The organism is Bacillus salitolerans, from assembly GCF_042680805.1.
Lineage (GTDB): Bacteria > Bacillota > Bacilli > Bacillales > SA4 > Bacillus_CJ > Bacillus_CJ salitolerans.
This window is the reverse complement of sequence record NZ_JBHUEM010000024.1, coordinates 115,343-167,035: the sequence shown is the minus strand read 5'-3', so window position 1 is coordinate 167,035 and position 51,693 is coordinate 115,343. Positions and strand designations below refer to the sequence as shown.

The 51,693-nt window shown below is 38.3% G+C and carries 47 protein-coding genes and 2 riboswitches (1 of these 49 running past the window's edge); of the genes, 42 read left to right on the top strand and 5 right to left on the bottom strand.

Annotation, left to right across the window (positions count from 1 at the left end):
• Nucleotides 1-289: 289 nt before the first annotated feature.
• On the top strand, nt 290-430 hold the full coding sequence (locus ACFSCX_RS15450; protein WP_377929145.1) for a hypothetical protein: 141 nt from the start codon (nt 290-292) through the stop codon (nt 428-430).
• Between the two features lie 560 nt (nt 431-990).
• On the opposite strand, the gene ACFSCX_RS15445 is transcribed toward ACFSCX_RS15450, so the two are convergent.
• Nucleotides 991-1,623, bottom strand: coding sequence for a hypothetical protein (locus ACFSCX_RS15445; protein ID WP_377929144.1), 633 nt, complete (start codon nt 1,621-1,623; stop codon nt 991-993).
• Nucleotides 1,624-1,807: 184 nt separating this feature from the next.
• On the bottom strand, nt 1,808-2,248 hold the full coding sequence (locus ACFSCX_RS15440; protein WP_377929143.1) for an Hsp20/alpha crystallin family protein: 441 nt from the start codon (nt 2,246-2,248) through the stop codon (nt 1,808-1,810).
• A 217-nt stretch (nt 2,249-2,465) separates the two neighbouring features.
• On the opposite strand from ACFSCX_RS15440, the gene ACFSCX_RS15435 reads away from it, so the two are divergent.
• From ACFSCX_RS15435 to purD, 14 genes are all read left to right on the top strand, one after another.
• Nucleotides 2,466-2,993: a DUF2179 domain-containing protein gene (locus ACFSCX_RS15435; protein WP_377929152.1), complete on the top strand. Its 528-nt coding sequence runs from the start codon at nt 2,466-2,468 to the stop codon at nt 2,991-2,993.
• Nucleotides 2,986-3,195 (top strand): NETI motif-containing protein, encoded by a 210-nt coding sequence (locus ACFSCX_RS15430; protein WP_377929142.1) that lies wholly within the window; start codon nt 2,986-2,988, stop codon nt 3,193-3,195. The genes ACFSCX_RS15435 and ACFSCX_RS15430 overlap by 8 nt, the downstream gene beginning before the upstream one ends.
• A 79-nt stretch (nt 3,196-3,274) precedes the next feature.
• Nucleotides 3,275-3,376: riboswitch (purine riboswitch) on the top strand.
• A 107-nt stretch (nt 3,377-3,483) separates the two neighbouring features.
• Nucleotides 3,484-3,972, top strand: coding sequence for a 5-(carboxyamino)imidazole ribonucleotide mutase (gene purE / locus ACFSCX_RS15425; protein ID WP_377929141.1), 489 nt, complete (start codon nt 3,484-3,486; stop codon nt 3,970-3,972).
• The gene (gene purK, locus ACFSCX_RS15420) at nt 3,959-5,104 is read left to right on the top strand and encodes a 5-(carboxyamino)imidazole ribonucleotide synthase (RefSeq protein WP_377929151.1); all 1,146 of its coding nucleotides are present in this window, start codon (nt 3,959-3,961) and stop codon (nt 5,102-5,104) included. Before purE ends, purK begins: the two co-directional genes overlap by 14 nt.
• Nucleotides 5,101-6,393, top strand: a complete 1,293-nt coding sequence (purB, locus tag ACFSCX_RS15415) for an adenylosuccinate lyase (RefSeq protein WP_377929140.1) — start codon at nt 5,101-5,103, stop codon at nt 6,391-6,393. Before purK ends, purB begins: the two co-directional genes overlap by 4 nt.
• A gap of 171 nt (nt 6,394-6,564) precedes the next feature.
• The gene (gene purC, locus ACFSCX_RS15410; protein WP_377929139.1) at nt 6,565-7,284 is read left to right on the top strand and encodes a phosphoribosylaminoimidazolesuccinocarboxamide synthase; all 720 of its coding nucleotides are present in this window, start codon (nt 6,565-6,567) and stop codon (nt 7,282-7,284) included.
• Nucleotides 7,277-7,531 (top strand): phosphoribosylformylglycinamidine synthase subunit PurS, encoded by a 255-nt coding sequence (gene purS, locus ACFSCX_RS15405; RefSeq protein WP_377929138.1) that lies wholly within the window; start codon nt 7,277-7,279, stop codon nt 7,529-7,531. The genes purC and purS overlap by 8 nt, the downstream gene beginning before the upstream one ends.
• Nucleotides 7,528-8,211, top strand: coding sequence for a phosphoribosylformylglycinamidine synthase subunit PurQ (gene purQ / locus ACFSCX_RS15400; RefSeq protein WP_377929137.1), 684 nt, complete (start codon nt 7,528-7,530; stop codon nt 8,209-8,211). The genes purS and purQ overlap by 4 nt, the downstream gene beginning before the upstream one ends.
• Entirely contained in the window at nt 8,195-10,417 is a 2,223-nt protein-coding gene (gene purL, locus ACFSCX_RS15395; protein WP_377929136.1) for a phosphoribosylformylglycinamidine synthase subunit PurL, read from the top strand. The genes purQ and purL overlap by 17 nt, the downstream gene beginning before the upstream one ends.
• Nucleotides 10,393-11,805, top strand: a complete 1,413-nt coding sequence (purF, locus tag ACFSCX_RS15390; RefSeq protein ID WP_377929135.1) for an amidophosphoribosyltransferase — start codon at nt 10,393-10,395, stop codon at nt 11,803-11,805. The genes purL and purF overlap by 25 nt, the downstream gene beginning before the upstream one ends.
• Before the next feature lie 102 nt (nt 11,806-11,907).
• Nucleotides 11,908-12,948, top strand: a complete 1,041-nt coding sequence (purM, locus tag ACFSCX_RS15385) for a phosphoribosylformylglycinamidine cyclo-ligase (RefSeq protein WP_377929134.1) — start codon at nt 11,908-11,910, stop codon at nt 12,946-12,948.
• Nucleotides 12,945-13,520: a phosphoribosylglycinamide formyltransferase gene (purN, locus tag ACFSCX_RS15380; protein ID WP_377929133.1), complete on the top strand. Its 576-nt coding sequence runs from the start codon at nt 12,945-12,947 to the stop codon at nt 13,518-13,520. Before purM ends, purN begins: the two co-directional genes overlap by 4 nt.
• Entirely contained in the window at nt 13,520-15,058 is a 1,539-nt protein-coding gene (gene purH, locus ACFSCX_RS15375) for a bifunctional phosphoribosylaminoimidazolecarboxamide formyltransferase/IMP cyclohydrolase (protein WP_377929132.1), read from the top strand. The genes purN and purH overlap by 1 nt, the downstream gene beginning before the upstream one ends.
• 13 nt (nt 15,059-15,071) lie before the next feature.
• On the top strand, nt 15,072-16,337 hold the full coding sequence (gene purD / locus ACFSCX_RS15370; protein ID WP_377929131.1) for a phosphoribosylamine--glycine ligase: 1,266 nt from the start codon (nt 15,072-15,074) through the stop codon (nt 16,335-16,337).
• Here purD and ACFSCX_RS15365 read toward each other — a convergent pair.
• Together ACFSCX_RS15365 and ACFSCX_RS15360 are read right to left on the bottom strand one after the other, a co-directional pair.
• Nucleotides 16,315-16,395 carry an EYxxD motif small membrane protein gene (locus ACFSCX_RS15365; RefSeq protein WP_377929150.1) on the bottom strand — a complete coding sequence of 27 codons (81 nt, stop codon included), beginning with the start codon at nt 16,393-16,395 and terminating at the stop codon, nt 16,315-16,317. The two genes, purD and ACFSCX_RS15365, sit on opposite strands and share 23 nt — an antisense overlap.
• A 134-nt stretch (nt 16,396-16,529) precedes the next feature.
• Nucleotides 16,530-16,793 (bottom strand): YgaP family membrane protein, encoded by a 264-nt coding sequence (locus ACFSCX_RS15360; protein WP_377929130.1) that lies wholly within the window; start codon nt 16,791-16,793, stop codon nt 16,530-16,532.
• A 189-nt stretch (nt 16,794-16,982) separates the two neighbouring features.
• On the opposite strand from ACFSCX_RS15360, the gene ACFSCX_RS15355 reads away from it, so the two are divergent.
• The 12 genes from ACFSCX_RS15355 (at nt 16,983) to ACFSCX_RS15300 (ending at nt 32,890) form a co-directional block, all read left to right on the top strand.
• Nucleotides 16,983-18,725, top strand: a complete 1,743-nt coding sequence (locus tag ACFSCX_RS15355) for an adenine deaminase C-terminal domain-containing protein (protein ID WP_377929129.1) — start codon at nt 16,983-16,985, stop codon at nt 18,723-18,725.
• An 88-nt stretch (nt 18,726-18,813) separates the two neighbouring features.
• On the top strand, nt 18,814-19,881 hold the full coding sequence (locus ACFSCX_RS15350) for a DUF3048 domain-containing protein (RefSeq protein ID WP_377929128.1): 1,068 nt from the start codon (nt 18,814-18,816) through the stop codon (nt 19,879-19,881).
• Between the two features lie 33 nt (nt 19,882-19,914).
• Entirely contained in the window at nt 19,915-20,217 is a 303-nt protein-coding gene (locus ACFSCX_RS15345; RefSeq protein WP_377929127.1) for a YerC/YecD family TrpR-related protein, read from the top strand.
• Nucleotides 20,218-20,388: 171 nt separating this feature from the next.
• Nucleotides 20,389-20,883, top strand: a complete 495-nt coding sequence (locus tag ACFSCX_RS15340) for a hypothetical protein (protein WP_377929126.1) — start codon at nt 20,389-20,391, stop codon at nt 20,881-20,883.
• Between the two features lie 510 nt (nt 20,884-21,393).
• Nucleotides 21,394-22,086: a heptaprenylglyceryl phosphate synthase gene (gene pcrB / locus ACFSCX_RS15335; protein WP_377929125.1), complete on the top strand. Its 693-nt coding sequence runs from the start codon at nt 21,394-21,396 to the stop codon at nt 22,084-22,086.
• A gap of 73 nt (nt 22,087-22,159) precedes the next feature.
• Nucleotides 22,160-24,370 (top strand): DNA helicase PcrA, encoded by a 2,211-nt coding sequence (gene pcrA / locus ACFSCX_RS15330; RefSeq protein WP_377929124.1) that lies wholly within the window; start codon nt 22,160-22,162, stop codon nt 24,368-24,370.
• Nucleotides 24,371-24,450: 80 nt separating this feature from the next.
• Entirely contained in the window at nt 24,451-26,454 is a 2,004-nt protein-coding gene (ligA, locus tag ACFSCX_RS15325) for an NAD-dependent DNA ligase LigA (protein WP_377929123.1), read from the top strand.
• 12 nt (nt 26,455-26,466) lie between these two features.
• Entirely contained in the window at nt 26,467-27,633 is a 1,167-nt protein-coding gene (locus ACFSCX_RS15320; protein WP_377929122.1) for a CamS family sex pheromone protein, read from the top strand.
• A gap of 305 nt (nt 27,634-27,938) precedes the next feature.
• A complete protein-coding gene (gene pruA, locus ACFSCX_RS15315; RefSeq protein ID WP_377929121.1) occupies nt 27,939-29,486 on the top strand; it encodes an L-glutamate gamma-semialdehyde dehydrogenase in 1,548 nt (515 codons plus the stop codon).
• A gap of 86 nt (nt 29,487-29,572) precedes the next feature.
• A complete protein-coding gene (locus tag ACFSCX_RS15310; protein ID WP_377929120.1) occupies nt 29,573-30,346 on the top strand; it encodes an SDR family oxidoreductase in 774 nt (257 codons plus the stop codon).
• A 23-nt stretch (nt 30,347-30,369) separates the two neighbouring features.
• On the top strand, nt 30,370-30,906 hold the full coding sequence (locus ACFSCX_RS15305; RefSeq protein ID WP_377929119.1) for a 2'-5' RNA ligase family protein: 537 nt from the start codon (nt 30,370-30,372) through the stop codon (nt 30,904-30,906).
• A gap of 1,459 nt (nt 30,907-32,365) precedes the next feature.
• Nucleotides 32,366-32,890 carry an NUDIX hydrolase gene (locus ACFSCX_RS15300; RefSeq protein ID WP_377929118.1) on the top strand — a complete coding sequence of 175 codons (525 nt, stop codon included), beginning with the start codon at nt 32,366-32,368 and terminating at the stop codon, nt 32,888-32,890.
• 180 nt (nt 32,891-33,070) lie between these two features.
• On the opposite strand, the gene ACFSCX_RS15295 is transcribed toward ACFSCX_RS15300, so the two are convergent.
• Entirely contained in the window at nt 33,071-33,727 is a 657-nt protein-coding gene (locus tag ACFSCX_RS15295) for a Spo0E family sporulation regulatory protein-aspartic acid phosphatase (protein WP_377929117.1), read from the bottom strand.
• Nucleotides 33,728-33,915: 188 nt separating this feature from the next.
• Between ACFSCX_RS15295 and ACFSCX_RS15290 the strand changes: the two genes are divergently transcribed.
• The 15 genes from ACFSCX_RS15290 to ACFSCX_RS15220 all read left to right on the top strand — a co-directional run.
• Entirely contained in the window at nt 33,916-34,659 is a 744-nt protein-coding gene (locus ACFSCX_RS15290; protein WP_377929149.1) for a sulfite exporter TauE/SafE family protein, read from the top strand.
• Between the two features lie 536 nt (nt 34,660-35,195).
• Nucleotides 35,196-36,653, top strand: a complete 1,458-nt coding sequence (putP, locus tag ACFSCX_RS15285; protein WP_377929116.1) for a sodium/proline symporter PutP — start codon at nt 35,196-35,198, stop codon at nt 36,651-36,653.
• Between the two features lie 372 nt (nt 36,654-37,025).
• The gene (locus ACFSCX_RS15280; protein WP_377929115.1) at nt 37,026-37,586 is read left to right on the top strand and encodes a class I SAM-dependent methyltransferase; all 561 of its coding nucleotides are present in this window, start codon (nt 37,026-37,028) and stop codon (nt 37,584-37,586) included.
• Between the two features lie 186 nt (nt 37,587-37,772).
• Nucleotides 37,773-38,699, top strand: coding sequence for an ABC transporter ATP-binding protein (locus ACFSCX_RS15275; protein WP_377929114.1), 927 nt, complete (start codon nt 37,773-37,775; stop codon nt 38,697-38,699).
• Nucleotides 38,699-39,463, top strand: a complete 765-nt coding sequence (locus tag ACFSCX_RS15270) for an ABC transporter permease (protein WP_377929113.1) — start codon at nt 38,699-38,701, stop codon at nt 39,461-39,463. The genes ACFSCX_RS15275 and ACFSCX_RS15270 overlap by 1 nt, the downstream gene beginning before the upstream one ends.
• A 133-nt stretch (nt 39,464-39,596) precedes the next feature.
• Nucleotides 39,597-39,887 carry an Asp-tRNA(Asn)/Glu-tRNA(Gln) amidotransferase subunit GatC gene (gene gatC, locus ACFSCX_RS15265; RefSeq protein WP_377929112.1) on the top strand — a complete coding sequence of 97 codons (291 nt, stop codon included), beginning with the start codon at nt 39,597-39,599 and terminating at the stop codon, nt 39,885-39,887.
• Nucleotides 39,888-39,900: 13 nt separating this feature from the next.
• Entirely contained in the window at nt 39,901-41,358 is a 1,458-nt protein-coding gene (gene gatA / locus ACFSCX_RS15260; RefSeq protein ID WP_377929111.1) for an Asp-tRNA(Asn)/Glu-tRNA(Gln) amidotransferase subunit GatA, read from the top strand.
• Between the two features lie 12 nt (nt 41,359-41,370).
• Complete coding sequence (gene gatB / locus ACFSCX_RS15255) at nt 41,371-42,801, top strand: Asp-tRNA(Asn)/Glu-tRNA(Gln) amidotransferase subunit GatB (protein WP_377929110.1); 1,431 nt, start codon at nt 41,371-41,373, stop codon at nt 42,799-42,801.
• 150 nt (nt 42,802-42,951) lie between these two features.
• On the top strand, nt 42,952-44,379 hold the full coding sequence (locus tag ACFSCX_RS15250) for an RAD55 family ATPase (RefSeq protein WP_377929109.1): 1,428 nt from the start codon (nt 42,952-42,954) through the stop codon (nt 44,377-44,379).
• Between the two features lie 13 nt (nt 44,380-44,392).
• Nucleotides 44,393-44,647 carry a hypothetical protein gene (locus tag ACFSCX_RS15245; RefSeq protein ID WP_377929108.1) on the top strand — a complete coding sequence of 85 codons (255 nt, stop codon included), beginning with the start codon at nt 44,393-44,395 and terminating at the stop codon, nt 44,645-44,647.
• On the top strand, nt 44,632-46,749 hold the full coding sequence (locus ACFSCX_RS15240) for a response regulator transcription factor (protein ID WP_377929107.1): 2,118 nt from the start codon (nt 44,632-44,634) through the stop codon (nt 46,747-46,749). Before ACFSCX_RS15245 ends, ACFSCX_RS15240 begins: the two co-directional genes overlap by 16 nt.
• Nucleotides 46,750-47,172: 423 nt before the next feature.
• The gene (locus tag ACFSCX_RS15235) at nt 47,173-47,409 is read left to right on the top strand and encodes a hypothetical protein (protein ID WP_377929106.1); all 237 of its coding nucleotides are present in this window, start codon (nt 47,173-47,175) and stop codon (nt 47,407-47,409) included.
• A gap of 61 nt (nt 47,410-47,470) precedes the next feature.
• The gene (locus ACFSCX_RS15230) at nt 47,471-50,833 is read left to right on the top strand and encodes an EAL domain-containing protein (RefSeq protein ID WP_377929105.1); all 3,363 of its coding nucleotides are present in this window, start codon (nt 47,471-47,473) and stop codon (nt 50,831-50,833) included.
• 58 nt (nt 50,834-50,891) lie between these two features.
• A riboswitch (cyclic di-GMP riboswitch) is annotated at nt 50,892-50,976 on the top strand.
• Nucleotides 50,977-51,091: 115 nt separating this feature from the next.
• A complete protein-coding gene (locus ACFSCX_RS15225; protein WP_377929148.1) occupies nt 51,092-51,403 on the top strand; it encodes an STAS domain-containing protein in 312 nt (103 codons plus the stop codon).
• A gap of 40 nt (nt 51,404-51,443) precedes the next feature.
• Nucleotides 51,444-51,693, top strand: partial view of a flagellar assembly protein A gene (locus ACFSCX_RS15220; RefSeq protein ID WP_377929104.1) — the 5' portion only. It continues 1,805 nt past the right edge of the window; 250 of the gene's 2,055 nt are visible here — the first part of the coding sequence; its start codon is at nt 51,444-51,446; its stop codon lies beyond the right edge, outside the window.

Genomic DNA, 51,693 nt, shown 5'->3' with positions numbered 1-51,693 from the left:
TGGTAGTAAAAAAAGGAGCTTCTGCTAAAGGCGTGCACGTCCTGTGCACAACGCAGAAGTCACCACATCCTGTGGAAGTCCTGTGAGAGTAGGACGTCGCCATGCAAGATGAAGTGCAGCTGATGAGGCTGCTCTTTTTTTGTTTGACTAAGTATTAAATGTAGTTGCTCTAAAGGATGAGACAAGAAAAGACAGAGGAAAGTAAAACACCAAACGGGGTAAGTAAAAAGAGAAACGAGTTAAGTAAAACACCAAACGGGGTAAGTAAAAGAGAAGCGAGGAAAGTAAAATGCCAAACGGGGTAAGTAAAAAGAGAAACGAGGAAAGTAAAACACCAAACGGGGTAAGTAAAAAGAGAAACGAGTTAAGTAAAACGCCAAACGGGGTAAGTAAAAGAGAAGCGAGGAAAGTAAAATGCCAAACGGGGTAAGTAAAAAGGGAAACGAGTTAAGTAAAACACCAAATGGGGTAAGTAAAAGAGAAACGAGTTAAGTAAAACGCCAAACGGGGTAAGTAAAAGAGAAGCGAGGAAAGTAAAACACCAAATGGGGTAAGTAAAAAGAGAAACGAGGAAAGTAAAACGCCAAACGGGGTAAGTAAAAAGAGAAACGAGGAAAGTAAAACACCAAACGGGGTAAGTAAAAGAGAAACGAGTTAAGTAAAACGCCAAAAGGGGGTAAGTAAAAAAAAGATACGAGGAAAGTAAAACACCAAACGGGGTAAGTAAAAGAGAAACGAGTTAAGTAAAACACCAAACGAGGTAAGTAAAATCGAAGCAGAGGTAAGTAAAAGAGAAAATGAGTATCAATAAGCAATGAATCATAATGCAATTTTAGCAAACAACTAGAATATAAGAATTAGAAAAAAATATAGAAAATACGAATGAACAAAAAAGCAGTAAAACATAAACCAAAAACGAGAGCACTGGAACACCTACTCTCAATCGGTTTCTGCTAGCATCACTTAAATCCAAAATCTGCGGATCACGTATTACTGCCTCGCTCTAAATTTCCCGAGTAAATAACTACATACTCCGATGAACCCAATCACAGCTAGGCCAAACCATAGTACTGGGACATCACTCCAGCTAGTTAATGGCTGACTATCGGCACTATCGTTGTCACTGTTTCCGAAATCTTCTTCTATAGTAGGGTCTTTACCCTCTCCGAAATCTTCCTCTGTAGTAGGGTCTTTACCTTCTCCTAATATAGCAAGGTCATCACTGGCTAGTGACAATTCTTTTGTTAAGGAACATAAGTTAACACTTAGTTTTCCTTGATTATCTTCCGTAGCATAAACAAGATATTCCTGATTTGCCTCGAATGGGTAGCCGCAGCTTGCGGAGCTTCTAGCTGTATAAAATGTAACTTTCGTTTCAGTTATACCTTTCCATGTTTTATATATTTCGAAAGTAATCTCTACTGGATCTCCGGAAGATGTATGTTCCTTAATGGAATCTTTTCTTTCAATCATTTTCCCTGAAAAAACTGCTGATGAACGCTCTACCTCTTTAGTAACAGGTGGAGGTTGTACACAGGAGCAGGCATATGAAGTGATAGGCTGAACGAATAAAATAGTTGAAAGTACGAAACCGCCAATTAGTAGGATTTTATATAAACGCATCGAATCCCTCCTTTTTAAGTAAGACGACATGAATCTAAAAAAGGTTACGAGCATTCAAATAAGTACTTGAAAAATTTGGATGTGGCTTAGTTTTACTCTTAATAGATAATAAATAAAACCAGCTAGTAAGACTAGCTGGCTGTTTAGGTTTCACTATGTTTTTAGTTATCTCATCATTAAACGTTTATTCATCCTCAGATTGCCTTATGGATACTTTATTTTTTTTGGTTTCATCCGGGATTTGACGATGTAAATGAATAATGAGAAGTCCGTGTTGATAGAAGGCATCCACTCGGTCACTTTTAACAGAGTAGGGAAGTTCGATTTCCTTCTTGAACCTGCCTTGGAAGATGCCTTCTTCAATCATTTTAAAGTCTTTAAATTGTAGGTTGATATTTCCGTCTACCTCGAGGATATTTTGATTGACGAAGACATGAACATCTTCAAGTTTATTCAGTCCAGGAATATTGAAGACGACTAACAGTTCATTGTTACCTTGATAGATGTTGTATTGTGTAACCTGGTTTTGAAGAATGCCCTCGAAGTTTTTCCAAAAGTTTTCACCAAAGAAGCTTTGAAACTGCCCTTTCATGTTGGAAAAATCTTTAAAAAAAGGATGATTCATTGGATACACCTCCATATATACCCTCAGCTTGGCTAGAATACAAGCTCAATACAGATAGCCCACTGATTTTATCCTGATTCATTGTATGAAAAAGTCCAGGGAGTGTGCCTAAATAAAATATGAAACGTTATGAATGTTTGTTACAATATACTTTTACCTTAAAGGAAATACTATGAACAAAGGAGGCAGTGGAGTGGTAATCGAAAATAGTATCGTAATGATTGTCATTATTTTACTTATCAATATTGTATATGTATCATTCTTTACCATCCGGATGATCTTAACGTTAAAAGGACACAGGTATTTAGCGGCCTTGATTAGCACGATTGAAGTGGTGATATATGTAATTGGACTTGGTTTAGTGCTGGATAATCTGAATGAAATTCAAAACCTAGTTGCTTATGCAGTTGGCTATGGAATAGGTGTCATCGTTGGTATGAAAATAGAAGAAAAACTGGCTCTTGGATATATTACAGTTAATGTCATTACAAAAGATTATGATTTGGAATTACCGAAACGATTGCGTGAAAAAGGATATGGTGTTACAACGTGGGAAGCCCATGGATTAGAAGGAGACCGGATGTCACTTCAAATTTTAACACCGAGAAAATATGAGCTTCCGTTATATACTCAAATTAAGGAAATCGATCCTGGGGCATTTATTATTTCCTATGAACCAAAGGCAATTTATGGAGGGTTCTGGGTGAAAAATGTAAAGAGAGGAAAATTACAAAAAAATGAGTAAACAGGTAAAGAAGAAATTTTTCGTGGAAGAAAATGAAACGATCGATCAATGTCTTGAAAGAATGAAATTAGAAGGCTATTCCCCATTTCGTAGAATGGAGGAACCTATATTTCAAGAAGTGGAGATAGATGGTGTAAAGGATGTAGAACCGTGTGGTCGGCGAATTGTCTTTGAAGGAAAGTTAGCAAAATCCGAACATTAAATATGGAAAACTTATGAACGTTCGAATTTAAGGTTGCAAGTTTGCAAAACTACTGATATTATGAAGGTAGAATAAAAAATATGTGCGATAACGTTTGCCTCGTATAATCTTGGGAATATGGCCCATAAGTTTCTACCCAATCACCGTGAATGATTGGACTATGAGGGAAAGTGATAGGGGACTTTTGTTTATTATAACAAGAGTGTCAAGTGCCCAAGTAGATTACTTTCTCTTTATAGGGAACGAATCTATTTTGGGCATTTTTTTTTAGAAGGGGGACATATAGGGATGAAACCAGTGGTTGGGGTTATTATGGGAAGCTCTTCGGATTGGGAAACGATGAGCCACGCTTGTGAAATTTTAGAGGAATTGCATATTCCATTTGAAAAAAAGGTGGTTTCTGCACACAGAACACCAGATTATATGTTTGAATATGCAGAAGCTGCAAGAGATAGAGGAATAAAAGTAATTATTGCAGGTGCAGGTGGAGCTGCCCATTTACCAGGTATGGTAGCAGCGAAAACAACCTTACCAGTCATAGGTGTTCCTGTTCAATCAAAAGCACTAAATGGAATGGATTCACTATTGTCCATTGTCCAAATGCCAGGTGGAGTACCTGTTGCTACTGTTGCCATTGGAAAAGCTGGGGCAACAAATGCAGGCTTACTTGCCGGACAAATTTTAAGCATTAGTGAACCAAGTATAAAAGAGAAGCTTGAACGGAGACGAGTCAAGATGAAGCAGATAGCGTTAGAAATGAGTGATCAGCTTGTATAAGACAATCCATCCAGGAAGCACAATTGGGATCATTGGTGGTGGGCAGCTAGGTAGAATGATGGCACTCTCTGCTAGAGAAATGGGCTACAAAATTGCCGTATTAGATCCTACACCAGATAGCCCATGCGGCCAAATTGCGGATATAGAAATTACAGCACAATACCATGACTTAAAGGCAATAAAGGAATTAGCAATGGTCAGTGATGTGATTACGTACGAGTTTGAGAATATCGATCATGACGCATTAACGTGGTTACATGAGAATACGTATTTGCCACAAGGAACAGAAATGTTACGAATTACACAGGACCGTGAGACTGAAAAAAATGCGATTGTCCATTTAGGAGTGCCGGTTGCACCTTTTAAAATTGTAAACACGGAGCATGAGCTGGAAGATGCCATTTATCAAATTGGATTACCTTGTGTCGTGAAAACATGCCGGGGTGGATATGATGGTAAAGGCCAAGTGGTAGTGAAGAAAATATCAGACATTCCTTCAGCGTATGATTTACTCATAAGCTCAAAATGTATCGTAGAGGGATGGGTCCCTTTTGAAAAGGAAATTTCTGTGATTATAACAAGAAGTCCGAGAGGGGAAGTAAAGACCTTCCCTATTGCTGAAAATATACATGTGAATAACATTTTACATCAAACGATTGTACCAGCTAGAATGAGCGAGCAAGTGATAGAAAAGGCAGAGAAGGTAGCAAGAACGATTGCAGATGGTCTTGGACTTGTTGGGACATTGGCAGTTGAAATGTTTTACGTAAATGAAGATATTTATGTGAATGAGTTAGCTCCTAGGCCACATAATTCTGGTCACTATTCCATTGAAGCATGTATAACAAGTCAATTTGAACAGCATATAAGGGCAGTCTGTAACCTTCCATTAGGAAGTACAGAGCTAGTCACTCCTGCTGTCATGGTGAATTTGTTAGGAGAACATGTGGACTTAGCGCTACAGCACATACAAATACTAGAAAATAGTAAATTACATCTATACGGTAAAAAAGAAGCAAAGCAAAAGCGGAAAATGGGACATATTACGTTTTTAGGTAAAGACGTGGAGAAGCTAATACAAACGATAGAAGTATCACCAATATGGATGGAAAAAGCGGGGGTTAAAAGATGATTGAACGTTACACAAGACCGGAAATGGGTGCAATTTGGACCGAGGAAAATAGATACAATGCATGGCTTGAAGTAGAAATTCTTGCAAGTGAAGCCTGGGCAGAGCTAGGAGAAATTCCAAAAGAAGATGTTGCATTAATTCGTCAAAATGCTTCATTTAACATTAATCGTATTTTAGAAATCGAAGAGGAAACTCGACATGATGTAGTCGCATTTACGAGAGCAGTTTCTGAAACGCTTGGTGAAGAGAAGAAATGGGTACATTACGGTTTAACTTCTACAGATGTTGTAGATACAGCACTGTCCTATCTTTTAAAGCAAGCAAACGATATTTTACGAAAAGACCTTCAAGCGTTTGTGGAGGTGTTAAAGAATAAAGCTGCAGAACACAAATATACCGTTATGATGGGGAGAACACACGGTGTTCACGCTGAGCCAACAACATTTGGACTGAAGCTTGCTCTTTGGTATGAAGAGATGAAGCGTAATGTGGAGCGCTTTGAAGCGGCGGCAAAGGGCATTGAGTTCGGAAAAATCTCTGGTGCAGTTGGAACATATGCGAACATCGATCCATTTGTTGAAAAATATGTGTGTGAAAAGCTTGGGATTCAGCCTGCACCAATCTCTACACAAACACTACAGCGTGACCGTCACGCTCATTATATGTCAACTTTGGCTTTAATCGGTACATCCATTGAGAAATTTGCAACTGAGGTTCGCGGACTTCAAAAGAGCGAAACACGAGAAGTAGAAGAATTTTTTGCAAAAGGTCAAAAAGGATCATCAGCAATGCCTCATAAGCGTAACCCAATTGGGTCTGAAAATATGACAGGTATGGCTCGCGTATTGCGTGGTTACATGATGACTGCTTATGAAAATGTTGCTTTATGGCATGAACGTGATATTTCTCACTCTTCTGCAGAGCGCATCATCCTTCCAGATGCAACAATTGCATTAAACTATATGCTAAACCGATTTACGAACATTGTGAAAAACTTGAGCGTTTTCCCAGAAAACATGAAGCGTAACATGGACCGTACATTTGGGCTAATTTACTCGCAGCGTGTGCTGTTAGCGTTAATTGATAAAGGAATGTCTCGTGAAGAAGCGTATGATACGGTTCAACCGAAAGCGATGGAAGCATGGGAAAAGCAAACATCGTTCAAAGAAATTGTGATGGCTGAAGACAAAATAACGTCTAAATTAACACAAGCTGAAATTGATGATTGCTTTGATTACAGCTATCACCTATCACAAGTAGATGCAATTTTTGAACGCTTAGGACTATAAGAGAGTGTTCAAATAAGAGGACAAAAATAGCCGAGAAGTTCGAGGTGGCAAAAGCTGAGCGCCGGAGTGTATTGGTCTTATACATGAGGAGCAAAGAGGTAAGCCAACGAAGAAATGAGGGCAGCTATTTTTCCCGGACTTTTTGAACATCCACTATAAGGGGGAGCTAACGTGGAGAAGCTTGGCTTGCTATATGAAGGGAAAGCAAAAAAGATTTATGCAACAAACGATCCTGAGATTGTTTGGGTAGAATATAAAGATAGTGCGACAGCCTTTAATGGAGAAAAGAAAGCCACCATTACAGGGAAAGGGCGTTTAAATAATACGATTACGTGTCTATTATTTGACATGCTTCAGAAGCAGGGAATTACTACTCACTTAGTAGAGAAGCTTTCAGACACAGAACAGCTGGTAAAAAGGGTAAGCATTATTCCTTTAGAAGTAGTCGTGCGAAACATAGCAGCCGGCTCTTTATCGAAGCGATTGGGGATTGAGGAGGGGGTTGAGCTTCCCTTTCCAATCGTCGAGCTATATTACAAAAATGATGACCTTGGAGATCCGATTATTAACGAAGATCATATCCGTTTGTTAGAGCTTGCAACAGATGAGCAAGTAAAAGAACTGAAAGAAAAAGCAATTGGTATCAATGAGGTGCTACTACCTTATTTTGATGATAAACATGTTAGATTAATAGATTTCAAGCTTGAGTTTGGGTTAACAAGTGAAGGTACAGTGTTACTTGCCGATGAAATTTCACCTGATACTTGCAGACTCTGGGACAAGGATACAAATGAAAAGCTAGATAAAGATGTTTTTAGAAGAGATTTAGGGAATTTAACAGATGCTTATGAGCAAATATTAAAGCGTTTAGGGGGAGCACAGCATGTATAAAGTAAAGGTATTCGTTACATTAAGAGAGAGCGTTTTAGATCCACAAGGAACAGCTGTAAAAGGTTCCTTGCACTCATTATCTTATAAAGAGGTTCAAGATGTTCGTATTGGTAAATTCCTAGAGTTAACGATTGAAAAGAGCGAGCGCTCAGTAGACGAACTAATTAAAGAAATGTGTGAAAAATTATTAGCGAATACTGTTATCGAAGACTATACGTACGAGGTTGAGGAGGTTGTCTCCCAGTGAAATTTGCAGTAATTGTCTTCCCAGGATCAAACTGTGATGTGGATATGTTCCATGCAATCAAGGATGAGCTAGGTCAAGAAGTGGAGTATGTTTGGCATGATACTGAAAGCTTAGACAAGTACGATGGAATTCTTTTACCTGGTGGATTTTCTTATGGCGATTACTTACGCTGTGGTGCCATTGCTCGTTTCTCAAAGGTAATGCCAGCTGTTATCAAGGCGGCGGAAGAAGGAAAGCCAGTACTTGGCGTTTGTAACGGATTCCAAATACTATTAGAAGCAGGCTTGTTACCTGGTGCTCTTCGTCGGAATAAGAACTTAAAATTTATTTGTGAACAAGTTCCATTAGTGGTAGAAAACAATTCATCGATGTTTACTTCAGGTTATGAAGCAGGGCAAACAATTACGATTCCTGTTGCTCATGGTGAAGGGAACTACTATTGTGACGAAATGACACTTGCTAGATTACTAGAAAACAATCAAATCGCTTTCCGCTATTCGAATGATATAAACGGAAGCTTAGACAATATTGCGGGTATTACAAACGAAAATGGAAATGTATTAGGTATGATGCCTCACCCTGAGCGCGCGGTGGATGCACTACTTGGGAGTGCAGACGGACTAAAATTATTTCAATCAATATTAAAGCATTGGAGGGAAACTCATGTCGTTAATGCTTGAGCCAACATCAGTACAGATTAAAGATCAGAAAATCTACAAAGAAATGGGATTAAATGACGATGAGTTCCTACTTGTTGAAAAGATTTTGGGCCGCTTACCAAACTATACAGAGCTGGGCTTATTCTCTGTTATGTGGTCTGAGCACTGCTCATACAAGAACTCAAAGCCTGTTCTTCGTAAGTTCCCGACAAAGGGTGAGCGCGTTCTTCAAGGACCGGGAGAGGGAGCTGGGATTGTAGATATTGGAGATGAACAAGCCGTTGTGTTCAAAATGGAAAGTCATAACCACCCATCAGCGATTGAACCATACCAAGGAGCAGCAACAGGTGTGGGCGGAATAATCCGTGATGTATTCTCCATGGGTGCTCGTCCGGTTGCACTATTAAATTCCTTACGTTTTGGAGAGCTAACGTCTCCCCGAATGAAATATTTGTTTGAAAATGTGGTAGCGGGTATCGCTGGATACGGTAACTGTGTAGGGATCCCTACAGTTGGGGGAGAAATTCAATTTGACCCATCCTATGATGGAAATCCACTTGTAAATGCTATGTGTGTTGGATTAATTGATCATAAGGATATTAAAAAGGGTGTTGCTTCTGGTGTTGGGAACACGGTCATGTATGTCGGGGCAAAAACCGGTCGTGATGGTATTCACGGTGCAACGTTTGCTTCTGAAGAGCTTTCAGAAGAGTCAGAAGCAAAGCGTCCAGCTGTTCAAGTTGGTGATCCATTTATGGAGAAGCTTTTACTTGAAGCATGTCTAGAGCTTGTGAAATGTGATGCACTAGTTGGTATTCAAGATATGGGTGCTGCTGGATTAACATCATCTTCAGCTGAGATGGCAAGTAAAGCAGGATCTGGTATCGAAATGAACCTAGACCTAGTTCCTCAACGTGAATCAGGGATGACAGCTTATGAAATGATGCTTTCTGAATCTCAAGAGCGTATGTTAATCGTTGTTGAAAAAGGAAGAGAACAAGAAATTCAAGATATCGTAACGAAGTATGGCTTAGAGGCAGTAGCGGTGGGTGTCGTAACAGATGACAAGAACCTCCGTTTAGTGCATAAAGGGGAAGTTGTTGCAAACGTTCCAGTTGATGCTCTAGCTGAGGATGCACCAGTGTACCATAAGCCATCAGCTGAGCCAGCTTACTTCCGTGAGTTCCAATCGATGGAGAATGATATTCCTGAAATAGATAATGTGGAAGAAACATTAGTTCAGTTATTATCTCAACCTACGATTGCAAGTAAAGAGTGGGTTTATAATCAATATGACTATATGGTTCGAACAAATACAGTAGTCTCACCAGGCTCTGATGCAGCAGTTGTGCGTATCCGTGGTACTCGTAAGGCACTTGCGATGACAACTGATTGTAATTCACGTTACATTTACTTGGACCCTGAAACGGGCGGGAAAATTGCTGTTGCGGAAGCTGCGCGTAACGTCGTGTGTTCCGGAGCTGAGCCAATTGCGATTACAGATTGCTTAAACTTCGGTAATCCTGAAAAACCAGAGATTTTCTGGCAGCTTGAAAAGGCTGTTGATGGTATGAGTGCAGCATGTACAGCACTTAATTCACCAGTTATCTCTGGTAACGTGTCACTATATAATGAAACAAATGGTACAGCGATTTACCCGACGCCTACAGTTGGAATGGTTGGATTAATTCAAGATATTGATCACATTACAACGCAAAGCTTTAAAAAGGCGGGAGATTTAATTTATGTGATCGGTGAAACGAAGGAAGAGTTTGGTGGTAGTGAGCTTCAAAAGCTAACATATGGACGTATTTTTGGAAAAGCACCTGAGTTAGACCTTGAAAAGGAAGCAACTCGCCAGTCTCAGATTTTAGGTGCGATTCGCGCAGGTCTTGTTCAATCTGCTCATGACGTATCTGAAGGTGGACTTGGTGTTGCCCTTGCAGAATCATTATTTAGTACAAATTTAGGAGCAGATGTTCAGCTAGAAGGTATGCCGGCGGTGGCTCTATTCAGTGAAACACAATCTCGTTTTGTTGTAACAGTTTCTCCAGCAAACAAAGAGCGTTTTGAAGAGCTTGTGGATGCTACATTAGTTGGTAATGTAACAAATGAGTCTAACCTTGTGATTCGCATCGAAGACAATAGGGTAGTTGATACTTCAGTTGATTCATTACGTAATGCTTGGAAAGGAGCTATCCCATGCTTGCTGAAATCAAAGGCTTAAATGAAGAATGCGGTATTTTTGGTGTCTGGGGCCATAAAGACGCTGCCCAGGTCACTTATTACGGTCTTCACAGCCTTCAGCACCGAGGACAAGAAGGTGCTGGAATCGTTGTAACAGATGGGGAGCATTTAAAAAGTGTGAAGGGATTAGGACTTGTTACAGAAGTATTTAAACAAGACCAAATTCAGGAGCTATACGGAAAAGCAGCCATTGGTCATGTTCGCTATGCAACAGCAGGTGGAGGCGGGTATGAGAATGTTCAGCCGCTTCTGTTCCACTCGCAAACAGGTGGACTGGCACTCGCGCATAACGGAAATCTGGTGAACGCGAACGCTTTAAAGCATCAACTCGAAGGACAAGGAAGTATTTTTCAAACAACTTCGGATACAGAGGTGTTAGCTCACCTTATTAAGCGTGGTGGCAACTTACCTTTAAAGGATCGCGTGAAAAATGCCTTAACGATGTTAAAGGGTGCGTATGCATTCTTAATCATGACTGAAGATCAAATGATGATTGCCCTTGATCCACTTGGCATGAGACCACTTTCATTAGGTCGACTTGGAGATTCTTACGTTGTGGCTTCTGAGACATGTGCTTTTGACGTAGTTGGTGCAACATTTGAGCGTGAAGTGGAACCTGGCGAACTCATTATCATATCAGATGAAGGGATTATATCTGAACGGTTTTCAGGCTTTCAACACCGTGCGATCTGTAGTATGGAGTATATATATTTTGCAAGACCAGATAGTAATGTTGACCGCATTAATGTTCATAGTGCTCGTAAAAGCTTAGGAAAATGGCTAGCATTAGAAGCTCCTGCTGAAGCTGATGTTGTAACAGGGGTACCTGATTCTAGTATATCTGCTGCCATTGGCTATGCTGAAGCGATGGGTATTCCATATGAGCTTGGGCTCATTAAAAACCGTTATGTCGGTAGAACGTTTATTCAGCCTTCACAGAGCTTACGGGAGCAAGGAGTAAAGATGAAGCTTTCACCAGTTCGTGGAATTGTAGAAGGAAAGCGGGTCGTTATGGTGGATGATTCAATAGTTCGCGGAACGACAAGTCGCCGTATTGTGAATATGCTTCGCGAGGCTGGGGCGAAAGAGGTCCACGTTCGAATAAGCTCACCGCCGATTAAAAATCCATGCTTCTATGGAATTGATACGTCAACGAAGGAAGAGCTCATTGCGTCATCTCATTCTGTAGAGGAAATAAGAAAGTTAATTGGTGCAGATTCTTTATCTTTTTTAAGTAATGAAGGATTATTGAAGGCAATTGGACGCCCAGACGAGGATGAATACCGTGGACAATGTATGGCATGCTTTACAGGAAAATATCCAACTGAAATTTATCCAGATACCGTACACCCACACGAAAAGTGTTGAGTTAAACTCTAAGTAGTTAGGTGAAATCAATTTGTGCTTCAACAATTAAAGCAATGGAGGCTTGTCCCCCATTGCTTTAAAAGGCTAAAAGGGGGATTTATGGTGGCGAATTCATATAAGGAAGCTGGAGTGGACATTGAAGCTGGCTATGAAGCTGTTTCAAGAATGAAAAAACATGTTCAACGTACGATGCGAAGTGGTGTAATGGGAAGTATTGGTGGGTTTGGTGGAATGTTTGACCTTTCCTCATTAAACCTAAAAGAGCCTGTACTTGTATCAGGTACTGATGGTGTGGGGACAAAGCTTATGCTAGCGTTTATGATGGATAAGCACGATACGATCGGAATAGATGCTGTTGCCATGTGTGTAAATGATATTGTGGTTCAAGGAGCAGAGCCTTTATTCTTTTTAGATTATATAGCATGCGGGAAAGCAATTCCGGAAAAAATCGAAGCAATTGTGAAAGGGATTTCTGATGGCTGTGAACAAGCGGGGTGTGCTCTCGTAGGTGGAGAGACAGCGGAGATGCCAGGTATGTACGATGAACAGGAATATGATTTAGCCGGTTTTTCTGTTGGCGCTGTTGAGAAATCAAAAATTGTAACAGGTCAAAAGGTACAGCCAGGTGATTGCTTAATTGGTTTAACTTCAAGTGGACTTCACAGTAATGGCTTCTCATTAGTTCGGAAAATCCTTTTAGAGCAGGCGGGCTTTTCGTTAACAGATAAAGTCGAAGGTCTTGAAGGAACGCTAGGGGAAGAATTACTAACTCCAACAAAAATATACGTAAAGCCGTTATTACAAGTCATGAAAAACTTTGATATTAAAGGAATGGCACATATTACAGGTGGAGGGTTTATTGAAAATATCCCAAGAATGCTTCCAGAAAATTGCAGTGCTGAAATTGACAACGGATCATGGCCAATCCCTCCAATTTTTAATGTCTTACAACGAGAAGGTAACCTCGAGCAAAAAGAAATGTTTAATATCTTTAACATGGGTATTGGCATGGTCGTTGCGGTGAGTGAAGCAGATTTAATCCCAGTCATTCAAGAATTAGAAGCACAAGGTGAAAAAGCGTTTATTATTGGACGTGTAAAGGAAGGTTCTGGAGTAACATTTGGTGGAGGAGCTTTAAGATGAAGCGTATAGCGATTTTTGCTTCTGGGTCAGGCAGTAACTTTCAAGCTATTGTTGATTCAGTAAAAGCTGGAAGCTTACAGGCTGAAGTATCTTTACTCGTTTGTGATCAGGAACAAGCTAAGGTAATAGAAAGAGCGAATCAAGCTGGAGTTCCTACGTATGTTTTTACGGCTAAATCGTTTAGCTCCAAAAAACATTACGAAGAAGCCATTTTAACGGAGCTAAAAAACTATGAAATTGACTGGCTGGTCCTTGCCGGTTATATGCGGTTAGTAGGGGAAACTCTGTTGCACGCCTATGATGGAAGGATTGTGAATATCCACCCTTCTCTATTACCTGCTTTCCCAGGATTAGATGCGATAGGTCAGGCTTTTGAAGCGAAGGTAAAAATTACGGGAGTAACGGTTCACTTTGTTGATGAAGGAATGGATACTGGTCCAATTATTGCTCAAGAAGCAGTACGAATTGAGGAACACGATACGTATGAAAGCTTACAGGCAAACATTCAAAAGGTTGAACATGATCTGTATCCAAAAACGATAGAGGCAATCTTAACTGGAGGGGCGAAATAATGACGATAAAACGAGCATTAGTAAGTGTTTCGGATAAGGAAGGATTACTCCCTTTCGTAAAAGGGCTAGCAGCACTTGGAGTAGAAATTATCTCTACTGGTGGAACAAGCAAACTATTAGAAGAAAACGGGATCAAGGTTATAGGAATCTCTGAGGTGACAGACTTCCCAGAGATGCTAGATGGCAGGGTGAAAACACTTCATCCAATGATTCATGGTGGTCTTCTAGGGGTTCGTGATAACGAAGATCACGTGAAGACGATGGAAGAGCATGGAATCAAAAATATTGACCTAGTAGTTGTGAACTTATATCCATTTAAAGAAACGATTCAAAAGCAGGATGTTACGTATGCAGATGCGATAGAAAATATTGATATTGGTGGCCCATCAATGCTTCGTTCTGCTGCGAAAAATCATAAATTTGTGACAGTGGTTGTAGACCCTGCTGATTATGACGTGGTTTTAGGTGAGATAGCCGAAAGCAAAGCGGTTTCATTTGAAACGAAGCAACGTTTAGCGGCCAAAGTGTTCCGTCATACTGCAGCATATGATGCACTAATTGCAGAGTACTTAACAAATCAAGTCGGAGAAGAGCATCCAGAGTCGTTGACAGTAACTTTTGAAAAGAAGCAGGATCTTCGATATGGTGAAAACCCTCATCAAAAGGCGGCTTTCTATCAAAAGTCGATCCCAGTTGGTGGTTCCATTTCCTCAGCCGTTCAGCTGCATGGAAAAGAGTTATCTTATAACAATATTAATGACGCTGATGCCGCATTATCAATAGTGAAAGAATTTGAAGCTCCTGCTGTTGTCGCAGTGAAGCATATGAACCCTTGTGGAGTAGGTGTGGGTGAAACGATTCATATTGCTTTTGAAAAGGCTTATGAAGCAGATCCTGTTTCTATTTTCGGTGGAATCGTCGCAGCTAATCGCGAAATTGATGCAGATACTGCAATAAAACTGAAAGAGATTTTTTTAGAAATTATCATTGCACCAAACTTCTCAAAGGAAGCACTTGAAATTTTAACCTCGAAAAAGAACTTACGTTTACTTGAAGTAGATATTCAAGGGAACAAAGGTATTGAAAACCGCTTATCAACGGTAAGTGGTGGTGTGCTTGTTCAAGAGAGTGACCACTATACATTTGAAGATGCAGCCATTAAGGTGGTAACAAAAAGGGAACCAACTGAACAAGAATGGGCAGATTTAAAGCTAGCTTGGAAAGTAGTGAAGCATGTAAAGTCCAATGCAATTGTGCTTGCGAAGGATGATATGACGATCGGTATCGGTGCTGGTCAAATGAACCGTGTAGGAGCAGCAAACATTGCGATTAACCAAGCAGGAGACAATGCTCATGGAGCCGCCCTAGGTTCAGATGCATTTTTCCCAATGGATGATACAGTCGAAGCGGCAGCAAAAGCAGGAGTAACGGCGATTATTCAACCAGGTGGATCGATTCGAGATGAAGACTCCATTAAGAAGGCTGATGAATACGGAATTACGATGGTATTTACAGGCGTTCGCCACTTCAAACATTAAGGAGGAGCTATAGATGAATGTATTAATTGTAGGACGCGGTGGCAGAGAACACGCGATTGCATGGAAGGCTTCACAAAGCCCTCTAGTAGAAACTGTATTCGTAGCACCAGGCAATGTGGGAATGAATGATGTAGCTACTTGTGTCGCAATTGATGAAAACAATCATGAGGAACTTCTTACTTTTGCACAAGAAAATCATATTGGTTTAACGATTATTGGCCCAGAAGCACCGCTAGTAAAAGGGATTGTTGACCGTTTTCAAGAAGAAGGCTTAAAAGTATTTGGTCCTAAACAAAATGCGGCAGCGATTGAAGGTAGCAAGGGCTTTGCAAAGGATTTAATGAAAAGATATAACATTCCAACTGCCGAGTACGAAACATTTACGGAGTTTGAAGAGGCAAAAGCATATATAGAAAAAAAGGGCGCTCCAATTGTGATTAAAGCGGATGGTTTGGCTGCTGGCAAAGGGGTAGTTGTAGCTATGACATTAGAGGAAGCTCTTTCTACAATTGAAACGATGATGCTAGGTGAGAAGTTTGGAAAAGCTAGCAGACAAGTCGTAATCGAGGAATACTTAGAAGGTGAAGAGTTTTCTTTAATGGCCTTTGTAAGTGGTGAGGAAGTTTATCCGATGGTGATTGCACAAGACCATAAGCGGGCTTTTGATGGAGATCAAGGACCGAATACAGGTGGTATGGGGGCATACTCACCAGTTCCACAGATTAGTGAAGATGTTGTGGAGCTATCTGTAAAAACGATTCTGCTTCCTACCGCAAAAGGATTAATGGAAGATGGGTGCTCTTTTACAGGTATTTTATATGCGGGACTAATGCTAACTGCACAAGGTCCAAAAGTCATTGAGTTTAACGCCCGCTTTGGAGACCCTGAGACCCAAGTGGTTCTGTCTCGACTTTCTAGTGATCTTGTGCAAATTATGCTAGATGTGCTAGACAAAAAGCAGCCAGAAATCAAGTGGTCTGATGAATCAGTTGTAGGGGTTGTCGTAGCCTCTAAAGGGTATCCCGATTCTTATGAAAAGGGTCAAGTGATTGAAGGATTAGAGAAAATGACAGGTGCCCAATTGTTCCATGCTGGAACAGCTCTTCAAGAGGGGAAGATTGTAACTGATGGTGGTCGAGTGTTGCTCGTGACCGGTTCAGGGACATCAATAAAGGATGCACAAACAAAAGTATATGAAGAGCTTAAGCATTTAAAAACAGAGTATGTTTTTTATCGAAAGGATATTGGATATAAGGCTATTTCACACGCTTCCGTTTAATGTATACAAAGCTAATAGCAATAATACCTCCGATAACCGTAATTAATAGAAAAGACATGTCTAACAAGTATTCCCAAAACATTTCGAATCAGCTCCTTAACTGAAACCCCTTGCCTGACTGCAAGGGGTATTTTTCTTGCAAAAAAATTACGTTCCTTCACAGATGTATGAATAATCACTGCGTTTACGAATTTATGAAGGATTAATAAACGCTTCTTGCTCTTGGCCACGATCCCCATTTACATGAGTCTGACCAGTTTGATATTCGTTAAATAAATAGGTTATAGGACAGAACCTTACCATCCCCTCAGCAACCTTCATAGCACCTAGCATAGCAACAATTAAATAACTTTCACGATGTGGACGTTTTGCCAATCTTGCAGTAGCAAAGGCTAACATGGTGAATCCACACGTAATCCGAATAAGGCTATTGACCATTCCTATATTTTGTTTCATACAAGCACCTCTACTTTACTCATTATTGTATAATTCTTTAATGCGTTACCTTGCGAATTATGATAGGATGAAAAAAAGATCTTTTACTTAACGATTTTTGCCAGAACGTATACATTCAAATGACGACATTGAACATAAGAAAAACAGTGAAAAGCTTTGAAGTGCTTTTCTAGGAATGGGGGGAATAGGATGCAAGAGCAACGTTATCGCTGGAGAAACCTACAATTACGGAGACATGTTGATATTATAGACGGAAAATGTTCACCAACAGTCGTCCTAAAGAATGCTACTTTTCTCCACTCCATTCTTCGCAAGTGGATACGTGCGAACATATGGATACACGAAGACCGAATTATCTATGTAGGAGACGAACTACCGAGTTCATCGCTACATACAGAGTTAGTGGACTGCACCGAAAATGTAGTAGTTCCAGGGTATATAGAACCACATGCCCATCCATTTCAATTATATAATCCCCACTCATTAGCCCAATATGCATCACAGTTCGGAACTACAGCACTTATTAATGATAACCTTGTGTTGTTTTTACAATTACCAAAAAAGAAAGCGTTTTCTTTAATGGATCAGTTTCAACAGCTTCCACAAACAATGTTTTGGTGGTGTAGGTTTGATTCACAGTCTCAAATGACTAACGAAGAGCAATTATTTTCGCAGCCTAATATAAAGGCATGGTTGGAACGTGAAGATGTGATACAAGGCGGAGAGTTAACAGGTTGGCCAAAGCTACTTGCAGGTGATGATATGATGCTTCATTGGATACAAGAAGCTAAGCATCGTAAAAAATTAATTGAAGGTCATTTTCCTGGAGCGTCCGAAAAAACTCTTGTTAAACTAAAATTACTTGGTGCTGATTGTGACCATGAATCACTATCGGGAAAAGATATCTATAATCGCTTAATGCAAGGTTATACTGTATCCTTACGATATTCATCGATTCGACCAGACCTCCCTCAATTGCTTGAGGAAATGAAAGAGCTATCACTAGAGTCTTATGACTCATTATTGCTGACAACAGACGGCTCAACCCCTTCATTTCATAAGCATGGATTTACCGATATGATGATTAAAATGGCCATTGATAGTGGAATCCCACCTATTGATGCTTACCACATGGCATCTTATAACATTGCTAAGCATTATCATCTTGAGGGACAGATGGGGCATATTGCAACGGGGAGGGTAGCGAATATAAATATTTTATCTTCCAAAGAGAACCCAACCCCAATTAGTGTCTTGGCAAAAGGACAGTGGGTAAAAAGAGATGGGGCATCCATGGAAGAATCAACTTCTTTTTCATGGCAACAAAGCGGCCTCGATCCATTAGCGTTAGATTGGGATTTATCCTATGATGATCTGCAATTCTCGATGGCGATGGGGATGAAGATGGAGAATGCCGTTATCATGAAGCCTTATTCAATCACAGTGGATACGTCAATTGAAGAATTATCAGAAAGTCATGATGATAGTTTTCTTATGCTGATTGATCAAAAGGGCAAATGGCGCATTAATACGATGTTAAAAGGCTTTGCAAAGAGGGTTCATGGATTGGCAAGCTCCTATTCAAACACAGGTGACATTATATTAATTGGAAAACGTAAACTTGATATGATGCTTGCATTTAACCGTATGAAGGAACTAGGTGGGGGTATTGTCATTGCAGAAAATGGCAAAATACTATTTGAACTTGCACTTCCATTAAGTGGTAGAATGTCAACGCTACCTTTAGAGGATTTAATGAAGCTAGAAACGGAGTATAAGCAAATTATGAAGGATCGAGGCTATCCATTTTTAGATCCAGTTTATACACTATTATTCCTATCTTCTACTCATCTTCCATACATTCGTGTTACACCTGTAGGGATCTATGACGTCATGAAGAAAATGGTACTTTTTCCTGCGATAATGCGTTAAAATAATAGAGAATCGATGCGAACATCCAAGAAACGACTAAAACTTAAACATCAAGCATCTACGAAAATTAAGTAAAGGTTGTGTCAAAATGAAGCGAATCATCTTTTTTGTCCTACTAGTAATTCTACTAGCCATTTCAGTAGGTTGTGGAAAGGAAGAGGCAGCTCCTGTTGTAGCAGAACCACTCGAAGATGAGCAAACAGAAGAGAATAGCGAAAAAGATGAGAAAGATAAAGCAGAGCCTAAATTTGCAAACGTTTATCCGTTAACTGGAATTGGAACAAATGAAGAGGTTGACCAGCGAACCATAGCGGTTATGATTAATAATGATCCAAAAGCAAGGCCCCAAACTGGATTGCAAAAAGCAGATATCGTCTATGAAGTATTAGCGGAAGGAAATATTACGAGATTTTTAGCTATTTTTCAAAGTGATAAGCCTGAAAGCATAGGGCCCGTTCGAAGTGCTCGTGATTATTTTATTAACTTAAGCAAAGGGTATGATTCAATTTATATCAGCCATGGATGGAGTCCAGAAGCACAAATGATGCTCCAAGGTAATGAAGTCGATTATTTACAAGGATTGTTTCATGATGGAACTCTTTTTAAAAGAGCTGATTTTAGAAAAGCTCCACATAATTCATACATAACCTATGAAAGTGTATGGAAGGGAGCTGAGCAGAAAAAGTATAAAACTACTCACACGATTGAACCACTTTCTTTCTTAAGCTCTGAAGAGGCAGCAAGTATTACAGGGGAAAATGGAGAGAATGTAATGATAGCATATTCCACTAGCGGCTTTTCAATTGTGGAGTATATGTATAATCGAGACACCGGGAAGTATGAGCGATACAGTGGTGAGGAGCGTACTGAGGATTTAGAGTCAGGAGAACCTGTATTACTAGATAACATCTTTATTGTGGAAACCTCTCATAAGGTGGTAGACAGTAAAGGAAGACGCGACATAGACTTAACATCGGGTGGCAAGGGATTACTATTGCAAAAAGGAAAGGTAAGGGAAGTAGAGTGGAAAAACTCGAACGGTAGAATTCTTCCTTACCTGGATGGAAAAGAGGTAGGATTTGTTCCCGGGAAAACATGGATTAACGTAGTTCCAAGTCTGTCGGAGGACATGGTTTCGTTTCAAGTAGCTAATTAAGATTGGCTAATACTTATATAAGGAGCTATTGGTATGCAAATAGATAAACTGCGTGGAAAAGAGCTGGACCAGTTATTTACTGCCATTCTTGCAATGAGAGATTTAGAGGAGTGCTATCGCTTTTTTGACGATTTATGTACGGTTAACGAGATTCAGTCCCTAGCTCAGCGACTAGAGGTAGCAAGGATGCTTCGTGAAGGCTTCACCTATCATAAAATTGAAGCCGAAACAGGTGCAAGCACAGCAACTATTTCCCGTGTGAAGCGATGCTTAAACTACGGAAATGATGCTTATGAGATGGTATTAGAGCGTTTATACGAGAAAGAAAATAAATAGGACTGTCAATTCTAGAGGTTAGCGTGAGCTAACCTTTTTTATTTTAAAAAATCCCATTAAAAGCTGTAATCCTTTAGTAAGTCGAATCTTGTATGAAATTGTTTTGTCTAAAATGGAATCAATCGTTTCATACTAATAGGTAAACTATATAAACATTAGGGGATATAAAACATGACAAATCGATATGTAAGGATTAATAAGGTGGTTGAATATGATGGGGATGGGGGAATATTCATTTCTAATAGTGTCAGCCATAATCAAGAGATCTTTTTTATTTTCGATGAAGGTCAACTTTCAGAAATCTCTATTTTTCTTACTAATAGAGTATTCAACATTGATATAACAGAAGAAGAGAAGAGATACATTGAAGAACAGCTTCAAGTAAAAAAGTGGGAGGTACTACCTTTTTCGTTCCGAAAAATTGAACATGTAATGTGGGATCATTACCCAATTATCAAGAGGGTTCATTTTACCATAACAGAATCAGAGGAGATATTAACGGCACATTATAAAGATTGGAAGCTACACACTGTCACAGCTCCTTATTTCAATACATATACACAAAGAAAGGAACATACCATATTAACTTTAAGTGATTACACTGTTACCAAATTAGACAAACAAATTAAATTAGAGATGATGGAACAACATAGTAAAATCATCTAAGAAGGCGGATATTCAGCCTTCTTTTTTTAATTATTATAAAAGAATAAAAGTTTTCAGCAAGAGGATGGCTAGTGATAGGGTATCCAGCAATCCAGCCAAGATGAAATGGCGACGATCTGTGCCATTTCATCCTACTCGTGGAAAAAGAAAAATCACTTTTTCCTTGGTCAAAACACCTGGCATGAATAATAGGAAAGCCACCCTTTTTTTCATGCATGAACATTTGCTCTGCCTTAGGCTAAACGGGGTGTCCTGAACCTTTTGTTCGTCATAAGTAAAGTAAGAACTAATTGCGTTTCAAATAGACACCGCATAAGAAAAAGCTATGGATAAAATATTTACATTTTTTCATATATGTTAGATATGACTACTCTCGGATCAAGCCAAACAAAGTGCCGGTAGCAGATTGATGATTGTAAGTTCAATGAATAAAAGTCATGATGGATAAAGGTGTTTTCCTTTTCGATTTGATATAATGGAGGAATGGATAGGAAAATGGAGGAGTAGTAAATGTACGACATTAAAGAGTGGAAACATGTATTTAAACTAGATCCTAACAAAGAGATTGAAGACGATACCTTAGAGATGATTTGTGAATCTGGAACAGATGCAGTTATAGTTGGGGGAAGTGATGGTGTCACCGAAGATAATGTCATCAACTTGCTGGCTCGAATTCGAAGATACTCAGTTCCTTGTATACTAGAAGTCTCCACGATTGATTCAATTATCCCTGGATTCGATCTTTATTTTGTACCTACTGTATTAAATAGTAAGGATCCGAAATGGATTATAGATCTGCAGCATCAGGCTATAAAGGAATATGGTGATATTATGAATTGGGACGAAATTCTTTCAGAGGGCTATTGCGTATTGAATCCTGATTCAAAGGTTGCACAATTAACCAATGCAACCACTGACCTGCAGGAGGAGGATGTCATTGCCTACGCAAGAATAGCGGACAAGCTATTTCATTTACCCATTTTTTACTTAGAGTACAGCGGGAGCTATGGGAATCCACACTTAGTCCAAAAGGTTAAAAATACGTTAGAGAAGACTAGATTATTTTATGGTGGCGGGATTTCTTCAGTCGACCAGGCAAAAGAAATGGCAAGTAAAGCTCACACTGTTGTCGTAGGAAATGTCATTTATGAAGACTTGGATACAGCATTATTAACAGTAAAAACGGTAAAAGGACTGGAATAGATTTATTTCTACGATTATAATAGAATGACAGAACGCGTGTTCGTTTTAATAGATATTTAGGCGGTGAAAAGAGATGCAATACCTTTCAAATAAACTCTTAACAGGATTAAATCCAGAGCAACAAAAAGCAGTCAAACATACAGACGGTCCTTTACTTATCATGGCAGGTGCTGGTAGTGGAAAAACGAGAGTGTTAACGCACCGAATTGCGTTTTTAATGGCCGAAAAGGAAGTAGCTCCTTGGAACATATTAGCCATTACCTTTACGAATAAAGCAGCGCGTGAAATGAAAGAACGTGTCGCTAAGATTGTAGGTGGAGCAGCTGAGGAGATTTGGATATCCACTTTCCACTCCATGTGTGTCCGAATATTACGTCGTGATATTGACCGGTTAGGATACAATCGAAACTTTACCATCCTAGACACAACGGATCAGCTTTCCGTCATTAAAAATGTTTTAAAAGATAAGAATGTCGATTCGAAAAAATTTGAACCCAGAAGTTTATTAGGATCTATAAGTAGTGCGAAAAATGAATTAGTAACGCCAGAGGAATATATGAAAAGTGCTGCGGGCCCATATGAGGGGATTGTAGCAGAAGTGTACACTGAGTACCAAAAACGTCTACGTAAAAACCAAGCGCTTGATTTTGATGATCTCATTATGATGACCATTCAATTGTTTATGAGAGTCCCAGAAGTGCTAGAATATTACCAACGAAAGTTTCAATATATTCACGTGGATGAGTATCAAGATACGAACCGTGCACAGTACATGCTTGTTAAGCAACTAGCTAGTCGCTTCCAAAACTTATGTGTAGTGGGGGATTCTGATCAGTCCATTTATCGCTGGCGTGGTGCGGATATTAGTAACATACTATCCTTTGAGAAAGACTACCCAAGAGCACAGGCTATCTTTCTTGAGCAAAATTACCGTTCTACAAAGAGAATTCTCGAGGCAGCCAATGAAGTTATTCAAAAGAATGCAAACCGTAAGCCAAAGAATCTCTGGACAGAAAATAATGAAGGGAAATTGCTGACCTACTATCGCGCAACTACCGAACAGGATGAATGTTATTTCGTAGCGGGAATCATTAAGCAATTAATTGATTCAGGCATGAGAAAGCCTTCAGATTTTGCCATCCTTTACAGAACGAATGCACAGTCCCGTGTAATGGAGGAAGTATTACTAAAATCTAATATCTCCTACAATATCGTTGGCGGGATTAAGTTCTACGACAGAAAGGAAATTAAGGATATTCTTGCATACCTGCGTCTAATTGCAAACCCTGATGACGATATTAGTTTGGCACGTATTATCAATGTACCAAAGCGCGGAGTTGGGGCAACTTCGTTAGATAAGCTTGCGAATTATGCGGTCATGCACGATATGTCCATTTTTGAGGCATTACAAATGGTTGAGCTTGTTGGATTAAGTGGAAAAATAACCAATGCCCTAGTGGAATTCCGCGATCAGCTAAGAAACTGGGTACAGCAGCAGGAATATTTATCTGTAACGGAATTAGTTGAAGAGGTATTAGACAAGACTGGTTACCGTGATATGCTCAAAAATGAGAAAACGCTCGAAGCACAAAGCCGTTTAGAAAATATCGATGAGTTCTTATCGGTAACGAAAAATTTCGAAGATAAAAATGAGGATAAAAGTTTAATTGCCTTTCTAACAGATCTTGCCCTAGTATCTGATATTGATCAAATGGATGAAAAAGAAGATGAAGATCAAGGCAATGTAGTCCTTATGACGTTGCATGCGGCAAAGGGGTTAGAGTTTCCGGTCGTATTTTTAATGGGTCTTGAAGAAGGGGTATTTCCTCACAGTCGTTCCCTATTTGAGGACGAAGAAATGGAAGAGGAGCGCAGGTTAGCCTATGTTGGAATTACAAGAGCTGAACAAGAGTTATATATTACAAATGCTGAAATGAGAACATTGTTTGGAAGAACCAGTATGAATCCTGTTTCGCGCTTTATTGCGGAAATTCCGGAGAAGTTGGTGGAAAAGGCTCACGAAGAAAAGCAAAAGGCTTCTCCGTTTAGTACAACCCGTAAAGAACCAAAAACACCACCGGTTATGAGACCTGCTGCGAAGTCTACAGGTGGAGAATCGATTGGTTGGAAAGTTGGAGACAAGGCATCCCATAAAAAATGGGGTACTGGTACAGTGGTGAGTGTTAAAGGAGAGGGAGAATCAAAAGAGCTTGATATTGCTTTTCCAAGTCCTACAGGAATTAAACGTTTACTTGCAAAATTTGCTCCGATTGAAAAAGTGTAAGTTTTACAACAAAACAATGGCTATCTCGTTGTTATAAAAAACCTTGAGATAGCCGAGTTTTCCTAAAAGGAGATGAAAGAATGTCCGACCAAGCAAAGGCTAGAATAGATGAACTAAGAGCTTTATTACATAAATGGAACCATGAGTATCATGTCCTAGATAAGCCCTCTGTTTCGGATTTTGAGTATGACCAAGCTATGCAAGAGCTCATTCAACTTGAGAAGCAAAACCCAGATTACTTAGCAGAGGACTCTCCTTCTCACCGGGTAGGTGGAGTCGCTCTAGACGTTTTTGAGAAAGTTGAACATGATACACCAATGCTCAGCTTAGGAAATGCTTTTAATGAAGAGGATTTGCGTGATTTTGACAGACGTGTAAGGCAAGGAGTTGGAGAACAGGTTGCTTACATTTGTGAATTAAAGATAGATGGTTTAGCTGTTTCATTAAAATATGAAGATGGCTTATTTGTTCGTGGAGCCACTCGAGGTGACGGGACTATCGGTGAAGATATTACGCAAAATCTAAAAACGATTCGCTCTATTCCATTGCGATTAACAAAGCCAGTTAGCTTAGAGGTTCGCGGAGAGGCTTATATGCCAAAGCGATCGTTTGAAGCATTAAATGAAGTACGCTATCAAGCGGAAGAAGAGCCATTTGCGAATCCCCGTAATGCAGCTGCTGGTTCGTTGCGACAATTAGACCCTAAGCTTGCAGCTAAGCGAAATCTGGACATATTTGTATATGGCATTGGAAATGGTCTGAATACAGGGGTTATTTCACATAGTGAAGGCTTGAACCTACTGGATGAGCTTGGATTTAAGACCAATAATGAAAGAAAGCGCTGCAATGGAATTGATGAAGTGATTGAATTTGTAAATGGCTGGCATGAAAAACGTCCAACGCTTGGGTATGAAATAGACGGAATAGTGATTAAGGTAGATTCACTTGAACAACAGGATGAACTTGGCTTTACAGCCAAAAGTCCTCGCTGGGCAATTGCCTATAAGTTTCCTGCGGAAGAGGTTGTTACAAGGCTTATTGATATTGATCTTAATGTCGGAAGAACAGGAGTTATTACTCCTACAGCTATTCTTGAGCCTGTTCGGGTAGCGGGAACAGTGGTGAAGAGAGCGTCCTTACATAATGAGGACTTAATACGTGAGAAAGATATTAAGCTTGGGGATTATGTTGTTGTTAAAAAAGCAGGTGATATCATCCCTGAGGTTGTGAATGTTTTGTTAGAACGTAGAACAGGTGATGAGAAGGAATTTGCGATGCCAAGTCATTGCCCAGAATGTGATAGCGAGCTTGTACGTATTGAAGGTGAGGTTGCACTCCGTTGTATCAATCCTATGTGCCCAGCTCAAATACGTGAGGGGCTTATCCATTTTGTATCACGTGATGCGATGAATATAGAAGGCTTAGGAGAACGGGTCATCAGTCAGTTGTTTAAGGAAAAGTTGATTCATGATGTAGCAGATATATATAGACTGACAAAGGAACAGCTCGTTGAACTTGAAAGAATGGGCGAAAAATCGGCTACTAATTTAATTCAAGCGATACAAGCATCGAAAACAAACTCACTTGAAAAGCTATTGTTTGGTTTAGGGATTAGGCATGTAGGTGCTAAAGCCGCCAAAACGCTGGCACAACAATTTGAAACAATTGATTCACTAAAGCAAGCATCGGTAGAAGAGCTAACGGCTATAAATGAAATCGGTGATAAGATGGCGGATTCTGTCTATACTTATTTTAGAAGTGAAGAAGTGCAAAAGCTTATCAACGAATTAAAAGAGTTAGGGGTTAATACGACCTATCAAGGACCTAAAAAGGTGAATGTAGAAGAAATCGACTCTTACTTCGCAGGAAAGACCATCGTGCTAACAGGTAAGCTTGAAATCTTAACTAGAAATGAAGCGAAGGAAAAGATTGAACTTCTTGGCGGAAAAGTCTCAGGAAGTGTAAGTAAGAATACAGATCTTTTAATTGCTGGAGAGGCTGCTGGTTCCAAATTAGATCAAGCGAAAAAGCATGGTGTTGAAATCTGGGATGAGGAGAAACTAGTTCTAGAGTTAAATGGATAGAGGTGAAGAAGGATGAGGAGACTTGGGGCATTCTTCATAATGAGCACCCTTTTATTAAGTGGGTGTGTGCCGCAGTTTGAGAAGGAAGAAGAAATTGTACAAGATATCGATGATAATACGCAAGAAACAGCTATTGTTCCTAAATACAACATATCGGATCAATATTATCGTACGGTTATTCCATTTAAACCAAGTGAATCCAGAGGACTTGTTGTATACAGAATGAACAATAGATTGGATATTGATGAATTCGAAACAGGATTGATGAGATTAGCTCAGGAACAGTTTCCTACGGAGGAATTCTTATATCAAGATGGACAATACTTAGATAGTGAAACAGTTACCGCTTGGTTATCTAGAAAATTAACAGATGAACAGCTTGCTAATCAAGAAGATAAGGGTGCGAATCTAGGATTAAATCCTCCTCCGGTGACAGAAGGAACACTAAAGGAACAAAATGAAGCGAGTCCGATTTATTTATCTCATATTCTAGAGCAGAATTATTTAGTGAAGGACGATGAAGGAAAAGCTGAGTTAGGTGGAATCGTACTTGGTCTTGCAATGAATTCTATCCACTATTACTCACAGGAGCAAGGATATCCTCGTGAATATGAGATTCCTGATGCGGAAATTGAGCAGCAAGGAAAAGAAATGGCAGATGAGATGATTCGTCGGATACGAAATATCGAAGGGTTGGAAAATGTACCAATTACGGTTGGACTTTTTAAGCAGGAAGGCAAATCCTCCGTTGTTCCAGGCAACTTTTTTGCGAAAGGACAAGTAAAATCAAAGGCGAACAGTGTCGAAAAATGGACTGTTGTCAACGAAGAATATTATTTGTTTCCATCATCAGATGCAATGGCGAATTATCGCGATGATGCAACTAGAATGCTGAATTTTAAAGCTGACATCGATGAATATTTCCCCAATTATACAGGTGTGGTCGGTAGAGGGTTTTATAAAGATGAACAGCTAACAGAACTAACAATTGAAATTCCGATGCAATTTTATGGAAAAGCAGAGGTCGTTGGGTTTACCCAATATGTCACTGGGCTCATAATGGAGCATTTCCAAAATTATTTTTCTGTAAAGTGTTATATCTCGTCCATCAGCGGTCCAGAGGCAATAATCATACGTGAAGCAGGGAAGGAAGAACCATTTGTTCATATATATGACTAAATTTTTTAGGGGAAAGGTTTGAAAGAAAAAGGGTTCTTCGGTTAGAATAAGGGATGAAGGATGAAAACGCTATTTTCGGGACGAAGTTTAGTAGATTTTGTCTTGATTTTTGCTGTTTTAATTTATTTATTAAGAGCGTGTTCAAAAAGGAGGACAAAAATAGCCGAGAAGTTCGAGGTGGCAAAAGCTGAGCACCGGATTGTATGTTTATATACATGAGGAGCGAAAGGCAAGTCAACGAAGAAATTAGGGCGGCGATTTTCCCCGGACTTTTTGAACATCCAATTTAAGGGAGGCAGAAATCGATGGTAGTACCTTACAAACATGAACCATTCACAGATTTCACGGTAGAAGAGAACAAAAAAGCATATGAAGCTGGTCTTGCTACTGTTGAATCTTATTTAGGGAAGGACTATGATCTGATTATTGGTGGGGAGCGTATCTCAACTGAGAGTAAGATCGTATCAGTGAATCCAGCAAATCGTAATGAGGTTGTTGGTACTGTATCAAAGGCTAGTCGTGAATTAGCTGAAAAGGCTATGAAAGTAGCTGATGAGACATTTAAGACTTGGCGCAAAGTGAAGCCAGAAGTGCGCGCGGATATTTTATTCCGTTCCGCTGCCATTATTCGTCGTCGTAAGCATGAGTTCTCAGCGATTTTAACAAAAGAAGCTGGTAAGTCATGGAATGAGGCTGACGTTGAAACAGCAGAAGCAATTGATTTCTTAGAGTATTATGGACGTCAAATGCTTAAATTAAAGGACGGTATTCCAGTAGAAAGCCGACCAATTGAATATAACCGTTTTAATTATATCCCTCTTGGAGTAGGGGTTATTATCTCACCTTGGAATTTCCCATTTGCCATTATGGCAGGTATGACGACTGCTGCATTAGTTGCAGGTAACACGGTTTTATTAAAGCCGGCAAGTACAACACCAGTTGTTGCAGCGAAATTCATGGAGGTACTAGAAGAAGCGGGTCTTCCGGCAGGAGTTGTAAACTACATCCCTGGTAGCGGGGCAGAGGTTGGAGATTATTTAGTTGACCACCCACGTACTCGTTTCGTAAGCTTTACAGGTTCTCGTGACGTAGGATTACGCATTTATGAGCGTGCATCTAAGCTAAGCGAAGGTCAAATTTGGTTAAAGCGTGTAATCGCTGAAATGGGTGGGAAGGATACAATCGTTGTTGATAAAGAAGCTGATCTTGAATTAGCGGCAAAATCAATCGTTGCATCTGCATTTGGATTCTCTGGACAAAAATGTTCAGCGTGTTCACGTGCTGTAATAGTAGAAGATGTGTATGATCAAGTTTTAAATCGCGCGGTTGAGTTAACGAAAGAATTATCAATTGGTGACTGTTCTGTATACGGAACTTATATGGGTCCTGTTAACGATCAAGGTGCATATGATAAGATTATGAGCTACATCGAAATTGGTAAAGAAGAAGGTAAGTTAATGCATGGTGGCGAAGGGGACGACTCTAAGGGTTGGTTCATTAAGCCAACAATCTTTGCTGATGTAGATGAAAATGCTCGTCTCATGAAGGAAGAAATCTTCGGACCAGTCGTTGCATTCTGTAAGGCTCGTGACTTCGATCACGCAATTGAAATTGCAAACAACACAGAATATGGATTAACAGGTGCTGTTATTACAAATAACCGTGCAAACATTGAAAAAGCACGCGAAGACTTCCATGTTGGTAATCTATACTTTAACCGTGGTTGTACAGGTGCTATTGTTGGATATCAACCATTTGGTGGATTCAACATGTCTGGAACAGACTCAAAAGCTGGTGGCCCAGACTACTTAGTACTTCATATGCAAGCGAAGACAACATCAGAAATGCTATAAATAATAGATGGACCCCTTCTAAATAGAAGGGGTTTTGTTTGCTTTAGGAGAACATTATAGTAATTGTGTGTGATGGGGGATTTAGAATGAGAGATACAAAAAATAAAATTGCGGTCGTTACAGGTGTTAGTCGTTTATCAGGCATCGGCGCAGCTATTTGCAGAGAATTAGCTAGAGAGGGATATTCCATCTTTTTTACTTATTGGACAAATTATGATAAAGAAATGCCATGGAGTGTAGAACAGGATGAGCCAGTAACATTAAAAGAAGAATTATTGGAAGAAGGCGTTCAGATTGCTTGTATGGAGATTGATTTGACACAAGAAGATGCACCAAATCTGCTTATTCAGAAAGTCATTGAGCAATTGGGTGAACCAGATATTTTAGTAAATAATGCTGCATTTTCTACAAGTAATGATGTATTAACGATTACTGCTAAAGATTTAGATCAGCATTACTTGGTGAATATCCGTGCAACGACATTAGTAAGTAGTTATTTTGCCAGGTCCTTTACGAAGAAATCTGGAGGGAGAATCATCAATCTTACATCTGGACAATTTAAAGGGCCGATGCCTGGTGAATTAGCCTATGCGACTACAAAAGGAGCGATAGATGCGCTAACGATAACGTTATCTGCAGAACTCGCACCATTAGGAATAACTGTGAATGCCATCAATCCTGGTCCAACAGATACGGGTTGGATGACGGAGGAAATCAAAAATGACTTACTACCGCAATTTCCGTTTGGAAGAATAGGAGAACCAAGGGATGTTGCAAGAGCCATTAAATTTCTTGTGAGCGACGAGGCAGAGTGGATTACGGGTCAAATTATTCATTCAGAAGGTGGATTTAGAAGATAACAAGCTGTGAAGGTGTGATTGAAATGTTTGGAGTAATTGCAATCTTTGATGAGAAAACAGAGCGTTTAATCAAAGAGATTTGGCATGAATTAAGAGAAAGGAATATATCGAGCTATGCTTTTGAAGTAGAGGATAGAAAACCCCATATTACAATAGCTACATATAGGGATGTTAACAACAAGGAATTTTTCAAGCGAATGGATGATGTTTACGAGGGTACACAAGCTGTCGACATTACATTTGAGTCAATAGGATCCTTTTTAAACTCAGGAGCTTTGTATTTCGCACCAACTGTTACAAGAAAGTTGAACGATTTACACGTCAGTCATCATCGTCATTTTGTACAGTTTAATGATATACCAGACTCCCTATATTTACCGAATTATTGGATTCCACACTGTACGATTGCCAATAGACTATCTTCAGAAAATTTAACAAAGGCCTTTGAGTATTGTACGAATTGCTATAGTAAGATCGAAGGTAGAATAGATAAAATTGCGGTTATTGATGTTACAGAAAAAGGAAAAGCACCGATCATTTATTGTAAAAAGCTGGTATAAATTGGTGGATGTATGTAAATCAGTGAGCGATACTAGTATAATTCGATCGGGATTAGTAGAAGAAGCTAGAGGTAAGTAAAGTACGATGCGAGGAAAGTAAAAGAGCTCGCGAGGTAAGAAAAGCAGGCAACGGGGTAAGTAAAAGAAGCTAGAGGTAAGTAAAGTACAATTCGAGGAAAGTAAAAGAGCTCGCGAGGTAAGAAAAGTAGGAAACGGGGTAAGTAAAAGAAGTCAGAGGTAAGTAAAGTACGATTCGAGGAAAGTAAAAGATCTCGCGAGGTAAGAAAAGCAGGGAACGGGGTAAGTAAAAGAAGTCATAGGTAAGTAAAGTTCGAGGAAAGTAAAAGAGCTCGCGGGGTAAGTAAAGTAGGAAACGGGGTAAGTAAAAGAAGCTAGAGGTAAGTAAAGTACAATTCGAGGAAAGTAAAAGAGCTCGCGAGGTAAGAAAAGCAGGGAACGGGTTAAGTAAAAGAAGTCAGAGGTAAGTAAAGTACAATTCGAGGAAAGTAAAAGAGCTCGCGGGGTAAGTAAAGTAGGAAACGGGGTAAGTAAAACAAGTCAGAGGTAAGTAAAGTACAATTCGAGGTAAGTAAAAGAGCTCGCGAGGTAAGTAAAGCAGGCAACGGGGTAAGTAAAAGAAGCTAGAGGTAAGTAAAGTACGATTCGAGGTAAGTAAAAGAGCTCGCGAGGTAAGAAAAGTAGGAAACGGGGTAAGTAAAAGAAGCTAGAGGTAAGAAAAGCAGGCAACGGGGTAAGTAAAAGAAGTCAGAGGTAAGTAAAGTACAATACGAGGAAAGTAAAAGAGCTCGCGAGGTAAGAAAAGCAGGGAACGGGGTAAGTAAAAGAAGCTAGAGGTAAGAAAAGCAGGCAACGGGGTAAGTAAAAGAAGTCAGAGGTAAGTAAAGTACAATTCGAGGAAAGTAAAAGAGCTCGCGAGGTAAGAAAAGCAGGCAACGGGGTAAGTAAAAGAAGTCAGAGGTAAGTAAAGTACAATTCGAGGAAAGTAAAAGTGCTCGCGAGGTAAGAAAAGTAGGAAACGGGGTAAGTAAAAGAAGTCAGAGGTAAAGTAAAGTACGATTCGAGGAAAGTAAAAGAACTCGCGAGGTAAGAAAAGCAGGGAACGGGGTAAGTAAAAGAAACTAGAGGTAAGTAAAGTACAATTCGAGGAAAGTAAAAGAGCTCGCGAGGTAAGAAAAGCAGGGAACGGGGTAAGTAAAAGAAGCTAGAGGTAAGTAAAGTACAATTCGAGGAAAGTAAAAGAGCTCGCGAGGTAAGAAAAGCAGGAAACGGGGTAAGTAAAAGAAGCTAGAGGTAAGTAAAGTACGATTCGAGGAAAGTAAAAGAGCTCGCGAGGTAAGAAAAGTAGGAAACGGGGTAAGTAAACAATATCAAACTAGCAATTGCAGTCTGTTTAAAGGTTTAGTTGTCAAACAATTTCCGGAAAAAGGTGACGCAAATGATGTTTTATACCTTGATGGGCATTCAAAAGTACGATGAAACCCAATATTCAAAGAATATTAGAGTCGCTGTCAGAGCAATTATAATGAAAGATGGTAAGCTGCTTCTCATTCAATCCTGTTATGATGACTATAAGTTTCCTGGAGGAGGAGTGGAAGGAAATGAGTCTCATGAAGAAGCACTGAAAAGAGAGGTTGCTGAGGAAGCAGGCTATACCCAGTGTGTCGTAAAAGAAAAGATTGGAATGGTCATTGAGAAGCAGATAGATCAGTATATGCCATCAGCTATTTTTGAAATGCATTCACATTATTACATATGCGAGGTAACCGGAGAAAAGGGACTACAGAAATTGGACGATTATGAGTCTGAACAAAATTTCACTCCAAGGTTCGTTACTATAGATGAAGCCATTTGTCAAAATGAGAGAGTAGCAAAGCAATCTAACAGCAATGGCTGGATAGAGAGAGAAACATATGTGCTTAAGGAATTAGCACAACAATTATTACTTAGGAATAATTTCTCTTAATGCTTATGATAAATTAAAAACGACTCACCTAAGAGTCGTTTTTATATGAACTAAACCTATTTTTTAGAGCAGGAATATCAACTTGCTCCAATTACTAACAATTATCGACTCCGTCAGACTAGGAGTATTCTATAGTGAAACATTTAGTTTCATCTACATTTGCAATAAGTATCTTTCAACCTATTTGACAAAGATCCTAAATTGTCCGCCATTCATAGGTGTAATTTCCTGAATATAGCTGATTGGTCGGTTAAACTTTTCGGCTAACCCATTTATTAAGCCTAAATTGAAGGCGTTTGAGTAAGATGGAGTTTGTGCAGCTAGAAAATATTCTTTAGCATCTAATAAAGTGGTAGTATATTTTCTGCCTACATCATTGGTATGGTTTAAATAATAGACTTTATTAAGATTAAGAAGAGCGGATTCGAATGTATCGATATCTTCTGGGAAGAGACTATTTGTTGGGACAAATGATCCGATGTGGTAGAGAAGATTTTTACCATAATGTTTTTCAAGGTATTGTAATAAGCTGGTAATCTCTGATAGTGATTGCCACTCTTCATTGATACTCTTAAGTAATGAAAGCTCACTTGCTTCAAAGATTAATGAAGATTGAAATACCTGACATCCCTCTAGTATATTGATTAGTACACTGTGATGTACTTTGGTTTCGTACTTTAAAAGGTTGTTAATTTGATTACGTTGATCCGAATGATATAAGTTTAATAGTTGATCAAGCTTTTGACTTGTAGAAACTGTAGTAGACGAAGTGAACCCGTATAATCCTGCATGAGAAAGCATTTCTTTTCGGGTATGTTCAATAAGATGCATTAACATGTTCTTCATCCTTTCTACCTATATTTCTATTAAAATTAGTTTACAATAAAAGATAAAAAAAGAAATACTATCGACAGAACTAGACATTTTTTTTATAGAAAAATTTACAGAAAAAAGTCTATATGAAAGTAAGCAGATATCCATTATGCTAAGTGATGAAACTAGATAGAATAGATGAGGGGATTATGATAGATAGCACATTCTTTTTATTGTTTTTTATAGGACTTTTTTCATCCTTCTTAGGAACGTTAGCAGGTGGAGGAGGCATTATTACATTGCCTGCTATGATGTTGGTCGGCATTCCGATTCAAGTAGGAATTGCGACGAATAAATTTTCATCTGGGATTGCATCATTTACGAGTATTCTTTATTTGATCAAGAATAAATTATTTTCGATAAGGGTAATGATTCAGGTCATTATCATTGCTTTTTTTGGAGGTACGGTTGGCGCTATATTGACCTCAAGTGTTAGCGAACAAACAATGAATATTGTCGCATTAATTCTGTTGGTTTTTGCCTTACTTATTACATTAAAAAATAAACAATTAATGAATACTGTAACAAACACGAATCAAGTGTCATCATCATGGAGTAGAGTGGCTCCATTTATGATTGCTGTTTATGACGGTGGATTTGGACCGGGTTCGTCAACGTTTGCGATTATCCATTATTTACGAGAAAAATTTGCTTACGTTGAATCAGCCCAATTAGCGAGGGTATTGAATTTTGGTAGTTGTGTCGGTGCTTTCATCATTTTTTATCAAACAGGATATGTACAGTGGGAATATGCGATTGCTTTAGCGATTGGTTCTGCTATAGGAACTCAAATTGGATTACGGGCACTACCGAGAATTCCCCTTAAGGTAGCTAGAACTTTATTACTGACGATTATTTGCCTATTAATTGGGCAAGTTGTGTACAAAACATTCTAAATAAAGACCTGAGTGAGAGTTTTTTTCCTTACTCGGGTTTCTTTATAATTACATAAAAAAAATAAATCATTTTCTTAAAATAAATAGTAATAATTTTAATTGAATGATATAAAAAAATCAATTGGTAATTTCGAACTAATTGTGACAAAATCATGAAAAAAGAAAAATTAATTTTATGAATTTTCATGAATAGATATTGCCTACTAATAAGGATGAGTTGTCTTTTTTTATCAATTAATTGAATAATTATTCATAAAATTAATTTGGTTATTATTTTCTGAATGTTCTGAATTGAAAAGTATGATATAGTGAAAACTGTTCATTTTCAGCATGTGCGGCCGTTTTTTAAAAATAGGTTTATAATTTTGAAATTTCGGGTAATGAATACGGGTGCATATGATTGCATACGGATGATAGTGGAGGTGATGAGCTTGGCAATATCAGGTGCAACCCTATTTTGGCTAATTGTACCAATGTTAGCAACAGTCATTTTATCAGTAATATCGTATTTTAAAGAGGGGAGAGAATAGCCTATAATGGAACCGGCAACGTTAATTACATTTATAGTTTATTTAATTGGGATGTTAGGAATAGGTATTGCTGCCTATAAACTAACTAGTAATCTATCTGACTATGTTTTAGGAGGAAGACGACTAGGACCAGGTGTAGCGGCATTAAGTGCTGGTGCATCAGATATGAGTTCATGGTTACTTCTTGGATTACCAGGTGCTGTTTATGCATCAGGTGGGATGAATCAAATTTGGATTGCAGTAGGTTTAACGATAGGTGCTTATCTAAACTGGCAATTTGTTGCGAAAAGACTTCGTAGCTATACAGAAAAAGCAAACGATTCAATTACCATTCCAGATTTTCTAGAGAATCGTTTTCGTGATAAGTCTAAACTATTACGTATTATTTCGGCATTAGTCATTTTATTATTCTTTACGTTCTATACTGCTTCAGGTATGGTGGGTGGAGCTAAGTTATTTGAAGCTTCATTTGGGTTAACTTATAACCAAGCACTTTGGATTGGTGCGATTGTAATTATTTCTTACACGTTCTTAGGTGGATTCCTAGCGGTAAGCTGGACAGATTTCATTCAAGGTATTTTAATGTTCTTAGCGTTAATTATTGTGCCTATAGTGGTTATGAACCAAATGGGTGGATGGGATGAAACTGTAAATCAGGTTGGAAGCATTGACCCATCTTATCTTGATGCTTTCTCAGGTATGACAGCATTAGGTATCATTTCATTACTAGCATGGGGTCTTGGATATTTTGGTCAGCCTCATATTATTACACGCTTTATGGCAATTAAATCAGTGAAGGATGTTCCTAAGGCTCGTTTAATCGGTATGAGCTGGATGGTATTTGCACTATTCGGAGCGATCTTCACAGGTTTTGCGGGAATTGCATATTTCGCAGATGGTGGTCTTCCAGACGGGGAGCAAGTATTTATTCAATTTACACAGGTTGTCTTTAACCCATGGGTAGCTGGAATATTACTTGCTGCAATTCTAGCAGCGATTATGAGTACGATTGATTCACAATTACTTGTTTCTTCAAGTGCAATTGCAGAAGATATTTATCGTTCTGTTTTCCGTAAGGAAGCATCAGAGAAAGAGCTTGTATGGATTGGTCGCGTAGCAGTGGTCGTAATTGCGCTAATCGCTATTGGGTTAGCAAGCAATCCAGATAGTTCTGTACTATCTCTAGTAAGTTATGCATGGGGTGGATTTGGTGCAGCATTTGGTCCAGTTATCATTTTAGCACTATTCTGGAAGCGAATGACTGGTAAAGGAGCACTTGCCGGTATGATTGTGGGTGCTGTAACAGTAGTTATCTGGAGCAAGCTATCAGGTGGTTTATTTGACCTATATGAAATTGTACCAGGTTTTATCTTGGCCTGGATCGCAATCATGGTCTTCAGTTTAATTGACGGAGAACCAGACCAAGAGATTCAAGATGAATTTGAAGCAGCAAAAGCTGAATAATATATCGACAAGAAATACCATGGATGGGAAGTCCATGGTATTTTTTATAAGAACATTTGCTATGCCTGAGGCTAAACGGGGCGCCCTGAGCCTTTTGTTCTGCTAATTGGAGGAGGAAAATATTTATGTGGAACAATAGAAGAACCTTCTTATTATAAAACATTTCTTTCTTCCATTCTTTACATCATTAAACTAAAATCAGATTAACGACTTGGTGTAGGGGGAAGAGCATTTAGACAAACTAAACTTGCGGATAAGTCTGACCAAGAAAGTATTCAAGCTGTAATGAGAGGCTCGAAGTTACTAAAAGAAATTTATATAGCCGTACATAAGGCCTGGTAGTAATGGATGATAACAAAGAGGGGAAATTGAATGATACAGGAACATTTAAAGGTAGTGATTGGTACAGGTGAATACAATAACAATCCGACATGGCTACAAACCCAAGAAACAGAATTAGACTTACTAAGTCGTGTTCATTGGGAGAAGCGGTTTCGACCGAATTCGTTAGAAGCTATTTTAGCTGAACATGTTTGGGAGCATTTATCATTCGATGAAGGTATTGAAGCTGCGAGGGTTTGTTTTGAATTTCTAAAGCCAGGTGGGTATGTTCGATGTGCTGTTCCAGATGGCTATTTTCCAAATGAAGAGTATCAAATAAGTGTTCAAGTTGGAGGACCGGGACCAAAGAACCATCCAGCGGCGAGTCATAAAATTGTACATAACTGTAAGACTCTTTGCTCGATGTTTGAGGAAGTTGGTTTCAATGTTACCTTACTAGAGAATTGTGATGAAAACGGTACATTTCATTGTATTGATTGGGATGAAACGAAAGGGTTTATTTATCGATCAAAACGTTTTGACCATAGAAACCAAAATGGTCACCTAGGTTTTATATCTTTAATCGTAGATGCAATAAAACCAATCGAATAGCCTGATTAAAACGGCGGTGGGAACAGGTCATGAAGTTCTCGGAAGCCGTTTTTTCATTCCAATCGTATGTAGAGTTTTGAGGGAAACGGATGAACAGTCCCTAATTACCAAGGAAATAGTACAAGTCTTGTGACTTTTTAAAGATACATTACGTCTAATGATAGAATCCTTGGTGGAGGGAAAATAATGAATCAAGAAATAGTATTAAAAGTAAGTAATCTTCAAAAAAGAATTGGAAATTCAATGATCATACGGGATGTATCATTTGAGCTTGCGAGAGGAGAGATAGTGGGATTACTAGGACCCAATGGATCTGGAAAGACAACGATATTAAAGATGTTAGTCGGTTTATTGAGGCCAAGTAATGGAACTGTACATACTTTAGGTCATGATACTCAGCGAGATTTTGAGGAAGCAATCCAATACGTTGGGGCGATTATAGAAAACCCAGAGATGTATGATTACCTATCAGGGTATGACAATCTCCTGCATACGCTACATATGAATAGGGCTCAAGATTCTTTTACAGTTAATGAAGTGATAGAGCTGTTGCAATTGGATAGTTATGTGCATGACAAAGTACGGACTTATTCACTAGGAATGAAACAAAGGCTTGGACTTGCTCAATCACTTATGCATCGACCTCGTGTTTTATTCTTAGATGAACCAACGAATGGACTTGATCCAGAAGGGATGAAGGATCTGCGTGTACTTTTAAAAAGGCTGGCAGTGGAACAAGGTGTCTCCATTATCATATCAAGTCACATATTAGCTGAGGTTGAATTGATTTGCGATCGGGTCATGGTATTACATGACGGGCGAATTGTCAATGAGGCAAGTCTTAAAGAAAAAGACGATAACGAGGATCAGTATTCATTCTATACCTATACAGTATTAGAAGTAGAAAAAGTGCGAGACCTTTTTGAAAGAGAGAGCCCATCATACACTACAACCGAGTTTACTGGAAAAGGATTCACAGTAGAAATGAGGGAAAAAGAAGTTGCTGAGTTAACGAAGTGGTTAGTCAATCAAGGTATATCAGTTGTTGGTATAAAGAGGAACGAGCATACCCTTGAAGACCGATTTTTGAAAACGTTGAAAGGACAAGTATAATGAAAGCATTTATACATTTACTTCAAAATGAACGAATGAAAATAGTCAAGCGTCCAGGGATTTGGATCTACTTAGTAGTAAGTTTTTTTATGACAATTTTATTTGGTGTCTCTGTTAGACAGCTATTTCAAGGTGCGGGTATGCAGTACTGGGAATTTATGAAGCTGACAGCAAATTTATTAATCATGATACAGTTAGTCGCTATTGTGTTTTCAAGTGATATCGTACCTAATGAATATGTGAGAGGAACGATTAAATCGTTATTAATCAAACCTTATAAAAGGTGGAAAATCCTCTTATCGAAATATGTGACCGTACTCTTGTTGATTACTGGTATTATGCTGATTCAATTGATATTTTCATTAGTAGTATCAATCTTTTTCTTTTACAAAGGAATGTTTATGTTTGATGCTATGTTCGTGCAAACCATTCTTCAATATGTAACGACCTATATCGAAATTATCATAATTTGTACGTTTGCCTTTATGTTGTCGATTCTATTTAAAAGCAGCCTAATTGCGACTACTGTGACAATCCTATTATACTTTGCATCTAGTGCACTACTTGTCTTTTTTGAACATTATCAGTATGAGGGAGCAAGGTATTTCCTATTCTCCAATACGAATCTAATGCCTTATTTTATCGGCAAGCCGATGTTTGAAGGAATGACCATTACGTTTTCTATTCTAAATAACAGCATTCATATGGCTCTTTTTCTTTTTGTTTCATTCTTTATTTTTAATAAACGAGATATTTATGTATAGGTGGATGAAAGGGGTGGATGTTAGAATCCACCCCTTTCAGTGTTAAAGGTGATGACGTTTGTTGATTAAAGGAGTGAAACTTTGGTATTATCAGTATATTATTGATGACCGATACTTTTGGAGGTGAAGGAATATGTCACGTATTTCTAAAGATGAAGTTAAGCACGTTGCACATTTAGCGCGTCTAGCGATAACTGAGGAAGAGGCTGGAAAATTCCAAAAGCAGCTGGATGCCATTATTACATTTGCTGAACAGCTAAACGAGCTTGATACCGATAATATTGCTCCAACTTCTCACGTACTAGATATGAAGAATGTGCTTAGAGAGGACAAGCCAGGGAAGGGTCTGCCACTTGATGAAGTATTAAAAAATGCTCCAGATCATAAAGATGGACAAATTCGTGTACCGGCCATTATAGAGTAAAGGGGGGGAAGATATGTCATTATTCGATCATAAAGTTTCTGAATTACATAGTAAGTTACATAAGAAAGAAATCTCCGTTACAGACTTAGTGGATGAATCATTCAAACGAATTCATGAAGTTGATCATCAAATAAAGGCATTTTTAACATTAAATGAAGAGGTAGCTCGCGCACAAGCGAATGATATGGATAACCAACTTAGTAGAAAAGACGAATTCGGTTTGCTTTTCGGATTGCCCATTGGTGTGAAAGATAACATTGTAACGAAAAACCTTCGTACAACAAGTGGTAGTAAAATACTAGCTAACTTTGACCCCATTTATGATGCTACCGTTGTTGAAAAACTAAAGGCGGCTGAGGCCATCACGGTTGGAAAATTAAACATGGACGAATTCGCGATGGGGTCCTCAAACGAGAACTCAGGATTCGTCCCAACAAGAAACCCTTGGAATACTCAGTATGTACCAGGAGGCTCAAGTGGTGGTTCAGCTGCTTCGGTTGCTGCCGGAGAAGTGCTATTCTCTTTAGGGTCTGATACAGGTGGGTCAATTCGTCAACCTGCTGCATACTGCGGGGTGGTTGGATTAAAACCTACATATGGACGAGTGTCTCGCTATGGACTAATCGCGTTCGCTTCATCTCTTGATCAAATAGGACCGATTACTAGAACAGTAGAAGATAACGCATACGTATTACAAACCATCTCAGGCTTAGATCCAATGGATTCAACTTCTGCCAATATTGAAGTTCCGGATTTCTTATCTTCATTCAGAGGGGATGTTAAGGGGCTAAAAATTGCAGTTCCAAAAGAATATTTAGCAGTAGGGGTTCAAGAGAATGTTAAGCAATCAGTGCTTGATGCCTTAAAGGTACTAGAAGGACTAGGAGCGACGTGGGAAGAAGTATCACTGCCTCATTCAAAATATGCTCTAGCGACCTATTACTTACTATCGTCATCAGAAGCTTCAGCAAACTTAGCTCGATTTGACGGTATTCGTTATGGGGTACGTTCTGATAATGCGAAAAATCTGCTAGACCTTTATAAGCAAACTCGTAGTGAAGGCTTCGGAGAAGAAGTAAAGCGTCGTATTATGCTTGGGACGTTTGCTTTAAGCTCGGGTTATTATGATGCTTACTATGTAAAAGCGCAAAAAGTACGTACATTAATTAAAAAAGACTTTGACGATGTGTTTGAAAAGTATGATGTCATTATTGGACCAACGACGCCAACTCCCGCATTTAAGCTTGGTGAAAAGACGCAGGACCCGATGACAATGTATGCAAACGACATTATAACGATTCCAGTAAACTTGGCAGGGGTACCAGCAATCTCCGTACCATGTGGGTTCTCAAATGGATTACCATTAGGATTACAAATAATCGGCAAGCATTTTGATGAGTCTACTCTGTATCGTGTTGCGCATGCGTTTGAGCAAGCAACGGACCATCATAAGCAAAAGCCGAGTCTGTAAGGGGGCTAGAAAATGAACTTTGAAACGATTATCGGACTTGAAGTCCATGTTGAGTTAAAAACAGATTCTAAAATCTTTTCAAATAGTCCGAACCATTTTGGAGCATCTCCTAATACACAAACAAGTGTAATAGACTTAGGATATCCGGGTGTGCTACCTGTTTTAAATAAACGTGCCGTTGAATTTGCCATGAAGGCAGCAATGGCATTAAACTGTGAAGTCAGAGCAGAGACGAAGTTTGATCGAAAGAACTACTTTTACCCAGATAATCCAAAAGCTTACCAAATATCACAATATGATAAACCAATTGGTGAAAATGGCTGGATTGAAATAGAGGTAAAGGGGGAAACAAAACGAATCGGGATTACACGCCTTCATATGGAAGAGGATGCAGGTAAATTAACGCATACTGGTGATGGATACTCGTTAGTAGACTACAATCGTCAAGGTACACCGTTAATTGAAATTGTGTCAGAGCCTGATATTAGAACACCAGAAGAGGCATATGCGTATCTTGAAAAGTTAAAGTCCATTATCCAATATACGGGTGTATCGGATTGTAAGATGGAAGAGGGTTCTCTTCGTTGTGATGCAAACATTTCACTTCGTCCAATCGGTCAGGAACAATTCGGAACAAAGACAGAGTTGAAAAATTTAAACTCCTTTGCGTTTGTGCAGAAGGGACTTGAATTTGAAGAAAGGCGCCAAGAAAAAGTTTTGTTATCTGGTGGTGTGATTCAGCAAGAAACGCGTCGTTATGATGAGGCGAAAAAAGAAACGATTCTCATGCGTGTAAAAGAAGGATCAGATGACTACCGTTATTTCTCTGAGCCAGATCTTGTACCTCTATATATAGATGACGAATGGAAAGCGCGCATTCGAGCAGAGATTCCTGAACTTCCAGATGCGAGGCAAAAGCGATATATCGAAGAGTTGGGCTTATCTACGTATGATGCAAAAGTGCTAACCGTTACGAAAGAAATGTCCGATTATTTTGAAGCAACTGTTTCTGCTGGTGCAGATGCAAAACTTGCATCTAACTGGTTAATGGGTGAGGTTTCTGCTTACTTAAATTCTGCAAGCAAAGAGCTTCATGAAATTGCACTTACTCCAGAGAGCCTAGCGAAAATGATTTCTCTAATTCAAGACGGAACTCTTTCATCTAAGCTTGCCAAAAAAGTATTTGAGACACTTGTCACAAAGGGTGGAGATCCTGAAAAGATTGTGAAGGAACAAGGACTTGTGCAAATTTCGGATGAAGGTACTCTTCGTAAGCTTGTAACAGAAACGTTAGATGCTAATCCTCAATCTATTGAAGATTATAAAAGTGGAAAAGAGAAGGCTATTGGCTTCTTAGTCGGTCAGATGATGAAGGCGACAAAGGGGCAGGCAAATCCACCAATGTTAAATAAGATTCTCTTAGAAGAAATAAATAATAGATAAGCAAAAGGGGTGTTCTAGTTAGGAGCACCCTTTTTTATTTGGTTGTTTCTTCCTTATCCCTATTTGCTTGTTTACATTCACTATGAATTATTTGTAAAATTAATATAAATCAAAAAGAGGGATGGGTCGTGAGAGGAGAGTGTGTATGATATGAATAGATACACAAGAACAGGAATAGAAGGGTTAGATGCGATTTTGAATGGTGGTTTACCTTCTAGTTCAACTGTGCTAGTGAATGGGGCACCTGGTACCGGTAAAACGATTTTAGGCATGCAATTTCTATATGATGGTGCTCAGAATCAAAATGAGAATGGAATTTATATTACGTTTGAACAATTCCCTGACCAAATATATGAGGATATGAGGGCATTTGGATGGGACATAAAGGCGCTGGAAAGAGAAAATAAATTACGCGTTGTCTGTATGTCACCAGAAACACTACTCGAACAAATGAAACTCCCGAATGGTTTATTTGACCAGCTCGTGAAAGAAATAAATTGTAAGAGAATTGTAATCGATAGTTTAAATCTATTTTATTTAGGTATTGATGATATTGTAAAGAAGCGGTCCACCATTTATTCGATAAGAAATATTCTTCGTAAACACTCTTTAACATCTCTTTTAATTCATGAGAATTCTACTGTTGTATCAGAAGAAGAAACATTTGTTAACTATGTAGTAGATGGAGTAATTAAGCTCACCCTTCAAGAACAAAATTCCATTTATCGAAAGCGGACGTTAGAAGTTTTAAAACTGAGAGGTCGAAAAATTAAAGAAGGTGAGCACATATATCGGATCAATGAACAAGGGATCCATCTTATTCCTGCCCTTACGATGATCGAGGATAAAGTAGTAGTAGAAGAAAGAACAAATATCACAACAGGTATTCCAGTCCTTGACCAATATTTGTCCGGTGGTATTCCGAATGGTACAAGCTTTATTTTTGATACGAATAGTAAGGCGAATTACAGTTACATCACAGCCTCAATAGTTACTAGTAGGATTCTAGCTGGCGAGAAGGTACTACTGTTACTCTCTAGCCTAGTAACAGTGTTAGATATTGAACACTTATTTAGTTTATATGGTGTTAGTTTGAAAGAGTTAGTAAAAGATAAAAAGGTTTATTTTATCGAACACTATGATAGGCCTTTTCCGGAATTTTACAAAGATACTGTTATTCATGTAAAGGATTTAAGTGATGACGAGTTTAAACATTTCATTAAAGATAAATTAGACCCGATCTTTGCTAAAGGCACTGAAGATGGAGATAAATGGTTTGTATACTATGACCTTAACACGATTGTTTCGGCAAGGGGCAAAGACTTTGTGAAAGAATATTTTACAGAGGAAGTCGCCAAAATAAGCTCATACGGAATGAGTATGGTTGCCTTATGTAATTTTACTGAGATTGGTGCTGAGACAGCTAGCTTTTTAGAAAGAACCTGTAATGGTGTATTTCAAACGTGGGTAGATGGGAATTATCAATATTTTCAACTAAAAAAATCCCCACAAGGGAACATGTCACCACCGCTTGTGGTAGAAAATATTCAATCGAAGCCTTTCATTAGATTAGTATAGGAGAGGGAATAGTATGATAGATTATCAATTAAATCCACTTGAAATTGAGTGTACAATGTTCTTTCAGGAAAACCCCTATACCTTTGAAACCTTACATGGGCTCACTACAAGGCTGGGACGTAACATTGAGGATTTACTACCTGTTCTTGAACAATTAGTAGCCAATTCAATATTAGAAAAAGTGGGAAATGGGGATCAAGCTATATACCGATATATTCAACCTTTAATGACAGATATTAATGGGGCGATAGCATGGAGAGGAGTATAAGATTTCTACAGAACTTGCAGGATGATTATGCACAATTAGCAAGCCTATCTTTACTAATGATCGATTTAGAAGGACATGAAATAACCACTTTATCCAATGAAACCCCACTCGTAACGCTTATTTACAAGGAATTCGTGACTAAAGAAGTTATTCTATCCTTTATAAATCCTCTGAACGCGATCAAACAGCCTGTTATGATGGACACGGAACTGGGATTAAAGGTTATTATTTCTCCTATTTGGATAAGGGATCAATTATCATATTTTATCATAGCTGGTTTTTTACTTGAAAGAACCTCTCAAGATTTAGTTATTCGTTCGATTGAGCAGAAACGCCTGAATAGGAAGTATATTGCCGAAATGATAGAAGCTATGGGAGAACACAACGATGAAGAAAAGAAGAAATGCATAGATGTAATCAATAAATTCACATTTTTAGTAGAAGACTATCTTACACTTCAACAGGATAAAAGCAAAACTGAACAACAGTTAGATTTTACAAAAGAAAGTTTAGGTGCTATCAGAATAGGAAATGCAACCCCCTTTTCCTTTTTTGATAAGCTCAATAGAGAGAAGAGCCAGATTGAGTTTTATGGACTAGCGATAGAAAATAAACATAAGCAATATGAGGTTACCTATACAACTAACAAAATAGATTGTTTGAAGGGTCAGACTTTTCTTATGGGAGAGGGTTTTTTAGGCCATATTATTGCCTCAAAGCAATTTCAGTTTTGGAAAAATACACAATTAGACCCTAGAGCTTCAATTTTTAAAAGGCAAGATATTAACGTTATTAGTTTATTCGGTGCACCCGTTTATATAGGAGACACTGTTAAGGGTGTATTCTTTGGGGGAAGTACAAAAACTGAACTCGATGAGGATCTGTCAAATACCCAAGGTATTATGAAGGCTGCGCTTATTAGCAATAAGCTAACCGTACAACAAGTACGGGCTAGCCTACAGAACCATCTGCTAGAATTGTCTACCTTTAATGAAGTATTTAAGGCAATCACCTCAGTGGAAGACATTAAAAGAGTTCTCTATATCTTAGTAGATATTAGTATCAATGTCATGCGTGGACCTTTTTCTTGTATTGTTTATAAGGGAAATGCTAATCAGTCAAAAGTAGATATTGTCTCTAGAGGTTTATCGGAGACCGAGATAAATAAATATGGATATGAAGTTGCCGTTAAAAACTTTTCCCACCCGGTTACAAAGGCAAAAACAAAGCAAGTAACGATAGGGAGGACTAGTTGGGGTCGGGACGTTCTGGAATTTCCACTACTCTTTCAAGATCATTTATATGGAGTATTATGTGTAGGGCTGAATTCGAAGGATGATGCAGAGAAATTTCAATCCTTCTTATCAAGTCTTTCCGTTGCAGGAGGTATTTCCCTTCACTTAAACAGTACTAGGAACAATATAATTGATGAAGAAAGCATAGCTTTGATGTTGAACAATATAGTAAAAAATCTTGATCCACAGAAATATGAAAAATTGTCCAAAATAAGTGATTTAGTTGAGAGTTTTGCACAATTCTTACAGTTGGATCACATTGAGTTACTAAAACAAGCATGCTTAGCGACCGTTTATGATTCTAGCTTACTTAAACAATTTATGAAAAACAACAAGCTATTAGAAGTGGTTGAGGATTTCAAGAGTGAAAACAAAGAAAGTATGAGAGTAGAAAGTGAAATCTTAACACTGGTCACTCATTTTGTTGAAGGAAATGAACAAATAGATTCATTAAAAAAGCTGGTCTCAATTGAAGAAAATCTAAAAAGTAAATTTATACTGTACCTGCAACAACAGCCAAGGATTGAATTAGAATTATCAATGAATCAAATTGATTTAATGGAAAAAACAACTATTGAAATGGATAATGAAGCATTAAAGCAGTCCCTAAATCTATCCACAAGAGAAAAAGAGGTGCTAAATTTAGTTTTGAAAGGGCATAGTAACCATGAAATTGCCCATACATTGTATATAAGCGAACATACCGTTAAGAACCATATGACGAAAATATTACAAAAGCTTGGTGTGGCTGATCGTGCACAAGCGATTGCGAAAGTATATCAAATGGGGTATGTGCCTCAAACCTAATAACTATATCAAATCCCGCGAAAGCGGGGTTTTTTATTTATGAATGAAGAATGTGTAGTTTTTTATACTACCTTATTACGTTGAATCTGGCTCCAGAGACGAGCGAGGAAGAGATTGTGACGATCTTTGCTTTCATCCTAGACGAGGTCAAAATAAGCTGTTATGAACAAACAAGAAAACCACCATTTTTTATGACAGAACATTTGCTTGTCGTGTCTTAACGGGGCAGTTGTACCTTTTTTTAGTATATAGGAAGTAGTTCCTATTCTATCGATACTGGAAATAAAAAACAAAAATGAGAGTTGATGGTGATATACGGATAAACAAATCTAGTAGAAAATTAGAGTGTAGCTTGAGAACAACAATAACAAATTAGTAATCTAATTGATAGATTGATTAGCATTACGAGAAAGGATACGTTCAATGAAAGATTATGAGCAGCTATTAGAAATAACAGAATATATCTTATTGTTGGTCTTAAATAACGTAATAGGAAATAGTAGTTTAGTAAAAAATTCAAAAAAAGAAAATAACAACGAAATAATCGAATTTTTGATAAAACAAAAAAAAGTGAAAATGGTAGTCATTAACGGAGTTATTTATTTTCAATATATTGAACCAACACAATCGGAACTGAGGATTTTTGACCTAATGGAATAACAACTTAGAGGGGTAGGTAAGTAGGAAGGTGATATATATAGGGAAGGAAGTGAAACTGATAATGTTTCAAGTGTTAAATGTTAATCAAGAGCAAATGGTACTTTTTGGGGTCCTCATACTATTCATCATCATCCTTGCCATATCCCTAAGTTATTCGGTCATAAAAAGAATGGAATCTATCAAACTAGTAAAAGAAAATACGGATAAGAAACAACTAGAAGAACAATTACTAGTCAGTGAACAAAGTTATCGATCATTATTTAACAATCATCCTGATGCAGTTTTTTCATTAGATTTAGAGGGGAACTTTAAAGAAATAAATCATGCTTGTGAAATCCAGTTTGGCTTTAGTCATTCACAATTAATGGGCTTAAATGTTAGAGAGATTATACACCCTGATCACTTGACTGAGTTTGTTAAAGTCTTTGAATTAACAAGTAGAAATGGAGTGATTCAAGATGTATGTATTCAAGCTATACAAAAGAATGGGACTATTATTAATAGCGAGACGAAGCTTCTTCCGATTCTATTGAAAAATGAGTTGGTTGGAGTATACGGAATCTCCAAAGATGTTACCGAGCAAGAAGAAAGGAAAAAAGTCATTAAATTTATGGCTTACCACGACCAGCTTACTGGTTTACCAAATCGTAATAAATTGAATAAGTATGTAAAAGAGAAGGAAGTAACGAAGAGTGAGTCATTTGCTGTCTTATTCTTTGATCTTGATCGATTTAAAGTCATAAATGATACGTTAGGTCATTCGATGGGAGATCAGTTGCTAAAGGAAGTAGCACATCGTACTAAACTTATAGTAAATGATGCTGGAATGGTGTTTCGACAGGGAGGAGATGAATTTATTGTCCTCTTAGAAAATGCTGATCGAGATAAGGCTGCACACATTGCTCAGTGTATTATTGACGTACTTGCACAACCGTTTCATATTTCAAATTATGAAATCTTCACCACACCAAGTATAGGGATAAGTATGTATCCTGAGGATGGACAGACCATTGAAACGATAGTGAAAAACGCGGATTTTGCCATGTATCAAGCAAAGAAGGCTGGGAAAAACACGTATAGGTTCTATTATTTGGATGAAGGGAATGCTCAATTAAATCCATTACTTTTAGAAATGTATTTGCATAAAGCACTAGAACGTAATGAATTGGAATTATATTATCAGCCAAAGATGAATCTTAAAACGGGAAGAATGATTGGGACAGAAGCCTTAATGAGATGGAATAGTCCTGAGCTTGGAATGGTCCCACCTAATTTATTTATACCTATTGCGGAGGAAACCGGATTAATTATACAGATGGGGGAATGGGCTCTCAAAACGGCGTGTTTACAAAACAAACATTGGCATGATAAAGGGCACACGGAAATGATTGTTTCTGTAAATCTTTCTCCAAGGCAATTTGCTCAATCAAATATTGTAAATATCATTTCAAATACATTAGTCGAAACAAAATTAAAACCGGAATTTTTAGAGCTTGAAATAACAGAAAGTATGACGGCAGATATTGAACGATCTATTGTAACTTTAGGTGAATTAAAAGCATTAGGTGTGAAAATAAGTATTGATGATTTTGGGACTGGTTTCAGCTCACTAAACTACTTAAAAGAGTTCCCTATCAACACGTTAAAAATTGATCAATCCTTTGTTCGGAATCTCAATCAGAATCCCAATGATGAAACAATTGTCAAAACAATCATTTCAATGGCGCATAGTTTAAATTTAAGTGTAATCGCCGAAGGAATCGAATCAAAGGAACAATTAATATTTCTTCAACAACACTTTTGTGAGGGGGGACAAGGATACCTTTTTGGAAAACCTGTACCATCTGAAGAGCTTGAAGGGATGTTAAAAGAGATAGGTGGAGCAGTAAGTAAATTAGGACTTCCTCAGACAACAAGCGGAGCAGAATGGTCTGAAGAGCTTGTTCGTTCAGCAAAAAGGGAGCTACAGGAGACAATCCGTCGTCAACAAGGGATGACATTCAAGGTCAAAAAGATAAATGGCCATTTTATTCATACATTATGTGATGGTGAGTTAGTATATCGATTAGGTTTTATTCCCCAACAAGTAATAGGAAAAGATTTATTTGAGATTCATCCATTGAAAATGGCAGAGGAGATAACTACTTATTATGAAAGAGCCTGGCATGGAGAGGATAGGGTATCTTATGAACAGGAGATAAATGCAATTACCTACTTGGTAGTTTTAAGCCCTGTAAAACGTGGTGGGATTGTGGACGAGGTTATCGGTTCCTGTGTGGATATTACCGATCGAAAAAAGATGGAGAGACATTTAAAGGAAAGTGAAAAACGCTACCGCTTAATCGCGGAGAATATGCCTGATCTCTTCTTTATTTGCAGTGTAAGTGGAAGGATAGATTATGCTTCTCCATCTTTTGAATGGATTATGGGAAGCCAGTTTCATTTGGAAGGACAGCTGTTTACTGAGTTAGTAGGCCCAGAGAATCAAAATCATTTCTTAAAACTATTCAATGAAAGTTATATGAATAAGGCTCCATGTCAATCAGAGTTTCAATTGGAAAAACAAAATAAGGAGCTTGGGATATTTGAACTCGTAATCTCGCCAGTATTTGATGAGGATAAAAAGGTAGTGCAAATGTTAGTCATTGGACGTGATATTACAGATAAGAAAAAAACCGAAGAAATGCTATTACAAAGTGAAAAGCTATCGATTGTTAGTGAGTTGGCTGCAGGAGTCGCACATGAAATTAGAAATCCTGTTACGTCTATCAAGGGATTTGTTCAATTGTTAGAAGAATCCTATGATCATACTTACTTCCCAATTATTAAAGGTGAACTTGAACAAATTGAAGAAATTATTAATGAATACCTAGCATTAGCCAATTTACAGTCACTGCTAATTCAACGTGTAGATATTACCGAGTTACTTCAGGAGGTTCTTGACCGTTTTACAGATAAATTAATCGAGAAAAGTATCCGCTATTCGATAGAGTCGAATTTGGTTGCTTCAATGCATGGAGATTTTAATCAACTAAAAAAAGTGTTTACTAATATAATTGAGAATAGTATAGAAGCCGTTGAAACTTATGGGGAAATTTGGATTAAATTAACAAGTAATGATTCTCATATCAATATTTCAATTACTGACAATGGAATAGGAATGGACGAAGAGCGGTTAGCGCGGTTAGGAGAACCTTATTATAGCTATCGTGAAAAGGGAATAGGAATAGGACTGATGAAATGCTTTCAAATTATTGGACAGCACAAAGGAACTATAACCTTTAGTAGTAAAGAGTATGAAGGGACAGTTGTTGAAGTAAATATCCCGAGGATAAAAGAGGAAAATAAGGGGAAAGGTACCAGAAATATGCCAACAACTGGAAATAATTCAGAAAAATTAGAAAAATTAATTGAAAAGGTTTGATTTACCACTAAAAATGATAATAAAACACCCGATAATAGTAGTAAATAAGAACTTATACCTACGAAAATGGCAAACTTATTGAAAGATAAGGACGCAAAGCCACGGGTCTAAGGCCAAAGTGCTAAGATCGCCGGGTTACCGAAAAGGATGGAATTGTATTCAGTTTATAGTGCTTTTGTACTATCTATTGAAGCCCCCCAACCTTTTGGGGGGCTTTTTATCATACGTAGAAAATCAAGGAGAATTGAGGTGAATACTATGGGACTATCCATTAATATAGACAGGAAGGAATCCGAATTAGTGATTCATTTGAAAGGAATACTAGATATTTCAACAAGCTATATGCTTGATGAGCATTTAAAGGAAATCGTAAGCCCAGAAACTGTAATCATTGATTTTAAAAACCTAGAATTTATCGATTCTACGGGGATCGGTTCAATTATAAATGCTGCCCATATCTCTATTGAAAAACACTTTACTCTCATTTTACAAGGTATGAATGAGTTTACGGATGAGGTTTTTGAAGAAATTGGTGTTTACCAAATTATAAAAGCCTTGCAAAAAATCTAAAGTATAACGTTGCACAAATTAACTGGATGGGAGGGTCATTATGCAAACCATCGTTGCGAAAGGAAAAGACGTTCAAGACGCTATCATAATTGGTTTAAATACGCTAGGAGTCAATAAAGATGAAGTGGATATTGAGATTATTCAGTCGAATGAAAAAGGATTTTTAGGTTTAGGGACAAAAAAAGCGGTTGTTAAACTTACGATTCAAAAGGGCCAAGAAAACCGTTCGAACAATTCTCATGACTCCTCACAACAGATATTGAATGATGGAGATAAACCGAGAGAGGAGG

What these genes read in the sequence shown, in the direction of transcription:
- ACFSCX_RS15360 (WP_377929130.1), bottom strand. Translation starts at nt 16,793, where the DNA reads ATGAAACAAAATATAGGAATGGTCAATAGCCTTATTCGGATTACGTGT.
- purF (WP_377929135.1), top strand. Translation starts at nt 10,393, where the DNA reads ATGCTTGCTGAAATCAAAGGCTTAAATGAAGAATGCGGTATTTTTGGT.
- ACFSCX_RS15440 (WP_377929143.1), bottom strand. Translation starts at nt 2,248, where the DNA reads ATGAATCATCCTTTTTTTAAAGATTTTTCCAACATGAAAGGGCAGTTT.
- ACFSCX_RS15250 (WP_377929109.1), top strand. Translation starts at nt 42,952, where the DNA reads ATGAATAGATACACAAGAACAGGAATAGAAGGGTTAGATGCGATTTTG.
- ACFSCX_RS15245 (WP_377929108.1), top strand. Translation starts at nt 44,393, where the DNA reads ATGATAGATTATCAATTAAATCCACTTGAAATTGAGTGTACAATGTTC.
- putP (WP_377929116.1), top strand. Translation starts at nt 35,196, where the DNA reads ATGGAACCGGCAACGTTAATTACATTTATAGTTTATTTAATTGGGATG.
- ACFSCX_RS15365 (WP_377929150.1), bottom strand. Translation starts at nt 16,395, where the DNA reads ATGTCTTTTCTATTAATTACGGTTATCGGAGGTATTATTGCTATTAGC.
- purS (WP_377929138.1), top strand. Translation starts at nt 7,277, where the DNA reads ATGTATAAAGTAAAGGTATTCGTTACATTAAGAGAGAGCGTTTTAGAT.
- ACFSCX_RS15305 (WP_377929119.1), top strand. Translation starts at nt 30,370, where the DNA reads ATGTTTGGAGTAATTGCAATCTTTGATGAGAAAACAGAGCGTTTAATC.
- purL (WP_377929136.1), top strand. Translation starts at nt 8,195, where the DNA reads ATGTCGTTAATGCTTGAGCCAACATCAGTACAGATTAAAGATCAGAAA.
- ACFSCX_RS15240 (WP_377929107.1), top strand. Translation starts at nt 44,632, where the DNA reads ATGGAGAGGAGTATAAGATTTCTACAGAACTTGCAGGATGATTATGCA.
- ligA (WP_377929123.1), top strand. Translation starts at nt 24,451, where the DNA reads ATGTCCGACCAAGCAAAGGCTAGAATAGATGAACTAAGAGCTTTATTA.
- ACFSCX_RS15435 (WP_377929152.1), top strand. Translation starts at nt 2,466, where the DNA reads ATGATTGTCATTATTTTACTTATCAATATTGTATATGTATCATTCTTT.
- gatA (WP_377929111.1), top strand. Translation starts at nt 39,901, where the DNA reads ATGTCATTATTCGATCATAAAGTTTCTGAATTACATAGTAAGTTACAT.
- purH (WP_377929132.1), top strand. Translation starts at nt 13,520, where the DNA reads ATGACGATAAAACGAGCATTAGTAAGTGTTTCGGATAAGGAAGGATTA.
- ACFSCX_RS15355 (WP_377929129.1), top strand. Translation starts at nt 16,983, where the DNA reads ATGCAAGAGCAACGTTATCGCTGGAGAAACCTACAATTACGGAGACAT.
- pcrB (WP_377929125.1), top strand. Translation starts at nt 21,394, where the DNA reads ATGTACGACATTAAAGAGTGGAAACATGTATTTAAACTAGATCCTAAC.
- pruA (WP_377929121.1), top strand. Translation starts at nt 27,939, where the DNA reads ATGGTAGTACCTTACAAACATGAACCATTCACAGATTTCACGGTAGAA.
- ACFSCX_RS15225 (WP_377929148.1), top strand. Translation starts at nt 51,092, where the DNA reads ATGGGACTATCCATTAATATAGACAGGAAGGAATCCGAATTAGTGATT.
- gatC (WP_377929112.1), top strand. Translation starts at nt 39,597, where the DNA reads ATGTCACGTATTTCTAAAGATGAAGTTAAGCACGTTGCACATTTAGCG.
- ACFSCX_RS15235 (WP_377929106.1), top strand. Translation starts at nt 47,173, where the DNA reads ATGAAAGATTATGAGCAGCTATTAGAAATAACAGAATATATCTTATTG.
- ACFSCX_RS15350 (WP_377929128.1), top strand. Translation starts at nt 18,814, where the DNA reads ATGAAGCGAATCATCTTTTTTGTCCTACTAGTAATTCTACTAGCCATT.
- ACFSCX_RS15450 (WP_377929145.1), top strand. Translation starts at nt 290, where the DNA reads ATGCCAAACGGGGTAAGTAAAAAGAGAAACGAGGAAAGTAAAACACCA.
- ACFSCX_RS15295 (WP_377929117.1), bottom strand. Translation starts at nt 33,727, where the DNA reads ATGTTAATGCATCTTATTGAACATACCCGAAAAGAAATGCTTTCTCAT.
- ACFSCX_RS15340 (WP_377929126.1), top strand. Translation starts at nt 20,389, where the DNA reads ATGACAAATCGATATGTAAGGATTAATAAGGTGGTTGAATATGATGGG.
- ACFSCX_RS15320 (WP_377929122.1), top strand. Translation starts at nt 26,467, where the DNA reads ATGAGGAGACTTGGGGCATTCTTCATAATGAGCACCCTTTTATTAAGT.
- ACFSCX_RS15280 (WP_377929115.1), top strand. Translation starts at nt 37,026, where the DNA reads ATGATACAGGAACATTTAAAGGTAGTGATTGGTACAGGTGAATACAAT.
- gatB (WP_377929110.1), top strand. Translation starts at nt 41,371, where the DNA reads ATGAACTTTGAAACGATTATCGGACTTGAAGTCCATGTTGAGTTAAAA.
- ACFSCX_RS15310 (WP_377929120.1), top strand. Translation starts at nt 29,573, where the DNA reads ATGAGAGATACAAAAAATAAAATTGCGGTCGTTACAGGTGTTAGTCGT.
- ACFSCX_RS15345 (WP_377929127.1), top strand. Translation starts at nt 19,915, where the DNA reads ATGCAAATAGATAAACTGCGTGGAAAAGAGCTGGACCAGTTATTTACT.
- purE (WP_377929141.1), top strand. Translation starts at nt 3,484, where the DNA reads ATGAAACCAGTGGTTGGGGTTATTATGGGAAGCTCTTCGGATTGGGAA.
- purB (WP_377929140.1), top strand. Translation starts at nt 5,101, where the DNA reads ATGATTGAACGTTACACAAGACCGGAAATGGGTGCAATTTGGACCGAG.
- purN (WP_377929133.1), top strand. Translation starts at nt 12,945, where the DNA reads ATGAAGCGTATAGCGATTTTTGCTTCTGGGTCAGGCAGTAACTTTCAA.
- ACFSCX_RS15300 (WP_377929118.1), top strand. Translation starts at nt 32,366, where the DNA reads ATGTTTTATACCTTGATGGGCATTCAAAAGTACGATGAAACCCAATAT.
- ACFSCX_RS15445 (WP_377929144.1), bottom strand. Translation starts at nt 1,623, where the DNA reads ATGCGTTTATATAAAATCCTACTAATTGGCGGTTTCGTACTTTCAACT.
- ACFSCX_RS15270 (WP_377929113.1), top strand. Translation starts at nt 38,699, where the DNA reads ATGAAAGCATTTATACATTTACTTCAAAATGAACGAATGAAAATAGTC.
- ACFSCX_RS15230 (WP_377929105.1), top strand. Translation starts at nt 47,471, where the DNA reads ATGTTTCAAGTGTTAAATGTTAATCAAGAGCAAATGGTACTTTTTGGG.
- ACFSCX_RS15430 (WP_377929142.1), top strand. Translation starts at nt 2,986, where the DNA reads ATGAGTAAACAGGTAAAGAAGAAATTTTTCGTGGAAGAAAATGAAACG.
- purD (WP_377929131.1), top strand. Translation starts at nt 15,072, where the DNA reads ATGAATGTATTAATTGTAGGACGCGGTGGCAGAGAACACGCGATTGCA.
- ACFSCX_RS15275 (WP_377929114.1), top strand. Translation starts at nt 37,773, where the DNA reads ATGAATCAAGAAATAGTATTAAAAGTAAGTAATCTTCAAAAAAGAATT.
- pcrA (WP_377929124.1), top strand. Translation starts at nt 22,160, where the DNA reads ATGCAATACCTTTCAAATAAACTCTTAACAGGATTAAATCCAGAGCAA.